At 72.2% G+C, this 57,553-nt stretch carries 49 protein-coding genes and 1 tRNA gene (1 of these 50 cut by a window edge); 14 read left to right on the top strand and 36 right to left on the bottom strand.

What is annotated here, in order from left to right:
- Nucleotides 1-459 precede the first annotated feature (459 nt).
- The 3 genes from rlmN to ITJ68_RS17330 form a co-directional block, all read right to left on the bottom strand.
- Entirely contained in the window at nt 460-1,704 is a 1,245-nt protein-coding gene (gene rlmN, locus ITJ68_RS17320) for a 23S rRNA (adenine(2503)-C(2))-methyltransferase RlmN (RefSeq protein ID WP_194663143.1), read from the bottom strand.
- A gap of 100 nt (nt 1,705-1,804) precedes the next feature.
- Nucleotides 1,805-2,770 carry a C40 family peptidase gene (locus ITJ68_RS17325; RefSeq protein ID WP_194663145.1) on the bottom strand — a complete coding sequence of 322 codons (966 nt, stop codon included), beginning with the start codon at nt 2,768-2,770 and terminating at the stop codon, nt 1,805-1,807.
- 175 nt (nt 2,771-2,945) lie between these two features.
- Complete coding sequence (locus ITJ68_RS17330) at nt 2,946-3,842, bottom strand: AraC family transcriptional regulator (RefSeq protein WP_194663147.1); 897 nt, start codon at nt 3,840-3,842, stop codon at nt 2,946-2,948.
- Between the two features lie 122 nt (nt 3,843-3,964).
- Between ITJ68_RS17330 and ITJ68_RS17335 the strand changes: the two genes are divergently transcribed.
- On the top strand, nt 3,965-4,762 hold the full coding sequence (locus ITJ68_RS17335; protein WP_194663149.1) for an SDR family NAD(P)-dependent oxidoreductase: 798 nt from the start codon (nt 3,965-3,967) through the stop codon (nt 4,760-4,762).
- Between the two features lie 60 nt (nt 4,763-4,822).
- On the opposite strand, the gene ITJ68_RS17340 is transcribed toward ITJ68_RS17335, so the two are convergent.
- Nucleotides 4,823-5,581 carry an SDR family NAD(P)-dependent oxidoreductase gene (locus ITJ68_RS17340; RefSeq protein WP_194663151.1) on the bottom strand — a complete coding sequence of 253 codons (759 nt, stop codon included), beginning with the start codon at nt 5,579-5,581 and terminating at the stop codon, nt 4,823-4,825.
- A gap of 125 nt (nt 5,582-5,706) precedes the next feature.
- Here ITJ68_RS17340 and ITJ68_RS17345 point away from each other — a divergent pair, with 125 nt between their 5' ends.
- A complete protein-coding gene (locus ITJ68_RS17345) occupies nt 5,707-7,266 on the top strand; it encodes a hypothetical protein (RefSeq protein ID WP_194663152.1) in 1,560 nt (519 codons plus the stop codon).
- Here the strand turns inward: ITJ68_RS17345 and ITJ68_RS17350 are convergent.
- Genes ITJ68_RS17350 through ITJ68_RS17375 form a run of 6 tightly spaced genes read right to left on the bottom strand, consistent with a single transcriptional unit; the run spans nt 7,256 to nt 13,451 of the window.
- Entirely contained in the window at nt 7,256-8,170 is a 915-nt protein-coding gene (locus ITJ68_RS17350; protein WP_194663154.1) for a phosphogluconate dehydrogenase C-terminal domain-containing protein, read from the bottom strand. The genes ITJ68_RS17345 and ITJ68_RS17350 overlap by 11 nt on opposite strands.
- Nucleotides 8,167-9,012 carry a sugar phosphate isomerase/epimerase family protein gene (locus ITJ68_RS17355; RefSeq protein WP_194663156.1) on the bottom strand — a complete coding sequence of 282 codons (846 nt, stop codon included), beginning with the start codon at nt 9,010-9,012 and terminating at the stop codon, nt 8,167-8,169. Before ITJ68_RS17355 ends, ITJ68_RS17350 begins: the two co-directional genes overlap by 4 nt.
- Nucleotides 9,009-9,812: a triose-phosphate isomerase family protein gene (locus ITJ68_RS17360; RefSeq protein ID WP_323743362.1), complete on the bottom strand. Its 804-nt coding sequence runs from the start codon at nt 9,810-9,812 to the stop codon at nt 9,009-9,011. Before ITJ68_RS17360 ends, ITJ68_RS17355 begins: the two co-directional genes overlap by 4 nt.
- Nucleotides 9,809-10,291 (bottom strand): ribose-5-phosphate isomerase, encoded by a 483-nt coding sequence (locus tag ITJ68_RS17365; protein ID WP_194663158.1) that lies wholly within the window; start codon nt 10,289-10,291, stop codon nt 9,809-9,811. The genes ITJ68_RS17360 and ITJ68_RS17365 overlap by 4 nt, the downstream gene beginning before the upstream one ends.
- 53 nt (nt 10,292-10,344) lie before the next feature.
- A complete protein-coding gene (locus ITJ68_RS17370; RefSeq protein WP_194663160.1) occupies nt 10,345-12,066 on the bottom strand; it encodes a dihydroxyacetone kinase family protein in 1,722 nt (573 codons plus the stop codon).
- Nucleotides 12,063-13,451: an MFS transporter gene (locus tag ITJ68_RS17375; RefSeq protein WP_194663162.1), complete on the bottom strand. Its 1,389-nt coding sequence runs from the start codon at nt 13,449-13,451 to the stop codon at nt 12,063-12,065. Before ITJ68_RS17375 ends, ITJ68_RS17370 begins: the two co-directional genes overlap by 4 nt.
- Nucleotides 13,452-13,590: 139 nt before the next feature.
- Here ITJ68_RS17375 and ITJ68_RS17380 point away from each other — a divergent pair, with 139 nt between their 5' ends.
- Nucleotides 13,591-14,337 (top strand): FadR/GntR family transcriptional regulator, encoded by a 747-nt coding sequence (locus tag ITJ68_RS17380; RefSeq protein WP_194663164.1) that lies wholly within the window; start codon nt 13,591-13,593, stop codon nt 14,335-14,337.
- Nucleotides 14,338-14,552: 215 nt separating this feature from the next.
- Nucleotides 14,553-15,296 (top strand): class I SAM-dependent methyltransferase, encoded by a 744-nt coding sequence (locus tag ITJ68_RS17385; protein WP_194663166.1) that lies wholly within the window; start codon nt 14,553-14,555, stop codon nt 15,294-15,296.
- Between the two features lie 12 nt (nt 15,297-15,308).
- Here ITJ68_RS17385 and ITJ68_RS17390 read toward each other — a convergent pair whose 3' ends face one another.
- From ITJ68_RS17390 to ITJ68_RS17410, 5 genes are all read right to left on the bottom strand, one after another.
- Nucleotides 15,309-17,735, bottom strand: a complete 2,427-nt coding sequence (locus ITJ68_RS17390; RefSeq protein ID WP_194663168.1) for a glycosyl hydrolase family 95 catalytic domain-containing protein — start codon at nt 17,733-17,735, stop codon at nt 15,309-15,311.
- Nucleotides 17,732-18,655 carry a sugar phosphate isomerase/epimerase family protein gene (locus tag ITJ68_RS17395; RefSeq protein WP_194663170.1) on the bottom strand — a complete coding sequence of 308 codons (924 nt, stop codon included), beginning with the start codon at nt 18,653-18,655 and terminating at the stop codon, nt 17,732-17,734. The genes ITJ68_RS17390 and ITJ68_RS17395 overlap by 4 nt, the downstream gene beginning before the upstream one ends.
- Nucleotides 18,652-19,884 carry a DUF993 family protein gene (locus tag ITJ68_RS17400; RefSeq protein WP_194663172.1) on the bottom strand — a complete coding sequence of 411 codons (1,233 nt, stop codon included), beginning with the start codon at nt 19,882-19,884 and terminating at the stop codon, nt 18,652-18,654. The genes ITJ68_RS17395 and ITJ68_RS17400 overlap by 4 nt, the downstream gene beginning before the upstream one ends.
- On the bottom strand, nt 19,881-21,179 hold the full coding sequence (locus tag ITJ68_RS17405) for a Gfo/Idh/MocA family protein (protein ID WP_228506023.1): 1,299 nt from the start codon (nt 21,177-21,179) through the stop codon (nt 19,881-19,883). Before ITJ68_RS17405 ends, ITJ68_RS17400 begins: the two co-directional genes overlap by 4 nt.
- 412 nt (nt 21,180-21,591) lie before the next feature.
- Nucleotides 21,592-22,623, bottom strand: a complete 1,032-nt coding sequence (locus ITJ68_RS17410; protein ID WP_194663174.1) for a LacI family DNA-binding transcriptional regulator — start codon at nt 22,621-22,623, stop codon at nt 21,592-21,594.
- A 268-nt stretch (nt 22,624-22,891) separates the two neighbouring features.
- Here ITJ68_RS17410 and ITJ68_RS17415 point away from each other — a divergent pair, with 268 nt between their 5' ends.
- From ITJ68_RS17415 to ITJ68_RS17435, 5 genes are all read left to right on the top strand, one after another.
- Nucleotides 22,892-24,172, top strand: coding sequence for an extracellular solute-binding protein (locus ITJ68_RS17415; RefSeq protein WP_194663176.1), 1,281 nt, complete (start codon nt 22,892-22,894; stop codon nt 24,170-24,172).
- A gap of 105 nt (nt 24,173-24,277) precedes the next feature.
- Nucleotides 24,278-25,252 (top strand): carbohydrate ABC transporter permease, encoded by a 975-nt coding sequence (locus tag ITJ68_RS17420; protein WP_268096876.1) that lies wholly within the window; start codon nt 24,278-24,280, stop codon nt 25,250-25,252.
- A complete protein-coding gene (locus ITJ68_RS17425) occupies nt 25,249-26,226 on the top strand; it encodes a carbohydrate ABC transporter permease (RefSeq protein ID WP_228506010.1) in 978 nt (325 codons plus the stop codon). Before ITJ68_RS17420 ends, ITJ68_RS17425 begins: the two co-directional genes overlap by 4 nt.
- Nucleotides 26,226-27,953: a hypothetical protein gene (locus ITJ68_RS17430; protein WP_194663178.1), complete on the top strand. Its 1,728-nt coding sequence runs from the start codon at nt 26,226-26,228 to the stop codon at nt 27,951-27,953. Before ITJ68_RS17425 ends, ITJ68_RS17430 begins: the two co-directional genes overlap by 1 nt.
- Nucleotides 27,950-29,929: a DUF6807 family protein gene (locus ITJ68_RS17435; protein ID WP_194663180.1), complete on the top strand. Its 1,980-nt coding sequence runs from the start codon at nt 27,950-27,952 to the stop codon at nt 29,927-29,929. The genes ITJ68_RS17430 and ITJ68_RS17435 overlap by 4 nt, the downstream gene beginning before the upstream one ends.
- Here ITJ68_RS17435 and ITJ68_RS17440 read toward each other — a convergent pair whose 3' ends face one another.
- The 3 genes from ITJ68_RS17440 to ITJ68_RS17450 all read right to left on the bottom strand — a co-directional run bounded on the left by ITJ68_RS17440 (nt 29,930) and on the right by ITJ68_RS17450 (nt 32,450).
- Nucleotides 29,930-30,982: a hypothetical protein gene (locus ITJ68_RS17440; RefSeq protein ID WP_194663182.1), complete on the bottom strand. Its 1,053-nt coding sequence runs from the start codon at nt 30,980-30,982 to the stop codon at nt 29,930-29,932.
- A 78-nt stretch (nt 30,983-31,060) separates the two neighbouring features.
- Nucleotides 31,061-31,726 carry an SDR family NAD(P)-dependent oxidoreductase gene (locus ITJ68_RS17445; protein WP_194663185.1) on the bottom strand — a complete coding sequence of 222 codons (666 nt, stop codon included), beginning with the start codon at nt 31,724-31,726 and terminating at the stop codon, nt 31,061-31,063.
- A gap of 25 nt (nt 31,727-31,751) precedes the next feature.
- Nucleotides 31,752-32,450 carry an SGNH/GDSL hydrolase family protein gene (locus tag ITJ68_RS17450; protein WP_194663187.1) on the bottom strand — a complete coding sequence of 233 codons (699 nt, stop codon included), beginning with the start codon at nt 32,448-32,450 and terminating at the stop codon, nt 31,752-31,754.
- A gap of 83 nt (nt 32,451-32,533) precedes the next feature.
- Here ITJ68_RS17450 and ITJ68_RS17455 point away from each other — a divergent pair, with 83 nt between their 5' ends.
- Nucleotides 32,534-33,259 (top strand): alpha/beta fold hydrolase, encoded by a 726-nt coding sequence (locus ITJ68_RS17455; protein ID WP_194663188.1) that lies wholly within the window; start codon nt 32,534-32,536, stop codon nt 33,257-33,259.
- Nucleotides 33,260-33,350: 91 nt separating this feature from the next.
- Nucleotides 33,351-35,813 (top strand): excinuclease ABC subunit UvrA, encoded by a 2,463-nt coding sequence (locus tag ITJ68_RS17460; RefSeq protein WP_194663191.1) that lies wholly within the window; start codon nt 33,351-33,353, stop codon nt 35,811-35,813.
- 384 nt (nt 35,814-36,197) lie between these two features.
- On the opposite strand, the gene ITJ68_RS17465 is transcribed toward ITJ68_RS17460, so the two are convergent.
- Together ITJ68_RS17465 and ITJ68_RS17470 are read right to left on the bottom strand one after the other, a co-directional pair.
- Entirely contained in the window at nt 36,198-36,614 is a 417-nt protein-coding gene (locus ITJ68_RS17465; protein WP_194663193.1) for a phage holin family protein, read from the bottom strand.
- 93 nt (nt 36,615-36,707) lie between these two features.
- Nucleotides 36,708-37,052, bottom strand: coding sequence for a YciI family protein (locus ITJ68_RS17470; RefSeq protein WP_194663195.1), 345 nt, complete (start codon nt 37,050-37,052; stop codon nt 36,708-36,710).
- 138 nt (nt 37,053-37,190) lie between these two features.
- On the opposite strand from ITJ68_RS17470, the gene ITJ68_RS17475 reads away from it, so the two are divergent.
- Nucleotides 37,191-37,931, top strand: a complete 741-nt coding sequence (locus tag ITJ68_RS17475; RefSeq protein WP_194663197.1) for a Pr6Pr family membrane protein — start codon at nt 37,191-37,193, stop codon at nt 37,929-37,931.
- 81 nt (nt 37,932-38,012) lie between these two features.
- Here the strand turns inward: ITJ68_RS17475 and ITJ68_RS17480 are convergent.
- Nucleotides 38,013-38,086, bottom strand: a tRNA-Pro gene (locus ITJ68_RS17480).
- Between the two features lie 251 nt (nt 38,087-38,337).
- Between ITJ68_RS17480 and ITJ68_RS17485 the strand changes: the two genes are divergently transcribed.
- Nucleotides 38,338-39,705: a hypothetical protein gene (locus tag ITJ68_RS17485; protein ID WP_228506012.1), complete on the top strand. Its 1,368-nt coding sequence runs from the start codon at nt 38,338-38,340 to the stop codon at nt 39,703-39,705.
- A gap of 110 nt (nt 39,706-39,815) precedes the next feature.
- Nucleotides 39,816-42,023, top strand: coding sequence for a RecQ family ATP-dependent DNA helicase (locus ITJ68_RS17490; RefSeq protein ID WP_228506014.1), 2,208 nt, complete (start codon nt 39,816-39,818; stop codon nt 42,021-42,023).
- Between the two features lie 361 nt (nt 42,024-42,384).
- Here ITJ68_RS17490 and ITJ68_RS17495 read toward each other — a convergent pair whose 3' ends face one another.
- The 15 genes from ITJ68_RS17495 to ITJ68_RS17565 form a co-directional block, all read right to left on the bottom strand.
- On the bottom strand, nt 42,385-42,723 hold the full coding sequence (locus ITJ68_RS17495) for a hypothetical protein (protein ID WP_194663201.1): 339 nt from the start codon (nt 42,721-42,723) through the stop codon (nt 42,385-42,387).
- A gap of 122 nt (nt 42,724-42,845) precedes the next feature.
- Nucleotides 42,846-43,259 carry a hypothetical protein gene (locus tag ITJ68_RS17500; RefSeq protein WP_194663203.1) on the bottom strand — a complete coding sequence of 138 codons (414 nt, stop codon included), beginning with the start codon at nt 43,257-43,259 and terminating at the stop codon, nt 42,846-42,848.
- A 238-nt stretch (nt 43,260-43,497) separates the two neighbouring features.
- Entirely contained in the window at nt 43,498-43,959 is a 462-nt protein-coding gene (locus tag ITJ68_RS17505; RefSeq protein ID WP_194663205.1) for a hypothetical protein, read from the bottom strand.
- Between the two features lie 74 nt (nt 43,960-44,033).
- Entirely contained in the window at nt 44,034-45,557 is a 1,524-nt protein-coding gene (locus tag ITJ68_RS17510; protein WP_194663207.1) for a hypothetical protein, read from the bottom strand.
- Complete coding sequence (locus ITJ68_RS17515; RefSeq protein ID WP_194663209.1) at nt 45,550-46,434, bottom strand: hypothetical protein; 885 nt, start codon at nt 46,432-46,434, stop codon at nt 45,550-45,552. Before ITJ68_RS17515 ends, ITJ68_RS17510 begins: the two co-directional genes overlap by 8 nt.
- Nucleotides 46,431-46,982: a hypothetical protein gene (locus ITJ68_RS17520; protein ID WP_194663211.1), complete on the bottom strand. Its 552-nt coding sequence runs from the start codon at nt 46,980-46,982 to the stop codon at nt 46,431-46,433. The genes ITJ68_RS17515 and ITJ68_RS17520 overlap by 4 nt, the downstream gene beginning before the upstream one ends.
- 65 nt (nt 46,983-47,047) lie before the next feature.
- Nucleotides 47,048-47,344: a WXG100 family type VII secretion target gene (locus ITJ68_RS17525; protein WP_071270879.1), complete on the bottom strand. Its 297-nt coding sequence runs from the start codon at nt 47,342-47,344 to the stop codon at nt 47,048-47,050.
- Nucleotides 47,345-47,394: 50 nt separating this feature from the next.
- Nucleotides 47,395-51,891, bottom strand: coding sequence for an FtsK/SpoIIIE domain-containing protein (locus ITJ68_RS17530; protein ID WP_194663213.1), 4,497 nt, complete (start codon nt 51,889-51,891; stop codon nt 47,395-47,397).
- A 152-nt stretch (nt 51,892-52,043) separates the two neighbouring features.
- Nucleotides 52,044-52,919: an oxidoreductase gene (locus ITJ68_RS17535; RefSeq protein ID WP_194663215.1), complete on the bottom strand. Its 876-nt coding sequence runs from the start codon at nt 52,917-52,919 to the stop codon at nt 52,044-52,046.
- A 45-nt stretch (nt 52,920-52,964) separates the two neighbouring features.
- Nucleotides 52,965-53,291 (bottom strand): hypothetical protein, encoded by a 327-nt coding sequence (locus tag ITJ68_RS17540; protein ID WP_194663217.1) that lies wholly within the window; start codon nt 53,289-53,291, stop codon nt 52,965-52,967.
- A gap of 9 nt (nt 53,292-53,300) precedes the next feature.
- Nucleotides 53,301-53,816, bottom strand: a complete 516-nt coding sequence (locus ITJ68_RS17545; protein WP_268096853.1) for a hypothetical protein — start codon at nt 53,814-53,816, stop codon at nt 53,301-53,303.
- Complete coding sequence (locus tag ITJ68_RS17550; RefSeq protein ID WP_194663282.1) at nt 53,813-54,382, bottom strand: hypothetical protein; 570 nt, start codon at nt 54,380-54,382, stop codon at nt 53,813-53,815. Before ITJ68_RS17550 ends, ITJ68_RS17545 begins: the two co-directional genes overlap by 4 nt.
- A 147-nt stretch (nt 54,383-54,529) precedes the next feature.
- Nucleotides 54,530-56,056, bottom strand: a complete 1,527-nt coding sequence (gene der / locus ITJ68_RS17555; protein ID WP_194663219.1) for a ribosome biogenesis GTPase Der — start codon at nt 56,054-56,056, stop codon at nt 54,530-54,532.
- A 41-nt stretch (nt 56,057-56,097) separates the two neighbouring features.
- A complete protein-coding gene (gene cmk / locus ITJ68_RS17560; RefSeq protein ID WP_194663260.1) occupies nt 56,098-56,793 on the bottom strand; it encodes a (d)CMP kinase in 696 nt (231 codons plus the stop codon).
- 158 nt (nt 56,794-56,951) lie between these two features.
- Nucleotides 56,952-57,553, bottom strand: the 3' portion of a protein-coding gene (locus ITJ68_RS17565) for a prephenate dehydrogenase (RefSeq protein WP_323743363.1). Its footprint extends 523 nt past the window's final position; the window shows 602 of its 1,125 coding nt (coding positions 524-1,125); its start codon lies off the right edge, out of view; its stop codon occupies nt 56,952-56,954.

Genomic DNA, 57,553 nt, shown 5'->3' on the forward strand with positions numbered 1-57,553 from the left:
GAGCAAGCTCGGCGACGAGGTCAATAAATTGGCATTGACAATGTGCACGCTGTTGAGTTCTCAAGGACCAGACGCACTCCCCGCTCGACCCGTGAAGGATTCCGCCAGAGAGGCATTCGTTCTTGGTTGACCACCGATGACGAACATCGGTGGTGGTTGCCTGACCGGGACCCCGTCCGGACTGCGTCTCAGGGTGTTGACCCTGTGACCGTCTCGGCCGTTCCGTTCTCCGCATCAGCGGCAACGAGTGATTACTTTACACACGGCCCCAGGGCCCCGCCAACCGTCCTCGCACCCGGGCGTGTCGCGCCCAGGTGAACGGCAGGAGGACCCAGCGACACCAGCGGAGATCCGGGGGTTGAACAGCACGCGCGGGCCCGGGGACGACCGAAGGCACGGTGCCGATGAGCACCGTGCCTCCTGAGACGAAGGACGAGGGCGAACCTCGACTCCTGCCAGCTACTCCGCCGCAGCCAACTGCCCGCAGGCGCCGTCGATCTCCTTGCCGCGGGTGTCGCGGAGGGTGGTCGGGATGCCGGCGGCGTTGAGTCGGCGGACGAACTCGTCCTGCACGTGGACCTCGGACGACGTCCACACGGACCCGGGGGTCGGGTTGAGCGGGATGGGGTTGACGTGCACCCAGCCCTTGCCGCGCTTGTTGAGCTTCTCCGCCAGCAGGTCGGCGCGCCAGGCGTGGTCGTTCATGTCCTTGATGAGCGCGTACTCGATCGACACCCGCCGACCGGTCTTGACGTAGTAGTTGTGGGCGGCGTCGATCGCCTCGTCGGCCTTCCACTTCGAGTTCACCGGGATGAGCTCGTCACGGAGTTCGTCGTCGGGCGCGTGCAGTGACAGCGCGAAGGTGAGCGGGATGCCCTCGTCCGCGAGCTTCAGCATCGCGGGCACCAGCCCGACGGTCGACACCGTGATGCCTCGGGCGCTCATCCCGAGCCCGCTCGGTTGCGGCGCCACCATCAGGCGGACGGCGTCCATCACCCGCTTGTAGTTCGCGAGCGGCTCCCCCATGCCCATGAACACGATGTTCGTCACGCGCTCGGCGTCGACGCGGTCCTGCCCGCCCTTGCGCGGGTCACCACCGAGCTCCCCGGCGGCGATGGCCGCGTTGGCCCGGACGATCTGCTCGATGATCTCCGCCGTGGACATGTTCCGCGTCAGCCCGGCCTGTCCCGTGGCGCAGAACGGGCAGTTCATGCCGCACCCGGCCTGGGACGACACGCACAGGGTGATCCGGCCGGGGTAGCGCATCAGCACCGACTCGACCAGGGCACCGTCGTGCAGCTTCCAGAGGAACTTGATCGTGTCGCCCTTGTCCGTCGCCAGCCGCCGGGTCTCGGTGAGCAGCGGCGGCAGCATGCCCTGCACGAGCTGCTCGCGCTGGGCCGCCGGCAGGTCGGTCATCTTCGCCGGGTCGGACGTGTAGTGCGTGAAGTAGTGGGTCGCGAGCTGCTTGGCCCGGAACTTCGGCAGACCGAGCGCGACCACGGCGGCCTCGCGCTCCTCGGTCGTCATGTCGGCGAGGTGCACCGGCGGCTTGCCGCGCTTCGGCGACGCGAACTGCAGGAGGGGCCGGCCGTCGCCGTCGGTCGCCTGCTGCCAGCCCTCGGTGCGAGGGCGCACCTGCGGTCGGGCAGAGCGTGCTGCTGCGCTCTGCTCCTCGAACGGGGTGCGGATCTCGGTGGCCATCACTCCAGCTTACGGGAGGCTCGGCCCCACTCGGCAGCGCCGCCGTCGGCCCGGTGGACCCTCGGGTCCAGGGCACGCCGGGTGCGTCCGACGCGGGGCGTCAGGAACCGGCGGGCAGGAGCCGGGCGAAGTGGTGGGCGGCCGAGTACATCGGGACGATGTCCACGACCTCACCGGGGTGCGGGGCCTGCAGCACGAGGCCGTCGCCGAGGTACAGCCCGACGTGGTCCTCGTTGTCGTAGACCACCATGTCGCCCGGCTTCGCCTCGGACTCGGGGACGGTCGTCGCGACGGCGTCCTGCGTGGGGACGTAGTGCGCGAGCTGGATGCCGACGGCCTGGTACGCCACCATCGTCAGCCCGGAGCAGTCGATGCCGGCGTGGCTCGCACCGCCCTCGACGTACGGGTCCCCCATGTAGGCCAGCGCCGTCTGCAGCACCGTGGCACGGTCGCCACCGGGCGACAGCGCTGCCGACAGGGCTGCCTGCGCCTGGGCGGTGGTGACGCCGAAGCGGAGCACGAGGGTGGGGTAGGACACGACCGACGTCGTGGTCATGCCGTCCGAGGAGATGATCGGGACCTCGACGTCGTGGGCGACCGTGAAGGTCTGCAGCTGCTCGGACGTCGTCGTCGCGTGGACCGGTGCGGGCTCGGGCGTCGCGGCGTTCGCCGGGATCGAGAGCGACAGGGTCGAGGTGATCGCCAGGGCCGGAGCGAGCAGGAGCGCGGCGCGGCGGGCGTTGGCGGCACGGCGGACGTGCCGCGGGTCGACGGCACGCTCGGCACGGAGTCCGGCCGTCCGGGAGGCCACGACGGCAGGCGGTGCGGCGACGAGCGGCCGTGCCAGGCGTGTCGGAGCGGGGGCACCCACGCGGGTCGGAGCGGGGGCGACCACGCGGGCCGGCTGCTCGTGCTCGACGACGCCGGCCCGGGTGGAGGCAGTGCCGGCGGCAGAGCGACGGCCGCGGCGCGCGGGGCCGGTGGTGGGGCTCGAGCTGGAGGTGGAGCTGGGGACGGGAGCGGGTCGACGGCCGTCGTCACCTGCTGGCAGTGCGTGGCGTCCCATGGTTCCTTCCGGGTCAGAACCGCCCGTCTGGTGCGGCGACTCGGGAAGATAACGTATTGGTCACGAACCTGATCCCGGCTGGGGAACGGCGGGGAGTTCCTGCGGCCCGTCACAGACTCACCGCGGTCTGGAGGTGTCCTGCCAGGCCGGGGTGAGCCTCCTGTCCGTGGTCGGATCAGGCCGGGACGAGCGCGAAGTGGGTGCGGGCGACGGCTGCGTCCTCGGCCGGCGGTCGCCCGTAGGCGGCGCGGTAGTCCCGCGAGAAGTGCGACGCGCTGCGGTACCCGACGGCGGACGCGGCCTGCGCCGCGGTGTCGCCGTGGACGACCATCCGGCGCTTGGCCTCCCCCAGGCGGAGCCGCTTGAGGTACTGCATCGGCGACATCCCCGTCGCGCTCCGGAAGCGGGCGTAGAGCGTGGACTCGCTCGTGCGGACGGCGTCGGCGAGCGTCGTCATCGACCACGGCTCGGCGGTGCGCTCGGTGAGCAGGCGGGTGGCGGCGGCGACGACCGCGGCCTCGCCGGTGCCGATCGCGGCCAGGATCCGCGGTGCCTGGTCGGTCTGCAGGAGGCGGAGCACGACCTCCCGGCTGACGAGCGGTGCGAGCACGGGGACGTCCTCGGGGGTGTCCATCAGCGCGACGAGCCGGGCGAAGGCGTCGGCCAGTGCGGGCGTCCACGTGCCGAGCCGGCCGGGCTCGGCGTCGGACGGGGTCGGGCGGGCCATCGCACCGGCGACGTCGGCCACCACGGACGCGTCGAGCTGCCAGACGGCCGACACGAAGCCGACCTCCGGCTCGGTCTCGACGACCCCGGCGATGACGGGCAGGTCGACGGGCGTGATGATGAAGTGCTCGCGGCCCCAGACCTGGTCATCGTCACCGACGATCGAGCGCTTGCGACCGGCCAGCACCACCGAGAGCGACGGTGTGTACCGCTGGTAGCCGAGCGGGGTGGTGTCGTACACGCGGGACACCGTGAGCCCGAGCTCCGGCACGGTGCGGCGGTCCTCGACACGGCGGAGCGCGGTCGCGAGCGCGCGGTCGAGGTGGTCGCTGGTGCCGTCGTCCATGTGCCCATCCAACCCCGCCCGGCCGTGGGCGGCGGCACCACTGCCGGGGTCGTGCGGGATCGGGCAAGGACCTCGCGGATCCGGGCAAGCCGACGAGCCGGTGCCGCCAGGAGGCTGGATGCATGCAGACGAACGAAGCAGTCCTCGAGTCCCTCCCCCGTGACGACCGGCTCGCCGGCCGCACCGCCCTGGTGACCGGCGCGACCAGCGGCATCGGCGAGGCGATCGCCCGTGTCCTCGCGGCCTCCGGTGCCCGGGTCGCCGTGTCCGGCCGCAGTGCCGAGCGGGCCCAGCGGGTGGTGGACGCCATCACCGCCCAGGGCGGCGACGCGGTCGTCGTCCGCGCCGACCTGTCCGACGAGCCCGACACCGTGCGCGACCTCGCCACCCGGGCCACCGAGGCGCTCGGTGGACGGGTCGACGTGCTGGTGAACAACGCCGGCGTCTACCCCGGCGGCCCCACCGCGGCCCTGTCCGACGCGGCGATGCAGGAGCTCTGGGCGACGAACGTGCGCGCGCCACACGTGCTGGTCGGCGAACTCGCCCCGGCGATGGCGGCGCGGGGCTCCGGCGTCGTGGTGAACGTCGGGTCGTGGATGGCCCGCGTCGGGGTGCCGTTCATGGCGCTCTACCCGGCGACGAAGGCCGCCGTCGAGCAGCTGACCCGGGCGTGGGCGGCCGAGTTCGGGCCGAGCGGGGTGCGGGTGAGCACGGTGGCGCCGGGCGCGACGGCGACGCCGGGGAACGCGGACTCGGCGGACGCGCTGGCGGCGATGACGGCGGGGACCCCGGCCGGGGTGCCCGTGCGACCCGTCGACATCGCGTTCGCGGTGCGGTGGCTCGCCTCGGACGAGGCCGTGTTCGTGCACGGCGGCACCATCGACGTGGACGGCGGAGTTGCGTCGACCCGGATGGGCTGACCGGCGCCGACCAGGACCGATCGGCGCTGGTCGGTGCCGACCGGACCTGACCGACGCGGGCTAGAGGCTCGTCATGCCGCCGTCGACGCGGAACTCGGCCCCGGTCGCGAAGGACGACTCGTCGCTGGCCAGGTAGACCATGATCCCGGTCACGTCGTCGGGCGTGCCCGCGCGGCCGAGCGGCGTGCGCGCGACGATGGCCGCTCGCGCTTCCGGGTCCGTCGCGATCGTCGTCACCAGGCCGGTCTCGGTGTAGCCGGGCACCACCGTGTTGACCCGGATGCCGTCGCGGGCGTACGCCATCGCGGTCGAGCGGACGAGCGCGTGGATGCCGCCCTTCGTCGACGAGTACGCGGCGAACGTCGAGCCCTCGCCGTTCAGGCCCGTCGGGCTGCCCGTGCAGACGATCGACCCGCCGCCGCGGGGCCGCATCGCCCGCACGGCGTGCTTGAGCGTGAGGAACGTGCCGGTCAGGTTGACCGCGAGCGTCCGCTCCCAGGCCTCGAGCGGCACGTCGGCCACGGCGGCGTCCTGGCCGAAGAGCTGCACGCCGGCGTTGGCGACCACGACGTCCGGCACGAGGCCGTCGTCCGCGAGCGACGCGAACCCGTCGGCGACCGAGGGCTCGGACGCGATGTCCATCGTCAGCGGGACCGCGAGGGCACCGGCTGCGTCGGCCGCCGTCGTCGCCGCGGCGGTGTCACGGTCGGCGTAGACCACGCGGGCCCCCTCGGCCACGAACCGGTCGGCGATCGCCCGCCCGATCCCCGATCCCGCGCCCGTCACGAGCGCCACCTTGCCGTCGAGTCGCCCGGTCATCGCATCTGCCCCGTCCCGCGGGGCGCCGTCGCCCCGTCCGTCTGCTCAGCGTACCGACCGGAGCGGAATGGTCAACCGGTTGTCCAGCAGTGGCGGTGGCGGGCTGGACACGGTTGACTGACGCCGTGATCGATGACGACGCACGAGCGGAAGCCTGGCCGGACGCCACCCCCGAGGAGTCCGTCACGGTCGGCCCGTGGCGGCTCCGGCTGCGCGGGACCGAGGTCGCGGACCTCACCCACGACGGCACGCCGGTGCTGCGGGCCGTGCGGTTCGTCACGCGGGACCACGACTGGCGGACCGCCGAGGACACCCTGGTCAGCCGGACCGTGGACCGGACGAGCACGGGCGTGGACGTCCGGATCGCCGCGCGGAGCGGGTTCGACGGGGACGACGTGCTCGAGTACACCCTCGCGGTCCGCATCGAGGGCGACGTCCTGCGGGTGGACGGGTCCGCGACGACGCTCCGTGCGTTCCGCCGCAACCGCGTCGGTCTCGTCGCGCTGCACCCCGCCGGACTCGCCGGGGTGCCCCTGGTCGTCGAGCACCCCGACGGCCGGCCGTCGATCACGTCGTACCCGCTCTGGATCGCCCCGCACCAGCCCGCCGTCGACGTGGTCGGGTACCGCTGGACCGCCGGCTCGATCGCGGTCGCGATGACGATGACCGGGGACGTCTTCGAGATGGAGGACCAGCGGAACTGGTCCGACGCGTCGTTCAAGACCTACTCGACGCCGCTCGCGGAGCCGTTCCCGGTCGCGCTCGAGCCCGGCGCCACGGTCCGGCAGGCGTTCACCCTGCGCTGCGCGCACGTCGAGACGGGAGGCTCGGTGACGGTCCTCTCGGACGTCCCGCCGGTCGAGGACCCGGCGGAGGACCTCACGGCCGCCCCTGCCCCGGTGCTCCAGTTGCTCGCGTCCTCGGCCCCGGCGGCCCTGCGCCCGCCGGACGACGCGCTGCGACCGGGCGTGCCGGTCCTCGTCGAGCCGGTCGTCGGGGCGCCGAACGCGGCCGCCGTGCTCGCGTCCGCCCGCCGGGACGCGGTCCACGCCCCGCTCGACGTCCGCTTCGTGACCGACGACCCGGTCGCGCTGCGCGCCGCGATCGACGACGTGCTGAGCAGCGGCGCGGTCGTGCGCGTCGGGGCGTTCGACCCGCGCACCCACGTGACGACGCCGGCACTGCAGCAGGCGCTGCGGGAAGCCGCTCGGGCGGACGGTGGCCTCGAGGTCGTCGCCGGCACCCGCGCGCACTTCACCGAGCTGAACCGGGCGGTCGCGCTCTTCCGGGACTGGGACGGGCCCCTGACCTTCAGCGTGACGCCGCAGATGCACGACCGGTCCCGTGCCCAGGTGACCGAGGCGGTGCGGATGCTGCGCTGGGTGGCGATGAGTGCCTCCAGGCTGGCTGCCGGCCGATCGCTCCACGTCGGGCCGGTGACCCTGCGTCCGCGGTTCAACGCGGTCGCGACCTCGGCGCCGGTCCCGATGCCGCGCGCCGACGTCGAGGACGGCCACGGGCCGCAGTTCGTGCCGGACGCGACGGACCCGGAGCAGCACTCCCCCGCGGCGGACGCGTGGTTCCGCCGGGCCGTGCACGCACTGCGGGCCCCGGGCCTCGTGAGCATCACGCTCGACGAGGCCTGGGGCCCGCGGGGGTCGACCGGGCGGTCGCTCAGCGCTTGACCGCGTCGATCTTCAGCATCTTGGCGATGACGCTGTCGAGCTCGCTGTCGTCGAAGACCTGCTTCCAGTCCTCCTTGATGAGCTTCTCGCGGCCGTAGCCCATCGCGATGTGGCAGGCGTCCGAGAACGGGTTCGAGCCGCGGAGACCGTTCGTCAGCGCGATCCAGGTGTGACCGTAGAGCATCGCGCGGGCGGCCTCGCGGGGCACGCCGACGCCGTTCACGGTCTCCTCGAGCGCGTCGTGGAGGAAGTCGCCGATCATGCAGGCGATGGTCTCGACGAGGGTCGGCTCGAGCACGGCGAGCTGCTTGACGGTGACCCAGTGCACCTGGATGACGGGGGCGTACATCGTCGTGATGACGGCCTCGGCGATCGCCTTGGCACGGTCGCCCTCGTCACCGAGCGACTCGGAGGCGTCGAAGGCCGCGATGACCTCCTGCGGGGCGGCGATGCCACCGAAGGTGTCGTCCCACTCCTCCTTGCTGGTCCGCTCGAGGAACACGGACGGGTGGCACGGGTGCGCCACGGCGTAGTGGATGTCCTCGCGCTTGGCGAGGAGGCCCGCGTAGGCCGCGGCGGGGTCGAGCGTCAGGATCGTGGCGCCGGAACGCATCTCGGGGACGAGCTGCTCCGAGACGGTGCCGAGGAGGACGTCCGGCACGGCGAGGATGACGACGTCGGCGACCTTGGCGGCCTCGATGCTGTCGGTCAGCTCGCGGCCGAGGTCCTTGATGCGCTCCTGGCCGGCGGGCGAGGCCTCGCTGTAGCGCGTCGTGTACTCGCTCTTGGCGAAGTTGTTCGAGACGCGGGTGCCCATCTTGCCGCCGGCGCCGATCACGGCGACGGTGACGTCGGCGGTGCCCGAGCCGGCTGCGGTGGTGTGGCTGATGGCGGTGTCGGTCATGATTCCCTGCTCCTGGTGTACTCGATGGTGTGTTCGGTCCACGCCGCCTCGGTGCGGGTGGTGGTCTGTGCGGGGGTCTCCCCGGGCTCCGGCTCGGCGGCGACGGTGTCGTCCTGCCACGGGAGCCAGAACTCGATGACGCGGTTGACGCCCCGGGTCTGCGGGTCGATCGCGTCGCGGATCCGCAGGTGGTCGATGCGGCCGGTGCCGATCGGCACGCCGGTGTACTGGAAGCCGACCCAGCCCGGGGTGCGGGTGAAGTCGGCGTCCTTCACGTGCCAGTTCCGGACGTACGGGGCGGTCATCCGGACGACGTCCGCCGGGTGTTCGAGGGCCGCGACGGTGTTCGCCGGGTCGAGGCAGACCCCGAGGTGGTCGGACCCGATCCGGGCGACGACGGCGACGAGGTTCGTGGTGGGCACGACCTCGTACGTCTCGAGGGCGAGCGTGACGCCGGCGGCCTCGTACGCGGGCAGGGCCTGGCGGAGTCGCCGTTCGGTCTCGGCCGCGTCGGGCCGGTCGTCGCCGCTCGTCCACATCGAGCGGACGAGCGTCGCGCCGAGCTGCTCGGCGACGTGCAGGTACCGGGCGAGGTGCTCGGGCGCGGTGCCGCGGGTGCCGACCTCGAGCACGAGGCCGAGGTCGTCGGCCAGGGCCTTCAGCGCCGCCAACCGCTCGTCCGACGCGGTGTCGAGCGGTAGGTGGTCGCAGATCTGGAACAGGTCGACGCCGTCGTGGGACGCCGCGTCGCGGAGGACGTCGTCGAGGGACATCGGCGCCGGCACGCGGTCGGACATCCGCCAGAAGTAGGCGTACGTCGAGAGGCCGAGGAGAGAGGTCATGCGTCGGCCCCCAGCTGCTCGGCCTCGTCGAGGATCGTCCGGATCGCCGCGGGGTCGTGCGCGAAGCGGCCGAGGAACAGCCCGCCGATGCGGCCCCCTCCCCGCGTCAGCAGCCCGGGTCCGGCACTGCCGCCGTAGATCACGACGCTGCCGGCGAGCTCCGGCCGGGTGGCGAGGTGGGCCTCGATGCCGGCGAGCACCGCGACGATGTGGTCGTCGGGCGCGGGAGCCGGGGCACCGATGGCCCAGACCGGCTCGTACGCCACGACGACGGGACCGGCGATGCCGTCCGCCACCGCGGTCTGGACGAAGCGGTCGAGCTGGGCGGTCACCTCGGTGACCGCGTCCGCGATCTGGTCCGGGTGGGAGGCCCGGGTCGACTCGCCGACGCAGATGAGGGGCCGCAGGTGGTTCCGGAAGGCGGCGTGCACCTTCCCGGCGACGTCCTGGTCGGACTCGTGGAACAGGGAGCGCCGTTCGGCGTGCGCGATCTCGACGAGGTCGACGCCGATCTCCGCGAGCTCACGCCCCGAGACCTCGCCGGTGAAGGCGCCCTCGTCCGCCCACGCCAGGTCCTGCGCGCCGAGGAGCACGCCGGAACCCGTCAGCGCCGCACGCACGGGGACGAGCGACGGGAAGGTCGGGATGACGAACAGCTCGACGCTGCCGTCGGTCACCGCCGGGTGCGTGCGGGCGATGTCGGCCACGGCCTCGGCCCACGCGATCGTGCGGGCGTGGCCGAAGTACATCTTCAGGGACACCCCGATCGTCAGTCGGGGCGTCGCCGTGGCCCGGGTCACGCGTCGGTCCCGACCGGGGCGCTGCCGTCGTACGCGCAGATCGCGTTGACCTTGTCGGCGCTCGCGCTGCTCTGGTCGAAGGTGTAGCCGAGCCACTCCTTCGCCATCCGCCGTGCGACCTCGATGCCGACGACCCGCTGGCCCATGCAGAGGACCTGGGCGTCGTTCGAGAGGACCGAGCGCTCGACGCTGAAGGAGTCGTGCGCGGTGACGGCGCGGATGCCGGGCACCTTGTTCGCGGCGATCGCGACGCCGAGCCCGGTGCCGCAGATCAGGATCGCGCGGTCCGCCTCGCCGTTCGCGACCAGGCGGGCGGCGTCGACGGCGACGTGCGGGTAGGCGGTGTGGCCGTCCGCGTCGACGCCGACGTCCACGACGCTGGCGACGCGGGGGTCGGCCTCGAGGTCACGCTTGATGACCTCCTTGTAGTCGAAGCCGGCGTCGTCGGAGCCGACGACCAGACGGAACTGCTCGCTCATGGGGATGCCTCTCTCGTGGTGCTGCTGGTGCTGGTGCTGGTGCTGCGTCGGGGTCAGGCCGGGACGCTGAGCGTCCGGAGGACCGCGGCGGTGATGAGGGCGAACGACACGGCACCCGCGTCGGGGGTGCCGACCGCGTCCTCGCCGTGCGTCCGGGCCCGTCCCATGCGGGGCAGGAGCGCCGCGGTGGCGTCGGCCGCCTGCTGGGCCGCGGCGGAGGCGGCCGTCCACGCCGTGACGAGGTCGTCACCCGCGTCGATGCGCTCGGACAGCACCGCGTCGAAGGGGACGAGGGCGTCGACCATGGTCTTGTCGCCGACGACCGCGCCGAAGGCGAGGACGGCGTCGGTGGCGGCGTGCACCGCGGTCTGGACGGTGGCCGCGTCGGGCCGGTCGGTGTCGCCGAGGACGCGACCCAGGGCCTCCAGGGCGGCGCCCCAGATCGCGCCGGAGGTGCCACCGGCCTTGTCCGACCAGGCGTCCCCCGCGATCGCGAGGACGCTGCCCGCCCCGGCACCACGCGTTGCGGCGTCCCGGGCGGCCGCGTCCGCGGCCGTGGAGCCACGCTGCATGCCGATGCCGTGGTCCCCGTCACCGGCGACCGCGTCGATGCGGCCGAGCTCGTCGGCGTGCTCGTCGATCGTGGTGCGGATCGCGGTGACCGCGTCGGCGACGACCCGGGCGGACGCCTGCGAATCGGGGGTGCCGGGGGTGACCGGTGCGGCGACGTGGGCGGTGAGGACGTCCTCGGGGAGCCGCTCCTGCGGGACCGCGCCGCCCTTGCGGTACGCGGGGGTGTCCGTCGGCGCTGCCCAGAGCTGCTCGAGTTCCGCGTCGAGCCAGAACAGGGTCAGGGAGACCCCGGCCATGTCGAAGCTCGTGACGAGTTCGCCGACCTCGGGTTCGACGACCACGGCGCCGGCGTCGGTGAGGAGCCGCTGGACGGTGGCGTAGACGACGAACAGCTCCTCGTACTTCACGCTGCCGAGGCCGTTGAGGATCGGGACGACGTGGGCGCCGTCTGCCGTGACGCCGTCGGGCAGCTCGGTGAGGAGCTTGTCGACCAGCAGCGTCGCGAGTTCCGCGGCGGTGGGGACGTCGGTCTCGTCGATGCCGCGCTCACCGTGGATGCCCATCCCGATCGCCATGCGCCCCTCGGGCACCGTGAACAGGGGCTCCTCGGCGCCCGGGAGGGAGCAACCGGAGAACGCGACACCGAAGGACCGGGTCCGCTCGTTCGCTTTCGTCGCGACCCGAGTCACCTCGTCCAGGGTCATGCCCTGCTCCGCAGCGGCACCGGCGACCTTGAACACGCAGAGGTCCCCCGCGATCCCACGACGCTCGTGGGTTCGGGTGCTGGGTGCGGAGGCGACGTCGTCGGTGACGCGGACTGTGCGGACCTCGATCCCCGCGTCCCGCAGGGCACGTTCGGCGGCGTCGAAGTTCAGGACGTCGCCGGCGTAGTTGCCGTAGGACAACAGCACCCCGCCACCGTGCTCGGACGCCTTCGCGACCGCGGTGACCTGCTGCGCGGACGGGCTGGCGAACAGGTTCCCCATCGCCGCGCCGGCCGCGAGCCCGTGGCCCACGAGACCACCGAACGCCGGGTAGTGGCCGGAACCGCCACCGATGACCAGGGCGACCGTGCCGTCCGGGCTCGCCGTGGACCGGGCGACGCCGCCGTGGACCTTGCGGACACGGGCCTGGTTCGCGGCGACGAACCCGTCGACCATCTCATCGGCGAAGTCCGCCGGGTCGTTGAACAACCGGGTCATGCGCCTGCCTCCGTGGTGACCGCGCGCTCGGCGTCGGTGGTGGTCGGGGCGGTGCCGGTCTCGCCGCGGTGCTGGCGGGACACGACGACCATGAGGATGCTCGAGAGCACCATGAAGAAGCCGACGATGAACATCGGGACCTGGTAGCCACCGGTCCACTCGCTGACGATGCCCGTGATGTACGGGGCAGCGAAGCCGCCGAGGTTGCCGATCGTGTTGATGAGCGCGACGCCCGCTGCTGCTGCGGCCCCGGTGAGGAACTGCGTCGGCATCGTCCAGAAGTTCGGCAGGGCGGCGAAGATCGCGCAGGCCGTGACCGCGATGACGGCGACGGTGGCCGCGGGCGAGTTCATGAACAGCGCCACCGGGATGCTGAGCCCACCGACCAGGGCGGGGAGCGCGATGTGCCAGACCTTCACGCCGCGGCGGAACGCGTCACGGGACCAGAAGTAGAGGACGACCGCGGCGGGCACGTACGGGATCGCCGTGATGAGGCCCTTCTGGAACAGGTCGAACGAGGTGCCGAACTGCTCCTGGAAGCCGTCGATGATCGTCGGGAGGAAGAAGCTCAGCGCGTAGAGGCCGTAGATGAAGCCGAAGTAGACGAACGCCAGCATCCAGACGCGGCCGTTGCCGAACGCGGCGCGGAGGGCGCCCTTGCCGTGGCCGTCGTTCTTGCCCTGGTTCTCCTTCGCGAGCGCGGTCTCCAGCCAGACCTTCTCGTCCTCGTCGAGCCACTTGGCCTGGGACGGCTTGTCCTTGAGGACGAAGAGGCACAGGACACCGACGATGATCGCCGGGATCGAGACGCAGAGGAACATGAAGCGCCAGCCGGCGAGGCCGCCGAGCAGGCCCTCGTGGGTCATCAGCCACCCGGCGAGCGGGGAGCCGATCACGCTGGTGAGCGGCTGCGCCAGGTAGAACAGCGCGAGCATCTTGCCGCGGTGGCGTGCCGGGACCCAGGTGGAGAGGAACAGGATCGCGCCCGGGAAGAACCCGGCCTCCGCGATGCCGAGCAGGAAGCGCAGGCCGACCAGCTGCGGGTAGTTCTGCACCCACGTGAAGAGCAGCGAGACGATGCCCCACGTGATCATGATGCGGGCGAGCCAGATGCGGGCACCGAACTTGTGCAGCGCGAGGTTCGACGGGACCTCGAGCACGAGGTAGCCGATGAAGAAGACCCCGGACGCGAAGCCGAACTGCGCGGCGGTCAGGCCGAGGTCGGATTCCATGCCGTTCGGGGCCGCGAACGAGATCGCGGTGCGGTCGAGGAAGTTGATGAAGAACATCAGCGCCACGAACGGCACGATGCGGATGGCGATCTTCCGGATGGTCGTCTTCTCGACGACCGAGGTCGGGATGCCTCGGGTGGCGGGGATGTCCACAGTGACTCCTGCTGGGGGAACGACGTTGGTCGGGGTTGGAACGCGGACCATCCTGCGCTCTTCGACGCAAGTTGTCAACCGGTTGACCAAAGGGTCGACTGCGCTGGGACCGGGAGCGTCGCACCGCTACGCTCGGCACATGCCCGCGTTCAGCGAGAACGACCCCCTCAACATCCGGCTCGAACTCGAGTCGGTGCCGGTCGGGTCCCCCGCGTCCGAGGTCGCCCGACAGCTCGTGTCCCTGCTCACCGCCGGTGACCTGGCCCCCGGGTCGCGCTTGCCGTCCGAGCGGGTGCTGGCCGAGCGGCTGGGCGTCGGCCGATCAGCGGTGCGGGAGGCCCTCGCCGCGCTGGAGATCCTGGGCATCGTGCAGATCCGTCCGGGCTCGGGCACGTACCTGCGCGGCGGCATGTCGGACCTGCTGCCGACGACCCTGTCGTGGGGGCTGATGCTCGCGTCGAACCGCACGCGGGAGCTGCTCGAGATCCGGTCCTCGCTCGAGCGCACCGCGGCGATCCTGGCGGCGCAGCGCGCGACGGACGAGGAACTCGACGCGCTCGGCGACCACCTGGACCGGCAGGAGGCCACCCTCGACGACCCCTCCGCGTTCATCGAGGCCGACGTCCGCTTCCACGTGCAGCTCGCGCGGGCCGCCGACAACGACGTGCTCGCCGACCTGCTCCAGAGCCTCCGGTCGATGCTGAGCGTGTGGGTCGGCCGCCGCGTCAGCACCCGTGAGGCCACCGAGGCCGCCTACAACGAGCACCGCGCGATCTACGACGCAATGCGGACGCGGGACGTCGCCGCGACGCTGCGGGCGATGGACGAGCACATGGCCACGGCGAGTGCGCGCATCGAGCACGCGGACGCGGTGCCGGCGGAGTAGCCGGCGCCCCCGTCGCTCGGGGCGCTCGCGGCGCTCAGGGCGCTCGCGGCGCTCGGGGCGCTCGCGCTGGTGCGAGGTTGACCAGCCCGTGCGGCGCCGGGGGTCCGCACGGAGTGGTCAACCTCGCACGGGCGGGGGGGAAGGCGCACGGTACGACGTTGCCGAACCGGCAACGGGGCTCGCGTCCGGATGGTGCGGTGTGCGTCACTGGGCGGATGCACACGCACGAGCACGGCACCGACTCCCCCGGCGACACACTGCCCGACGCCGCGACGTACTGGGAGTCCCGGTACGCCGACGGGGACCGGATGTGGTCCGGCCGGGTGAACGCCGTGCTCGCCGACGTCGTGGCGACGCTCGATCAGCGGGGGCCCGTCGGGTCCGCGCTCGACCTGGGCTGCGGCGAGGGCGGCGACGTGCTGTGGCTGGCCTCGCGGGGATGGCGGGCGACGGGTGTCGACCTGTCCCCCACCGCCGCAGCCCGAGGTCGCGCGGCCGCGGTGGACGCCGGCGTCGAGGACCTCGCGCGGTTCGACGCGGGCGACCTGGCGACGTGGGACACCGACGAGCGCTTCACGCTGGTGACCGCCTCGTTCCTGCAGTCGTGGCCGGTCGAGATCCCCCGCGCCGCGATCCTGCGCCGGGCGACCCGGTTCGTGGCACCCGGCGGACACCTGCTGGTCACCGCGCACGCCGCCCCGCCCGGCGAACTACCCGAGGAGCTGCGGTCCTACCGGTTCCCGACGCCGGACGACGACCTGGCTGCACTCGGTGTGGCACGCGGCGACGGTGCTGATGCCGACGCCGACGCCGATGCCGACGGTGCTGATGTCGACAGTGCTGCTGCCGACGCCGACTGGGCAGTGGTCGCGGCCGAACTCCGCGCGCGGTCCGTCACCCGCGACGACGGCACCACGCACGACCTGCTCGACAGCGTGGTGCTCGTCCGGCGACGCTGACCCGGTCGGCGCTCAGTCGGCGTCGAACAGCACCGGGACGCGGACACCGACCTCGTCGAGCCGCACCAGGACCTCGCGTCCGCCGTGACGCACCACGTGGCTACCCAGCGCCCGCGGGGTGCGTGCCCGCAGGCCGGCCTCGACCAGTTCGGCGCCGTCGTGCCCCACGGCGCCCCAGGTCACGTCGACGTCGATGCCGGGCCGGGCGACGAGCCCACGGACGGACCCGTGCGCGAAGACCTCGGGCACGGCGGGGAGCAGGTCGAGACGACCGCGGTGGGACTGCACGAGCATCTCGGCCACGGCGGCGACGACGCCGAGGTTGCCGTCGATCTGGAACGGCGGGTGCGCGGCGAACAGGTTGCGGTAGAGACCGCCACGCTGCCCCTCGTCGTCGACCCCGTCCATGGTGCGGAACACGAGCGGCAGGAGCCTGCCGATCGCGGCGGTGTCCCCGAGCCGGGCACGGAGCGCGAGCTTCCACGCCAGCGACCACCCGGTGGAGTCGTCGCCGCGGGCGTCGAGCGTCCGGGCGACCGCGGCGGCCATCGACTCGTCGAGCGGTTCGGTGCCCGGGTACGCCGCGACGAGCGAGGACACGTGGCGGTGCCCCGGCTCGGCGTGCCCGCGGTCGGCACGCCACTCCGGCACGGCTCCGTCGGTGCCGGGCTCGATCGGCGGCAGGGCGTCGGCGAGCGCCGCCAGTCGCGGGTCGGGCACGAGGCCGACCCGGTCGCTGAGCCTCCGGTACGCGGACACCGTCATGCCGATGAGCGCGAGGTCCATCGCCGAGTCCGTGTCGACCGACCCGGGGGCACCCGTCGCGGTGACGAAGTGGTTCTCCGGCGAGGTCGAGGGGACCGTGTGCGGGAGACCGTCGTCGCCGGTGACGAGCCAGGCGTCGACGAACGCGAGCGCACCGGCCACGAGCGGCAGCAGCACGTCGGTGACGTAGGCGTCGTCGGCACCGTGGTCGGCGTGCGCGATCAGCGGGTCGAGCAACCAGAGCGCACCCATCGGCCAGAACGCGTACGCGGGGTCGTGCTGGCCCTCGCCGATGGGCTGGGTGTACCCCCAGGCATCGGTGTTGTGGTGCGCCACCCACCCGGGAGCGTCGTACAGCCGGGCCGCGGTCTGCTCCCCGCTGCGGGCGACGGCCTGGACCAGCGTGACGAGCGGCTCGACGGTCTCGGGCAGCGCGGTGACCTCGGCGGGCCAGTACGCCATCTCGAGGTTGACGTTCGTGGTGTAGTTCGCGCTCCACGGCGGCCGGAGTGCGGCGTTCCAGATCCCCTGCAGCGTCGCGGGCAGGCCACCGGGGCGGGACGAGCAGATGAGGAGGTACCGGCCGTACGCCACGAGGAGCGCCGCGAGACCGGGGTCCGTGGCGATGCCGTCGGCGGCGACCCGGGCGAGGCGCTCGTCCGTCATCAGGGTGGCGTGGTCGGCGTGGTCGCCCTCCGGCAGCGTCAGGGTGAACCGGTCGTACAGCGTGGCGTGGTCGGCTCGCTGTTCGTCGCGGACCCGGTCGATGCCGGTCGCGATCGCGGTGTCCACGAGTCCGGCCGCGACCGAGGCGGCGTCGGCAGCGGTGCCCGACGGCGCGCGGCCGGCCCCTTGGGCGGTCGTCGCCGTGGCGAGGACGATCCGGACCGTCCCCCGGGCCGGCACACGGACGCGTTCGGGGCCGGAAGCAGCGTCGGTGGTGAGCGGACGATCGTGCTCGTCGACCACCCGGAGCACCGCAGCGCCCTCGAGGGCGGGACCGTCCCAGCGCACCGGGTCCGGCACGTCGCCGTCGTGGGGCGGCCAGACGTCGCTCGGCAGCCGGACGAGCAGCACCGCGTCACCCGGTCCGGACGCCGCCGCACCGGCAGCAGCCCCGGCACCGGACGACCCGTCGAGCGGCGCGTGCAACAGCGTCTCGAGCGACACGTCCACCGTCCCCACGCCGGAGTCCGGGAACACCAGCTCGTGCACGAGCACCCGGTGGGGCCAGGACGCCCAGGTCGCGGTGCGGACGGGCTGGCCGTCGAGCACGAAGGACGTCGTCGCGGTGGCGGTCGGGAGCTCCAGCGTCCGTTCGTGGTCCTGCACGGAGCCGTCTCCGTCGGGCGTGGTCGTCACGAGCAGGTCGACGAACGGCACGTACGCCTGCGTGTGCCGGTGCTGCACCCGGCGGAGCGCGTCGGCGGCGTCGTCGAACCGCTGCTCGGCGATCGCGGCGCGGGAGTCGGCGAGCGCTGCCCGGACGGTCTGCGGGTCGAGCGGGTCGACGTGTTCGGTCTCGACGGTGCCCGACCACGCGGACCCGTCGTTGACGCCGACGCGGTCGGCGAGCGCACCGCCGTGGCACATCGCCCCGAGCAGGCCGTTGCCGACGGGGAGTGCATCGGTCCAGGTGGTCGCGGGGCCCCGGTACCGGAGCACGGCGCTCATGCGGACCCCAGCGGGACGTGGGCGGCGACGCTCCGCACGACACGGTCGACGACGACGGCGGGCGCGGTGTCCCACACGGACTGGTTGAAGATCTCGACCTCCACGTCTCCGGTGTACCCGGCAGCGGCGACCGCCGCACCGATCGGGCCGAAGTCGATGTGCCCGTCGCCCGGGTACCCCCGCGAGAGCAGGGGGTCGGCAGCGAGCGGGGTCACCCAGTCGCACACCTGGTACGTCGCGATCCGTCCGGCGGCACCGGCGCGGGCGATCGACGACTCGAGCGCCGGGTCCCACCAGACGTGGAAGGTGTCGACGGCGACGCCGACCGCCTCGGCGGGGAAGGGTGCGGCCAGGTCGAGGGCCTGCGCGAGGGTGGAGACCACGGCACGGTCGGCCGCGTACATCGGGTGCAGGGGCTCCACGGCGAGCTGGACCCCGGCGTCGAGGGCGTGCGGCACGAGCTCGGTCAGGGCGTCGGCGACCCGGGCGCGGGCGGCACCGAGGTCCTTCGAGCCGCTGGGCAGTCCCCCGGCGACGAGGACCAGCACGGGTCGGGACCCGGGTGCGCCGGCACCGGCCAACGCCGCTGTCTCGTCGATGGCGCGGCGGTTGTCGTCCATGGCCAGTCGGCGCTCGGCCCCGTCGGCGAGGGTGAAGAACCCGCCGCGGCAGTGCGTCGACACGCGGAGCCCGGAGTCACGGACCATCCGCACGGCCTCGTCGAGCCCGACGTCGGCGACGGGTTCGCGCCAGGTGCCGATCGCCTCGACGCCCGCCGCGGTCACCGCCGCGATGGCCTCGGCCAGGGAGGCGTGCTTCACCGTCGCCTGGTTGACCGAGAGCCGGGCCGCGCCGACGGCTGCCGCGTGGCGGGCCGCGCCGACGGCTGCCGCGGGACGGGCCGGAGCCGGGGCGCTCACGCGACCGACTCGGGGACGGGAGCGGCGTCGGCGGCCGAACCGGGCCTCCTGGCCGGCTGTGCACCACGGACCGACGTGACGCGCCGGTCCACACCGTGCAGTGCGAGCAGCGCGTGCCAGCGCTCGGCCGCGGCCTCCGGGTGTTCGAGCGCACCGCAGGCGTTGGCGAGCCGGACCGTCTCCGACAGGTGCGGCAGGCTGCGGCCCGCGTGCAGCCCGCCGACCATCGCGGGTGACGACTGGTGACCGTTCAGCCAGGCCAGGAACGCGATCCCGGTCTTGTAGAACCACGTCGGGGCGGCGAAGACATGGCGCGCGAGGGCCTCGGTCGGGCCGAGGACGGCGCGGAAGGCGGCCTCGTCCGGCAGGGCACGGACCGCGGCGGACGCGGCGGGTCCGACGGCGGCGAAGGCACCGAGCAGCGCGTCCGAGTGCGCGGACCCGTCGCCGGCGATGAGGTCGACGTAGTGGAAGTCGTCGCCCGTGTACATGCGGGTGCCCTCGGGCAGACGGGCACGGAGGGCGACCTCGGCCGACGCGTCGAGCAGGCTCATCTTGATCCCGCTGACCCGCTCGCCCGCGTCACGCATCACCGCGAGCACCGTCTCGGGTGCCGACCGCTCGTCGCCGAAGTAGCCGGCGAGCGCCGGGTCGAAGGCGGCACCGAGCCAGTGCAGGACGACGGGTGCCCCGGCGCGCGCGATGACCCGCTCGTAGACCGAGCGGTAGTCGTCTGGTCCGGACGCGGCGCGCGCGAGGTGGCGGCTCGCCATCAGGACCACGCCGGCGCCGGCGTCCTCGGCGTGGTGGAGCTGGCGGACGTAGGCGTCGACGATCGCGTCGAGGCTGGCGTCCTCGGACGCCAGGTCGTCGGTGTTCACCCCGACGACGATCCGACCGCCGACGCTCGCGGCCTCGGCGGCGCTGCGGATGACGAGCTCGCGGGTCGCGGCCGGGTCGAGGCCCATGTTGCGCTGCGCCGTGTCCATCGCGTCGGCGACGCCGAGGCCCCAGGACCACAGGTGGTGCCGGAAGGCCAGGGTGCTGTCCCAGTCGAGGTCGGCCGGGGCGCCGGGCGTGGTGTCGGACCCGACGCGGGGCACGACGTGGGCGGCGGCGTACACGACGCGCTCGGTCAGCGGGCCGTCGGGCCTGGTCCACGTGGGTGCGGGCTGCAGGGGCACCGTCGTGGTGGTGCCGTCGGCGGCGAGCAGGGTCAGGTCCGTCATGCGGAGACCGCCTGGAGGCTCGGGTCGGTTCCGGCGGGGGTGCCGTCGGTCCGGTCGCCGGTCCGGTCGCCGGTCCGGTCGTCCGTCCGGTCGTCGGTCCGGTCGTCCGTCCGGTCGTCGGTCCGGTCGTCCGTCCGGTCGTCGGTCCGGTCGTCCGTCCGGTGCGGCTCGGGCAGGTGGAGTTCGGGCAGGTCGACGCGGCGGCCCTCGCGCGAGGACACGAGGCCGGCCTCGGCGAGCGCGACACCGCGGGCACCGGAGAGCAGGTCGTACGGGTGCGGGCGGCCGGCGACGAGGTCGCGCACGAAGTCCTCCCACTGCGCGCGGAACCCGTTGCCGTACTCGTCGTTGTCGGGGACCTCGAGCCACTGCCCGCGGTAGTCGCGGTCGTCGCGCAGGTCCGGGTTCCACACCGGCTTCGGCGTCGTCGTCCGCGGCTGGACCCGGCAGCCGAACAGCCCGACGACGGCGCTGCCGTGGGTGCCGTCGACCTGGAACTCGACGAGCTCGTCCCGGTCCACCCGCACGGCCCAGCTCGAGTTGATCTGCGCGGTGATCCCACCGGCCAGGTCGAACACCCCGTACGCGGCGTCGTCCGCGGTGGCCGGGTAGGCGCGGCCCTGCTCGTCGGTGCGCTCGGGGATGTGCGTGACGGCGCGGGCGTACACCGACTCGACGCGGCCGAACAGCTGCTCGAGGACGTAGTTCCAGTGCGGGAACATGTCGACGACGATGCCGCCGCCGTCCTCGCTGCGGTAGTTCCAGCTCGGGCGCTGGGCGTCCTGCCAGTCCCCCTCGAAGACCCAGTAGCCGAACTCGCCGCGGACCGAGAGCACCCGGCCGAAGAACCCGGAGTCGATGAGCCGGGCGAGCTTGCGCAGGCCGGGCAGGTAGAGCTTGTCGTGCACGACGCCGGTCGGTACGCCGGCCTCGGCAGCCAGGCGGGCGAGCTCGAGGGCCTCGGCGGAGGTCTCCGCGGTCGGCTTCTCGGTGTAGACCGCCTTGCCCGCGGCGATCGCCCGGCGGATGGCGTCGGTGCGGGCGCTCGTGACCGCGAAGTCGGCGAAGACGTCCCAGCGCGGGTCGGCGAGCGCGGCGTCGAGGTCCGTCGTCCAGTGCTCCAGGCCGTGGCGCCGGGCGATCTCCTCGAGCTTGCCGGCGTTCCGGCCGACGAGCACCGGTTCGAGCTGCACCCGGGAGCCGTCGGGCAGCAGCACGCCGCCGTCCTGCCGGATGGCGAGCACCGAGCGGACGAGGTGCTGCCGGTAGCCCATGCGTCCCGTGACGCCGTTCATGATGATGCCGAGGGTGCGGGTGGTCAACGCGTGCTCCTTTGCTCGCCGAGCTGCTCCCGCCGGTGCGGAAAGCGCTTGCCCGGCACCGTACACCACGGCGTGCTCGGAGCGCAGCCCCGAGGTCGGCGGCCGCGTGCGGAGGCCGGGTCAGGAGTGCCGGGCCGGATCCCCGGGGCACCGAGCGGTCATGACACCCCGCTCACGTCCGCCGAGCGGGCACGACTCGTCGATCGACCCCGTGCGGGACGACGAGCTGTGGCCGGTGGACGACACACGAGCGGGGTGTTGCGACCGGTCGACGAGCGCGCGGGGCCGGGGACGGCAGGGCGGCGGCCGGGGTGTCGGCAGGGCGGCGCTCGGGCTGTCGGTCGAGGTGTCGGTCGGGGTGTCGGTCGAGGTGCCGGCCGGGGTGTCAGCGCGCGGTGCTCGCGCGCAGGACGACCTCGCCGTCGACGTCGTCCGCGTCGTCGTCGGTGCCGAGCGCCCGACGGACCGCCCGCGCGCCGATCTCCTCGAGCGGCAGCCGCACGGTGCTGAGCGCCGGCACGACGTCGACGAGCATCCGCACGTCGTCGAACCCCGCGACACCGATGTCGACGCCGGGGACGAGGCCGCGCTCGCGGATCGCCGTGAGCGCCCCGACCGCCATCAGGTCCGTGACGGCGAACACGCACCGCGGCGGCGATCCCGCGTCGAGCAGCTGGGTCATGGCCTGGTAGCCGCCGTCCCGCGAGAACGCCGACGGCACCACGGCCCCGTGGTCGAGCCGGATGCCGTGGGCGGCGAGTCCGGCGACGAAGCCCTCGACCCGGGCGTGCGCGGTCACGAGGTCGGGCTCCCCCGCCAGCACGGCGAAGGACCGGTGCCCCTGCTCGACGAGCGCTCCCGCCAGGGCCGCGGCGCCGCTGAGGTTCCGGACGACGAGGGCGTGGACGCCCTCGACACCGGCGGCGGCCCCGTCCACGTCGGACACCAGCGCCGAGACCCCGGCGCCCCCGGCGACCAGGGCGGCGATGCCGTCCCGGACGGCGTCCCCGTTCCCACCGAGGTGCCGACTGACGGCGAGCACCACGGCGCGCGGGCGGAGGCCGGCGACGACGTCGAGCACCTCGCGCTCACGGGAGGCGTCCCCGCCGGTCGAGGTGATCGTGACGACGAGCCCGGCCTCGTCTGCGGCCCGGATCGCACCGGCGGCGATCGCGGCGAAGTACGGGTCGGCGATGTCGCCGACGACGAGGGCCAACGAGGTCGTCGTGCCGCGGGCCACCGCCTGGGCCTGCACGTTCGCGGTGTAGTGCAGCTCGCGGGCCGCGACGTGCACCCGCTCCAGGAACTCCGGACGCACCCGACGAGCGCTGCCGTTCAGCGCACGGGACGCGGTGGCGAGGGAGACCCCGGCGCGCTGCGCGACGTCCGCCAGGGTCGCGGTGCTGCGGTCCGACACGACGGCGTCCTCTCCGGTGCGCGCTGCCGTGCGCGTCCGGCGTCAGGCTAGCGGTTTCCTCGGCCTCGACGCCGGAACCAGCCATGTCGAGGAGCGAGCGCGCGTGCCTGGGCGAGCCGAACCTCCCGGCCGACACCGATGTGAGGACAAATGCGGGAAAGCGCTTGCCGAACTGCCCCCGGGTCGTGTAGACAATGGACCCTCGGCCGAGACATCCCGAATGCTCGTCCACGGCGAACAGCCCGTGGCCCGAACGAAAGCAGTGACGATGAAGTCATCCAAACGAGTGCTCGCACTCGCCGGCGGCCTCGCCGCCCTCGCGCTCCTCTCCGGCTGCGCCTCCGGTGGTTCCGGGGACGACGGCGGGAAGGTGGACAAGCTGACGTTCTGGCTGTCGACCTCGACCGCGCAGGAGAAGGGCTACCAGGACCTGGCCACCGCGTACGAGAAGGAGTCGGGCGTCAACGTGCGGATCGTGAACCTGCCGTACGACGGCCTGCAGACGAAGCTCCGCGAGTCCGCCCAGGCGAAGTCGCTGCCGGACGTGGTCCGTGCTGCCGCCATCGACCCGATCTGGACGTCGCAGACGGTCGACCTCAGCTCGATCACCGACAAGAAGGCCACCGGCATCAACCAGGACCTCGTCGCGAAGGCGAAGGACGGCAAGGTCCTCTCGATCCCGTCCGACATCACCGCGGCGGGCCTGTTCGTGAACAAGTCGCTGTTCGAGAAAGCGGGCGTCAGCTACCCGACCGACCCGGCGAAGGCGTGGACCTGGGACGAGTTCCTGAAGGCCGCCGACGAGGTCAAGGCGAAGACCGGCGCGAAGTACGACCTGACGTTCGACGCCTCGCCCTCGCGACTGCGTGCGTACATGTACACGAAGGGCACGACCTTCCTCGAGCAGCAGAAGGACGGCTCGTTCGAGAGCAACGCGAAGATGGTCGGCGCGCTGCAGGACTTCGCCGACATGAACGACGACAAGACGATGCCGAAGTCCGTCTGGGCCAGCGGGCAGGACCCGAACGCGCTGTTCAAGAGCGGCCAGGTCGTCGCGTACTTCTCCGGTGTCTGGCAGACCTCGGACTTCGCGTCGAACGTCGACTTCGACTGGGCGAGCGCCGCGACCCCCGCCGACCCGACCCACGCCACGGAGATCAACTACGGCGGCAACATCGTCGGGTTCGCCAACTCCGACGCCCGCGGTGCCGCCGCGAAGAAGTTCATCGAGTACATGTACGAGCCGGCGAACTACACCAAGCTCTCCGCCACCAACGGCTTCCTGCCGGTGGAGAACGGGCTCGACATCGACTACCCGTTCACCTCGCAGGCCGCCAAGGACTCGTTCGCGCTGTACACGAAGGAGATCGAGGCCGCTGACCCGATCTCGAGTGCCTACGCCAACGAGGCCTCCACCTGGGCGATCGAGGGCAAGGAACTCGGCACCGACCCCACCACCACCGAGGTCGGCAAGCTCATCAACGGGCAGCAGTCGGCGAAGAAGACGCTCGACACGATCACGAAGTACTACGAGGAACAGGTCGGCTGACGACCTCGGCCGCCGGGTGCGTGCACCCGGCGGCCGCCCCTCCGGGTGCCCGCGTCCGGCGGCCGCCCCTCCCTCACCCCGGCACGACGAACGAAGAGGATCATCGTGAGCACCAGCACCGCAGCGGGTGACGTCACCGCCACCGCGGCCGTCCCACCCGGACCAGCCCGGTCGAGCACGCCGGGCCGACCACGCCGTCGCCGCTCCGGCGTCAGCCGACCGGTCCTCGCGCCGATCGCCTTCGTCGCCGTCAACGCCGTGCTGTTCGTCGTGTTCTTCGTGTGGCCCGCCGTCATCGGCCTCGGCTACTCGTTCACCGACTACAACGGCGTGAGCGACCCGACGTTCATCGGCCTGGAGAACTACACCGAGCTCTTCGGCGACTCCACCTTCTACGCCGCACTGGTCCGCACCCTGATCTACGCGGTCGTCGCCGTCCCGCTCGGCTTCGTGCTGTCGCTCTCGATGGCCCTGATGCTCACGAGCCCCGCCGCGAAGGGCCGGAGCGTCGCCCGCATCGTGTTCTTCGTCCCGTGGCTGATCTCCCCCATCGTCACCGGTGTCATCTGGCGGTGGATGTTCGGCGAGAACTTCGGCCTGGCGAACTTCGTCATCGAGTCCCTCGGCGGGAAGGCCGTGCCGTGGCAGTCGAACGCCGACCTGTCCCTGCTCGTGGTGATCTTCGCCACCGCGTGGGCCGGCGCCGCGTTCAACATGCTGCTGTTCGTCGCCGCCATCCGCAACGTCCCGCAGTCGTACTACGAGGCCGCGTCGCTCGACGGCGCCGGTGCGTGGCACCAGTTCCGCTACATCACGCTGCCGAGCATCGCGCCGACCTCGTTCATCGTGGTGCTGCTGTCCTCGCTCGGGGCGTTCAAGGAGTTCGCCACGATCCAGGCGCTCAACAACGGCGGTCCGGGCACCGACAACAACCTGCTCGTGCAGTACATCTACACGAACGGGTTCCAGAACGCCCACATCGGCTACGCGAGCGCCGCGTCGATGGTCCTCATGCTGATCCTCATGGCCATCGCGCTGATCCAGCTCGCCATGAACCGCCGGACGGAGTCACGCCGATGACCGACACGACCCTCCCGTCGACGCACGCGGGCGCGGCCGCGACCACTGGAGCCGCCACGAGCCCCGCCGGCGTCGCCGCCGCGACCACCGCCGCCGCCGTCACCGACCAGGTGACCAAGCGCAGCGGCCGCTCCGGTGGCCCCAGCCGGACCCGCACCCCGCGCGGCAAGGCGATCGCCGCGACCGCCCTGCTCTGGGTCTTCATCATCGCGTTCGGCTTCCCGGTGCTCTGGTTCGTCCTCAGCGCCTTCAAGCCGGGCAGCGAGCTGTTCTCCTACCCGCTGACCCTGCTGCCGAAGCAGTGGTCGGTGTCCGGGTTCACCGAGGCATGGTCGAGCTTCGACTTCGCCCGGTACTTCGGCAACACGATCATCGTCGCCCTCGTCACGACGGTGCTGACGGTCCTGGCGAGCGCCTGCACCGGCTACGCCCTGGCCAAGTACGACAACAAGTGGCTCAAGGTGTTTTTCGTCTGCATCCTCGCGACGACGATGCTCCCCACCGAGGTCATCCTCGCCCCGACCTTCATCGTGATCCGCGACCTCGGCCTGTACGACTCGCTCGCCGGCATCATCGTGCCGTCGGTGATCACCGCGACCGGCATCTTCATGTTCCGCCAGTTCTTCCTCACGGTCCCCGACGACCTCGTCGAGGCCGCGCGGATCGACGGCGCGAGCGAGTTCGGCATCTTCGTCCGCATCATGCTGCCGATCTCCCGCCCGATCATGCTGACCCTGGCGATCTTCTCGTTCCAGTGGCGCTGGAACGACTACATCTGGCCGCTGCTCGTGCTGAACGACCCGCACCAGTTCACGATCCAGATCGCCCTGCAGAGCATCGTCGGGGCCGAGAACGTGAACTGGACCGTGCTCCTCGGTGCCTCGGTCATCTCGATCCTGCCCCTGCTGCTCCTGTACCTGGTGTTCCAGAAGTACGTGAACGGTGCCGACCTCAACGCGGGACTGAAGGACTGATGGGACCGACCTTCCTCGAGGCCCTCGGCCCGGCTGCCGACACCGCGGTCCGGGACCTGCGGTCCAGCACCGACGACCCGGCGACGCTGCAGCACCGGGAACTGATGGCACGCGCGCTCACGCTGGTGGGCGCGTGGGTCCGGACGGGAGGCCCGGCGCAGGCCGACGAGACCGACCTCACCATCGCGCACGGGTACGTCCGGCACCTCGCCGACCGGCAGTCGGAGCACGGCACCTTCGTCGGCGGGGACAACGTGCTGTCGCCGCCGGACTCCGCGTTCACGGTCAACGACTGCTGCGACGCCCTCGAGCTGCTCGCCCCCGTCCGCGACGTCTCGGGCGTCGCCGGTGCCCTCGCCGGGGACCTCGACCGGATCGTGCTCCGCGCCGCCCCTGCCCTGCGCACCGGCGGCGTGCACACGCCGAACCACCGCTGGGAGATCTCGGCCGCCCTGGCCCGGGTCCACCGCCTGCACCCGGACCCGGCGCTCGTCGCCCGGATCGAGGAGTGGCTGGCCGAGGGCGCGGACATCGACGCCGACGGGCTGTGGTCCGAGCGCAGCCCGAACTACGCCGTCGCCGTCTCCTGCCCGTCGTTCCTGGTGCTCGCCGAGGTCCTCGACCGGCCCGAGCTCCTCGAGCCGGTCCGGCGGAGCATCGACGCCGTCCTCGCCCTGCTCCTGCCCGACGACACCGTCGAGACCGTGCAGTCGCGCCGGCAGGACCAGTCCCGCCCGTTCGGCATCGGCCCGTTCGCACCCCTGCTCTGGCACGTCGCCGTGCAGGACGACCGCGCCGACGTCGCCGCTGTCGCCCGGCGTGCGGTGACGCTCGACATGTGGCAGCCGGGTGCCGTCGCCGCGCGGGCAATGACGGACCCGCTGCTCGGTCGACCGCTCCCCGACCGGGAGGCCCCCGCCGCCCCGGCCCGCGAGGTGCTCCACTTCGCCGACGCCCGACTCGTGCACGTCCGCGAACCGCGCCGGAGCGTCGTCGTGTTCGCCGGCTCGGACGTCCCGACGCAGGGCCACGTCCGCTCCGGCCTGGCGAACAGCCCGACGTTCCTCCGGGTGCTCGCCGGTGAGGTCGTCCTGTCCGACGTGCGGCTGTCCCGCGAGTTCTTCGGCCTGGGGCCCTTCCGCCCGACGACCCTCACGACCCTGCCGTCCGGCGCCGACGACGCCGACGACGTCCTGCGCTTCCGGCTCACCGAGTCCGTCGAGGCCGGCTACCACCAGCCCCTCACGCCCGCACTTCGGCGCCCGGACGGGGCGTACGACCTGCGCGACGAGGGCCGCTTCTCCGCCGCGATGGACTTCGGCGACCGGGCGGCGGACACCGTCACGCTGACGACCACCGTCGACGTGACCGTCCTGCCCGACGCCGTCGTGCTCGACCTCGACGTGGACGGCGCCGACGTGCCGTGGGCGCTGCAGCTGTCCTTCCGCACCGGGGGTACCGTCACCGGCATGGAGCTGGACGTCGAGGGCAACCGGGTGCTCGTCAGCGGGACCGGCAGCTACCGCGTGGGCGACGACGTCGTCACCGTCGGGCCGGGCAACGGGTCCGGGCCTGCGCAGCCGGCGTTCTACGCGCCGGGCCAGGACTACGCCTTCCTCGGCGGCACCGACCGCCCCGACGGCGAGCACCTCTTCGTGACCGGTCGGGCGCCAGGACGGACCCGGATCACGATCGGCACGGGCGGGTCCCCCGGGACGTCCGCGTGACACCCGAGCGCTCCGACGCGGACACGACGGAGGCGGCACTGCCCGGCATCGTGCTCGTCGGTGCCCGCGGGTACGGCCTGCACCACCGCGCGAACGTCGACCGGCTCGTCGCCGCCGGACGCTGCACGCTCACCGCGGTCCTCGACCCGGCGCTCGACGGCCCGACCGACGGCGACGTCCCCGTGGTGGCCGACCTCGCCGCCGCCCACGCGCACGGTCCCGTCGACGTCGTCGTCGTGGCCGCGCCCATCGCCGCACACCTCCCGCTGACCCTGGCGGCGCTCGAGGCCGGTGCGGACGTGCTCCTCGAGAAGCCACCGGTGACGACCCGGCAGGCCCTGGCCGAGCTGCTCGACGCCGAGCGGCGCACCGGACGCATCGTCCAGGTCGGGTTCCAGAGCCTCGGGTCCGACGCACTCGGTGCCCTGCGGGACGGCCACGTCGTCGGCGCGGTCCGCTCAGCGGCGGCCGTCGGCACCTGGCGCCGAGAGGACGCCTACTGGCAGCGGTCCGCCTGGGCGGGCCGTCGACGGCTGCACGGCGTCGACGTGCTCGACGGCGTCGTGACGAACCCCCTCGCCCACGCCGTCGCCACCGCGCTGGCCGTGGTCGGTGCCCGCCGTGCCGCCGACGTCGCTCGCGTCGAGGTCGAGCTGTACCGGGCGAACGCGATCGAGGGCGACGACACCTCCACGGTCCGTGTGACGACGACGTCAGGACGCGAGGCCACGGCTGCGCTGACCCTGTGCGCCGCCGAGGAGACCGTGCCGTCCGTGCGGGTCACCGGCGCCGACGGCAGCGCGCGGTTCGACTACACGCTCGACGACGTCACGCTGCTCGACGCACCCGCGCAGCACCACGGCCGCACCGACCTGCTCGAGGACCTCCTCGACCACCGCCGCACCGGCGCCGACCTGCTCGTCCCCCTGGTGTCGACGGGCGCGTTCGTCGAGGTGCTCGAAGCCGTCCGCGCCACGGAACCGGTGCAGATCGACCACCCCTTCGTTACCTGGCTCGGCGAGGGGCCAGCGCGGCACCCGGTGGTCCAGGACGTCGAGTCGCTGGTCGAGCGGGCCGCCGAGGAGCTGGCCCTGTTCTCCGAGGTCGGCGCTCCCTGGGCACATGCCACCCGCGACGACGTGCTGCACCGCTTCCTCGTCCCGACCGCCGACGGCACCACGACCGAGGTCGCGACCGTGCTCGACGGCGCCGGGACCATCCCGACCTCGGTCGCCCGGCCGTACCTGCACCCCGTGCGGACGCTCGCCGGGGTCGTCGTCAGCGCCCACCACCCGCCCGACCACGACTGGCACTGCGGCGTCGGCCCCGCGATCCCCGACGTCGACGGCGTGAACTGCTGGGGCGGTCGCACCTACGTCCACGGCGAGGGCTACGTCTGGCGTGACGACCACGGCACGGTCTCGGTCGAGCGGGAGACCGTCGAGGGCCACACGCACACCATCGAGGCGTGGTGGCGGGGACCCGACGGCCGACCGCGCCTGCACGAGGACCGGACGACGTCGACCCGGTCACTCGGCCCCGACGCCTGGGAGCTCCGCACGACCTCGTCCTTCAGCACCCCGGGCGACACGGACGTCCTGCTGGGCGGACCCGGCAGCAACGGCCGCGTCGGCGCCGGGTACGGCGGGTTCACCTGGCGCCTGCCACCGTGCACCGACGTCGAGGTCAGCACCCCGACGGCCACCGGGGAGTCCGCGGTGCACGGCTCCGTCGCACCGTGGGTGGCATGGCGTGCCGACGTCGAGGGGCGACCGGTCACGATCGCCCTCGAGGCGCTCGGACACCGCGACCCGTGGTTCGTCCGGGTCGCCGAGTACCCCGCGATCGCGTCGGCCCTGGCGTGGTCGACCCCGGCGACGGTGCACGCGGGCGTCCCGCTGGTCCGCGCCTTCCGGGCGGTCGTCGCGGACGGCCGTCACGACCCCGTCGCGCTGCTCGCCCGGCGACCAGACTGACTACGCCGACCGCTCCTCCGTCTGCGCCAGCAGGTGCTCGTCGAGCAGGTCGAGCACCCGCGGGTCCGGACCGAACTTGCGGGCGAACGGCAGCCCCGAGTCCAGCAACGCGGCCACGTCCTCGACCGTGTACTCGTCCGGACGCCCGGAGGTCGGGTCGGACCAGCGGATGCTGTGCAGGCTCGCGTGCTCCGTCCGCAGGTCGGGGTGGTTGCCGATCACCGTCGGTGTGACGGCCTCGACCGGGATCATGGTGCGCTCGAAGTAGCGCACGAGGGCCGGGTCGGAGCGCACCCGGTCGACGACGGCGCGCATCGCACGCCGGTCGATCGCGAACCAGCTGTTGTCGTACCAGCAGGGGGCGTCCCGGGTGAAGGGCGTGCGGAGCGCCCGGACACCGACCCGCGCCGGCACGCCGAGCCCGTCGTTCGCGCCGTAGATCCGCACCGGCATCCGGTGCACGCGGAGCCGGTGGATCGCGATGCCCCGGACGGCGCGGACCGCCCGGACGAGCGGCGCTGGGAGCCGACGCTCGAGGTCGACGGACGGCAGCTTCGTGTACTGGAAGCGGTAGCGCTGCTGGGCCTCGGCGCGGATGCCCGGGTCGGGGACCTCGTCGATCGGCCAGGACTCGATGATGGCGTTGCTCGACGCCGCCGTCGCATCGAGCAGGCGCCCGTGCAGGACGGACGCCGGGGCCGTGGGGTAGTCCTGCTCCGACAGCAGCATCACCCAGTCCACGTCGAGGTGGTCCAGCACCCAGCCGAACAGCCGCCACCGGGCCCGCTCGAGCGTCAGGTCACCCCACTCGATCCGTTCGGGGCTGACGAGCACGTGGACGCCGAGCGCCTCGAGCGGGTCGCGGCGGACGGGGTGGTGGGTCTCGTCGTGCTGGACCACGACCGGGGCGCCCGGGTCCGTGGTGCGCAGCGTCCGGACGAGCCGTTCGAGCTGGACCCCGTCGCCGTACGAGGTGATGAGGTACGCCAGACGGGCGCGGCGCCCGGTGGTCTGGTCAGTGGAGGGGTGCTCGGTGGAGTGGTGCTCGGACATCGTCTGCTCCTCGCGGGGACGGTGGTGCTCCGGGCCCGCGGCGAGGGTGCCGCGGTGTTCTCGTGCCAGTGTCCCTGCTCAGGACGGCAGGGCCTCCGCGTAGACGCGGAACTCGCCGCGATCGGCGTGTATCGACCAGAGGCGGTCAGCCAGGGACTCGGCGGAGTGCGCTGGGTCGCCGTCGTCGATGCCGAACGGGATGATGATCTGCCCGACGTGGATGGACTCCGCGGCGAGCGCGTCGTGGAGGAGCTGGGCGTAGGCGCTCTCCCCCGCGAACGCGACCGAGGTGCCCGTGACCCGGGCGCCGGGTCGCACGGCACTGCCGCCGTTGACGAACAGGAGCGTGCCGTGGCCGATGGCCCGCATGCCGGGGATGACCTGCCGTGCGGCGGCGACGGGGCCGTACACCGAGAACTCGATCGGCCCGACGAGGTCCGCTTCGGTCGTCTCGAGCACCGGGCGCATGAACTCCTTCGCCGGCAGCGGGCTGTACTGCAGCACCTCGATCGGGCCGAGGTCGGCGCTGGCACGTTCGAGGGCCGAGCGGATCGAGTCGCCGTCACGGACGTCGGCGGTGTACCCGGCGGCGGTGTGCCCCTCGGACTGCAGGGTGGCGGCGAGGTCGTCGACGCGGCCCTGGTTGCGGGCGACGAGGGCGACGGCGAAGCCCTCGCGGGCGAACCGGCGGGCGACGGCGAGACCGAGGCCCCGGCCGGCACCGATGATGGCGATCGTGGTCATGCGGCCAGTCAACTCCGCTCCCGACTCAGAGGTGGACGCCGGCGCGCCGCAGGTCCTTGACGATGGTCCTCAGCAGGACGCGGTGGCCGGCGACGGTGGGGTGCTCGCTGTCGTCCTGCAGCAGTGCGGCATGGCCCTTGAGCGGCTGGCCGATGTCGACGAAGGTGCCGTGCACGGCGCGGACGGCCCGACGGAGGCTCGCGGTGCTCTGGGCGACCTCGGCCGGCACGGCACCCGGCTGGTCCCAGAGCGTGTTCATGCCGACGATCTGCGCCTTCGGCAGCGCCGCGTGCAGGGCCCGCACGGTCGCTCCGGTGGCGGTCTCGATCGACGCGGCGCTCTGGCCGATGTCGTTGTCCGTCGACTGCACGATGACGATCGACGGGTGGGCCGCCGTCGCCTGGGTGATGAGACCGGCGAAGTCGGTCCCGCAGGCCCCCACCGCGAGGAACCCGCCGCTGCTGCACCCGAGGTTCGTCACGCGCACGTGGTCCGCCTCGGCGAGGAGCGCCGGCCAGGCCGTCGACGTGTCGTCGAGGCCGTAGCCGGCCATGATCGAGTCGCCGATCGTCACGACCGAGGTGCCGGCGCGGGGCCCGGTGATCGTCGGGCTCGGCTGCGCGTTCCCGAGCGCCGGGTGTGCCGCGACGGCCACCCCGACCGCGCCGAGCGGGATGCACACGCCGAGGGCGACGGCGACGAGGACCGTCCGGAACCTGCTCATGTCCCCACCGTAGATCGCCGGGGCTGATCACGCCGTGGGCGAACCGGCCCGCATCGGGTCGCACCCGGTCGTAGCGTCGACGCATGGAACTCCTCTTCGTGCACGGCGCCCTGGTCCGCGACGGCGCCTGGTGGTGGCAGCCCACCGCCGACCTGCTGCACGAGACCACCGGCATCCGCAGCCGCGCAGTCGCTCTGCCGTCCTGCGGCGAAGCGGAGTTCGGCGGGATCGCGTCCGGCACGCCCGAGGGCGGTCTGGTCGAGGACGCCGCCGCACTCCGCCGAGCGCTCGACGGCGTCGACCCGGACGTGGGCGCGATCGTCGTCGGGCACTCCTACGGCGGCACCGTCATCGCCGAGGCCGGACACCACCCCGCCGTCCGGCACCTCGTCCTCGTGTCGTCGTACCTGCCCGCGGTCGGGCAGGCCCAGGCCGGGATCATGAGCGGCGAGTCGGACCCCGTCACGATCGCGGACCGTGGTGACGGCACGCTCGGCGTCAGCGGGTACGACGCCGATTCCTTCGGTGCCCGGTTCCTGCAGGACGCCGACACCGCCACCCAGCAGGCCGCCTGGGAACGCGTCACCGCGCAGTCCGCCGCCGCCTTCGTCACCCCGACGACCCGGGCCGGCTGGCAGGGCGTCGACTCCACCGCGATCGTGTGCACCGACGACCGCAGCACCTCCGTCGCGCTGCAGCGCGAGCACGCGGCGCGCGCGACGCGCTCCATCGAGCTGCCCACCGGGCACCACCCGTTCATCACCCGACCGGACCTGGTCGTGGAGCAGCTCACGGCGCTGCTCGGCTGAGCCGCACCGGACGGGAGGCCCGTGGCGGCGCCGCCACGAGCCTCCCGGCCGGTGGTCACCCCGTCCACGGCGCGCGCCTAGTCTCGAGGGGATGCCCACTTCGCGAACCGCCCCTGCCGACTCCCCCGGGCACGACGACTTCATCCGTGTGCGCGGTGCCCGCGAGAACAACCTGCGTGACGTGGACGTGGACGTCCCGCGCGACCGGATCGTCGCGTTCACCGGCGTCTCCGGGTCGGGCAAGTCGTCCCTGGCCTTCGGGACGGTGTTCGCGGAGGCGCAGCGGCGCTTCCTGGAGTCCGTCGCGCCGTACGCGCGCCGGCTCATCGCGCAGGGGTCGACGCCGCACGTGGACTCGATCACCGGGCTGCCGCCGGCCGTGGCGCTGCAGCAGCGTCGCGGTGCCCCGAGCGCCCGGTCCACCGTCGGGACGCTGACGACCCTGTCGAACTCGATGCGGATGCTGTTCTCCCGCGCGGGCACCTACCCGGACGGAGCCGACCGGCTGGAGTCCGACTCGTTCTCGCCGAACACCGTCGCCGGCGCCTGCCCGCGCTGCCACGGGCTCGGCACCGCGCACGAGGTGACCGAGGCCTCCGCCGTGCACGACGACTCGCTCAGCATCCGGGACGGCGCCATCACCGCGTGGCCCGGCGCCTGGCAGGGGAAGAACCTGCGCGACGTGACCGCGGGGCTCGGGTACGACATCGAGCGGCCCTGGCGCGAGCTGAGCCGTGAAGACCGCGACTGGCTGCTGTTCACCGAGGAACAGCCCGTCGTCGAGGTGCACCCCAAGCGCGACCGCGTGGCGAAGCCCTACAAGGGACGGTTCTGGAGCGCGCGGCAGTTCGTGCTGCACACCCTGGCGGACTCGCAGAGCGAGACGCAGCGGAACAAGGTGCTGCGGTTCGTCGAGTCCGGGCCGTGCGGGCTCTGCCATGGGACCGGGCTCACCCGCACCGCCCTGGCCGTGACCGTCGGCGGACACTCCATCGCCGGGCTGAACGGGCTGCCGCTGACCGACCTGGCGGACGTGCTGCGGCCGATCGCGGCGATCACGGACGCGTCCGCGGCGACGTCGAAGGCGTCCTCCGGCGAGCGCTCCTCGGTCGCGGTGGCCATCGCGTCGGACCTCCTCACGCGGGTCGAGGTGCTGACGGGGCTCGGGCTCGGGTACCTGGCGCTCGATCGCTCGACGCCGACGCTCTCCCCCGGCGAGACCCAGCGCCTGCGGATCGCGACGCAGCTGCGCTCGGGGCTGTTCGGGGTCGTCTACGTGCTCGACGAGCCGAGCGCCGGGCTGCACCCCGCCGATGCGGAGTCGCTGATGGAGGTGCTCGAGGACCTGCGCGCGAGCGGCAACAGCGTGTTCGTGGTCGAGCACGACATGAGCATCGTGCGCCGGGCCGACTGGATCGTCGACGTCGGGCCCGGGGCGGGAACCGGCGGTGGGACCGTGCTGTACAGCGGGCCGGTGGACGGGCTGGCGTCGGTCGAGGCCTCGGTGACGCGGCGGTACCTGCGGGCAGGTTCGGGTTCTGGTGGTTCTGGTGGTTCTGGTGGTCGTTCTGGTTCGGCTGGTGGTGGGTCGTCGGTCCGTGAGCCGGTGGGCACGCTGTCGTTGCGCGGGGTGAGCCGGCACAACCTGCAGGACCTCGACGTCGACCTGCCGCTCGGGGTCCTCACCGCGGTGACCGGCGTCAGCGGGTCCGGCAAGTCCTCGCTCGTCGGTGGGGTGCTCCCCGGCGTGGCCGCGGACCACCCGCTCGTCGACCGGGTCGTCGTGGTCGACCAGAAGGCGATCGGCCGGACACCCCGCTCGAACCTCGCCACGTACACGGGGCTCTTCGACGCTGTCCGTGCTGCGTTCGCGGCGACGCCCGAGGCCCGTTCACGAGGGTGGACCGCCGGACGGTTCTCGTTCAACGTCGCCGGCGGCCGTTGCGAGGTCTGCCAGGGCGAGGGGTCCGTCTCCGTCGAGCTCCTGTTCCTGCCGGGCAGCTGGGCGCCGTGCCCGGAGTGCCACGGCAGCCGGTACACCGCGTCGACCCTGGAGGTCCGGTGGCAGGGCGCGTCGATCGCCGACGTCCTGGCGATGACCGTCGACGAAGCCGCACCGTTCCTCGCTCCCCTGCCGATCGCCGCCCGCGGGCTCGAGACCCTGCGCGAGGTCGGGCTCGGGTACCTCCGACTCGGACAGCCCGCGCCGGAGCTCTCCGGCGGCGAGGCGCAGCGCATCAAGCTCGCGACCGAACTCCAACGGGCGCGGACCGGGCACACGCTGTACCTGCTCGACGAGCCCACCACGGGGCTGCACCCGGCTGACGTCGAACTCCTGGCGGCGCAGCTCGGCCGGCTCACCGACGCGGGCAACACCGTCGTCGTCGTCGAGCACGCGATGGACGTCGTCGCCGGGGCGGACCACGTCATCGACATGGGGCCGGCCGGTGGTGACGCCGGCGGGAAGGTCGTCGCCGTCGGGACGCCGCGCGAGGTCGCCGCATCCACCGAGAGCCGGACTGCACCCTACCTGCGGGAGCAGCTCGGGATGTGACCGGGTCGCGTCAGGCGCGCAGGCGCGCAGGCACGCAGGCGCGCAGGCGCTCAGGCGGGCGCACGGGCGCACGTGTTCACGTGTTCACGTGCTCACGTGTTCAGGGCGAGGCCGAGGAACGGCGAGACCAGGAGCGCGAAGCCGACGCTCACCCGGACCCACCCGCGTCGATCGCGACGACGAGGCCGAACACGCCGCCGATCCAGGCAGCGACCCGCTGCTCGCCGGGGTCGACGTTCCCGAAATGACGCGTGACGGGTCCGGTTGGCAGAACCCGCACGTCGCCGACCGGATTCGTCAGCTCGATCTCGACCCTGTCGGCGCTACGACCGGTCGGTCAGGCGGTCCTTCGCCGAACGGATCGTGTCCGACGGCACCGGCGGACTACGACCGGTCGGTCAGGCGGTCCTTCGCCGAACGGATCGTGTCCGACGGCACCGGTGGCACACCACGGCGGATGCCGCGCAGACCGAGGACCAGCAGGACCGCCGTCACGATCGCGAACACGGCGAACGTGATGCCCGCGGCCGCCCACACCGGCAGCACCAGCGCCAGGAGCGCGACCACGAAGCCGGCCAGCACGACGAGGGTCGTCAGCGCGAACGCGACCGCCACGCCCGTGAGCAGCAGCCCCGCCTTCGCGCTCGTCGCACGCTCGCTGATCTCTCGCCGAGCGGAGGCGATCTCGTCCCGCACGGCGCGCAGCACCGGCTCGAGGGCCTTCTGCGCCAGGCCCGCGGTGACGGTGTCTCGGAAGGACGGCCGGCTGGTCGTGCTGTCGTCGTGGTCGGTGGTGCTCATGGTGTCTCCTGTCCGGGCGCGGGATGCTGCGCCCGTGAACAGGACGCGACGACTCCGATGATCGTCACGCGCGGCCGGTGCTGCTCGGACACTTCACAGCAGCGGGCGCAGCTCGATCTTGCGGTTGCAGGCGGTGGAGGCCTCGGCAGCGACCGCCCGTGCCGTCTCGACGTCCGGGAGCTCGAGCACCCAGAACCCCGCGACGTACTCGGCCGCGTCGACGACCGGCCCCTCGGTGGTGACGACGTCGCCGCTCCTGGTGTCGACGACGACGCTGTCGGCGGGGGCGGCGAGGCCGCCGGCGAACACGATGCGACCGTCCGACTGCAACCGGTCGTTGAGGGCCTGGACCGCCTCGGCTTCGGCGGCGGTGGCGGAGTGGGTCCGGCCGGCGGCTTCGGCCTGGCCGTCGTCGATCACGTTGACGAGGAACTGCATGGCGCATCATCTCCTGAGTGCGGTGCTGCCCATCGTCCTCGCCCCGGGCGCGCTCCGCACGGTGGATCTGCAGTCCTGACAGGTCGTCTCGGTGGTACCGCGGACGACGCGGTCCCGCAGCGATGTCACCATCGGCGCATGCACGCCAGAGTCGTCGCCACCGCCCGGATCGTCGCCGCTGCGTTGATCGTCGCGGCCATCACCGGAGAGCTCCTGCAGAGCATCCACTTCTGGCACACGATCGGTGTCAGGGGCATCCCGGGGAAGGTCCTCGACTTCTTCCTCTTCTTCACCGAGGACTCGAACCTGGCTGCCGTGGCCGTCTTCGTGATCGGCGCGGTGATGCTCCTGCGGCACGGTGTGCGGACGCCGAGCGCGCACTGGGTCACCGCCCGCCTGACCGTGACGAGCGCCGTCGTGCTGACGTCCCTCGGTGACAACCTCCTGCTCCGCGGGACCGTGCCGCCGGCCGCGGTGATCCCCTGGGCCGACGCCTCCCTGCACATCGTCGCACCGGCGCTCGTGCTGCTCGACTGGTTGCTGGGCCCCGACCGCCGCCGCGTCCGAGTCCCCACCGTCGGCACGGCACTCATCGCACCGGTCATCTGGCTGGTGGTGACCATGCTCCGCGGCCCGTTCACCGGTGACCAGGCGCGCTCGGCACGGCACTACTACCCCTACTTCTTCCTCGATCCAGACCACTTCGCGAACGGGTACCTCACCGTCGCCGTCTACGTCATCGCGTTCTTCGTGGCGTTCTGCGTCGTGTCGCTGCTGCTCGTGTGGACCACACGCTGGCCGGCACCGGGTGCGCCTGCCGAGGGCAGCGCCGTGGACGGCCCGGTCTGGGCAGAGCGGGCACCGTCGTCCGTCGGCTGAGACGAGCATGGAGAAGGCCCCTCGACGTCTGTCGAGGGGCCTTCTCCATGTCTGCAGTCTCTCGACTGTTCTTCGGTTCGGTCGGGCTGACAGGATTTGAACCTGCGACCCCTTGACCCCCAGTCAAGTGCGCTACCAAGCTGCGCCACAGCCCGCGAGTTCCGGAGAACTCGAAGTCCCGAGGGACTCCGCCACCCGCACCCGACCGAGCGCGGAGCAGCCCGACAAGCATAGCGGACGACGAGCCCTCACCGCGCCACCCGGTTCGACCCGTCCAGCGCGGCTCCCCTAGGGTGGCCCGATGCGTTCCCGATCCACCCGTTCCGTCGTCGTGCTGGCAGCCGCAGGACTCCTGTTGGGGGCGGCCGGTTGCACCGGGACAGCACCGTCCGAGACTCCCGCGACGTTGACCACGGCCTCCGCCGACACGGTCACGGTCGCGACGCAGCGAGATCCGGCGGAACGGGCGCTCCAGGCGAGTCGTGCGCTGTTCGCCTCGGCGCCGGGCGCCGTCCTCGCCCCCGCTGATGACGCCCGGTCGATCCGGACGGCGGCGAGCGCTGCGCGCCGCGCCCACGTCCCGGTGCTGCTCGTGGACGCCGAGCGGCGACGAGCAGTGGCGGACGAGCTGGAGCGTCTCGACGCGCGCTGGTACCAGACCGTCGGCATCGTGCACATCGACTCGTCGGTCGACAAGCGGTCCGCGTCGGAGGACACGGACGAGACCGACGCACCCCGAGCCTCCCGGCCGGCGACCGTCCTGGTGGCGGACGCAGCGGACGACGCTGCGGTGGTCGGGACCGCTGATGCGGCGGGCGCGACGGTGGTGACGATGCCCGAGGGCGTGACCGATCCGGCCGCCGCGCCGGACGTCATCCGTGCGCTGCACGACCACGAGGACTCGTCGACGGTCCTGGTCGGTGCAGCGTTCGCGGGTCTCGGAGACGCACGGTGGACCGTGCGGGCGGCCGAGAGCGGCTGGCAGCTGCCGCACGGCGGCCAGCGTCCGTTCGACGGTCACCGGTACGTCGCGATGTACGGCGCTCCGGGTGCTCCGGCGCTCGGGGTCCTCGGAGAGCAGGACCCCACGGCGTCGGTGCGGCGGGTCCGGGAGCTCGCGACGAAGTACGACGGGTTCAGCAACGAGCCCGTGTCCCCCGCGTTCGAGCTGATCGCGACGGTCGCAGCCGGCGACGCGGGTGCCGACGGCGACTACTCGACCGAACTGCCGGTGTCGACGCTCGAACCATACGTGGACGCAGCGCACGACGCGGGCATGCCGGTGGTCATCGACCTGCAGCCCGGGCGCTCGGACTTCCTGTCGCAGGCGAAGCGCTACGAGTCGTTGCTGAAGCGACCCGGCGTGTGGCTCGCGCTCGATCCGGAGTGGCGACTCGGACCGGACCAGGTCCCGCTGCGACAGATCGGAACGGTGAGCGCAGCCGAGGTGAACGCGGTGTCCGCGTGGCTAGCCGACCTCGTCCGATCGGAGGACCTGCCGCCGAAGGCCCTCGTCCTGCACCAGTTCCGCCTGTCCATGATCCAGGACCGCTCGGCGCTCCAGTCCCACCCGGAGCTCGACATGCTCGTCCACGTCGACGGCCAGGGATCGCAGCCGGACAAGCAGGCGACGTGGAAGGCGCTCCACGTCGACGCGCCCGAGGACGTCCACTGGGGCTGGAAGAACTTCTTCGACGAGGACACGCCCATGCTCTCGCCGTCCGAGACGATGTCACAGGTCACACCGACGCCCTCGCTCGTCACCTACCAGTAGCGAGGATGGTCGGGTCGTTCCCGACCGGTCGGCTCTCCACATCCTCCGGTCTGTCCACAGCCAGGAGGCTCGGGGCGCGTTCCGTCGGTCGGTGCTGACAGCATGGGGGCATGTCCTCTCCTGTGCTCGGCTCCGGACCGTTCGTCCCGCCTGCGTCCACCGTTGCCGCGTCCGCGCTGGGCGTGGCAGCGACGCCGACGGCGCCGCCGTCGGCCGAGCTCGCGACCGAGGCACGGGAGGCCCTCTTCGCCCTGACCGGTCGCCCCGACGCGGTCTTCCACCCCGGACAGCTGGAGGCCATCTCCGCCCTGGTCGAGCACCGCCAGCGCGCCCTCGTCGTGCAGCGCACCGGGTGGGGCAAGTCGGCGGTCTACTTCCTCGCGACCCTGCTGCTCCGCCGGCGCGGGGGTGGTCCGACCGTGCTCGTGTCGCCGCTGCTGGCACTCATGCGGGACCAGGTCGCGGCCGCAGCGCGGGCCGGTGTCCGGGCGGTGTCGATCAACTCGGCCAATGCGCACGAGTGGTCCGACACCCAGGCGAAGCTGGCGCGGGACGAGGTCGACGTGCTCCTCGTCTCCCCCGAACGCCTGAACAACCCGAAGTTCCGCGACGAGCAGATGCCGGCGCTCATCGCCCGGATGGGGATGCTCGTGGTGGACGAGGCCCACTGCATCTCCGACTGGGGCCACGACTTCCGGCCCGACTACCGCCGGCTCGCCGAACTGATCCGGTCACTGCCGCACGGCGTCCCCGTGCTGGCCACCACCGCCACCGCGAACGAACGCGTGGTGGAGGACGTCGCCGAGCAGCTCACCGCCGGCCCGGCCGACCCGGTGTTCACCATCCGCGGTTCCCTCGCCCGGGCCTCGCTGCGCCTCGGCGTGTTGACGCTGCCCGATGCCCGCGCTCGGCTCGGCTGGCTCCTGGCACACCTCGGCGACCTGCCCGGCAGCGGGATCATCTACACGCTGACGGTCTCCGCGGCCGAGGACATCGCGCGGCTGCTGCGTGAGAGCGGCCACGCCGTGCGGGCCTACACGGGCCGGACCGACACCGACGAACGCGAACAGCTCGAGCAGCAGCTCAAGAACAACGAGCTGAAGGCCCTCGTCGCCACGAGCGCGCTCGGGATGGGCTTCGACAAGCCCGACCTCGGGTTCGTCGTGCACGTCGGGGCGCCCTCCTCCCCCGTCGCCTACTACCAGCAGATCGGTCGTGCAGGCCGTGCGACGGACAACGCCGACGTGATCCTGCTGCCCGGGCGCGAGGACCGCGAGATCTGGCAGTACTTCGCCAGCGCGTCGATGCCGACCCAGTCGCGTGCCACTGCGGTGCTCGACGCCCTCTCCACGGACTCGGCGATGTCGACCGTCGCGCTCGAGGGCCTCGTCGACATCAAGCGCTCCACGCTCGAGCTCCTGCTCAAGGTGCTCGACGTCGACGGCGCCGTCCGCCGTGTCACCGGCGGGTGGGTGTCGACCGGGCAGCCGTGGGAGTACGACGAGGCCCGCTACGCACGCGTCGCCGCTGCCCGTGCCGCCGAAGCCTCTTCGATGCTCGACTACGAGTCGACTGACGCCTGCCGCATGCAGCTCCTGCAGCAGGACCTCGACGACCCGACCGCGGAGCCCTGCGGGCGCTGCGACAACTGTGCGGGCGTCTGGTACCCCGCCGACGTGCCCGGCGCTGCCGCCGAGGGCGCGTCGTCGGCCCTCGACCAGGTCGGGGTCGAGATCGCACCGCGGGCGCAGTGGCCGTCCGGAATGGCGGCGCTCGACGTCCCCGTCCGCGGCAAGCTCGGCGCCGGCGAGGTCGTCGCCCCGGGGCGTGCTGTCGCACGACTGACCGACCTCGGCTGGGGCGGTCCCCTCCGCGCCCTGTTCGCCACCGGTGTGCCAGACGCACCCGTGTCCCGCGAACTGCTCGACGGCTGCATCCGCGCCCTCCGTGACTGGCCGTGGGAGACCCGCCCGACCGGGGTCGTCGCGATGTCCTCGCGCTCCCGGCCCCAACTCGTCGCGTCCCTCGCGGCGGCACTGTCGTCGATCGGCAAACTCGAGTTCCTCGGGACGCTCGACCGCGACGGCGGGGTGCCACGTGGGGACGGCGCGACCAACAGTGCCTACCGGCTGAGCGGCGTGTGGGACACCTTCACCGTCGGACCGGAACTCGGGGCGGCGCTGCAGTCCCACCAGGGGCCGGTGCTGCTCGTGGACGACCTCGTCGACAGCCGCTGGACGATGACCGTTGCGGGGCGAGAACTCCGCCGTGCGGGGGCCTCTGCCGTGCTGCCGTTCGCGCTGGCCACCATCGCCTGACGCTCACCTCCGACAGCGTGCAACGGCATCCGGCGACCCAGAGTTCAGGCGCCGAGGACGCCTACAAGATCGAGAACACCGAGGACGAAACGGAATCGTCGACACCCCGAGGTCTTCGAAGACTGCTTGGACATCGTTGCCTGACGGCGCTGGGACGTTGAACTGCACGCCGGTCGGGGCCCGCCCGAGCCTGGTCGCCCATCCGACCGTCGCACTCGCGACTCCAGGTGCGGCCTGGACGCGATCACGAGCATCCAGGACGCTCGGACCCAATGGCTCGTCCGTGCCTGCCGACGTCCGCGTCCGCGTCCGGGTCCGGGTCCGGGTCCGGGTCCGGGTCCCGCTGACGATGCGGGCTTCGTCAGCCCTGGGCCGGCCAATCCCCGAATTCATCCTGGAGAACCGACGAAGGGACTGAGAACCGAGAAGTCAGGTTCCCCGCACGACGAACACCGGACAGACCAGAGTCTTCGGCGATCTGAACGAGGTTGATGTCCTGATCATCGCCGTCAAGGGCTATCGCGACTCCAGTTTCGATCTTCTCCTCGTTCACAGACCAGCCGATTCGAAGCATCCGTTCGAACAGGGCCTTCTTGTCGACTTCGGAGAAAGCGTCACCTGGGCTGAAGGAAATGGTGACTCCCCAGGTGGACGTGAAGCCAGACCGGTAGTTCCGCATCTCGACCTCGGCAGCTGCCACCCCCTGGACCGACTCCACAGCTGCAGTCGCTTGTTGCACCGTCCGTCCGCCCTCAGTACCCGAACACCCCGTCAGGCTCACCATGAGGACTGCAGCAGCGACTCCACACCGGATGGATGTCTTCAACCTCGCACCAGCCCGCGTTCCAGCGACAGGACCGCGTCAGCGGATTCGTCGTCAAGTCGAGCGGTTCCACGCGTGGCACTGAGGAAGGCCCGGGGTCGCGGGCCCGGCCACGCTCCGAGTTCCTGCTCGAGCGAGGGGCGACTCACCACGACCACGCTCTTGAAACTCTCCGGCGCCGGTCGGTACTGGACGTCAGGCCACGACGAGTCGAGCAGACCTCCCACGACGACCTGCGGCGACGTGTGGAGACGGACGCTCACTCCCTCGTCGGCGTGGACGTCGTTGATCGACCAGCCAAGAGACAAGAGGTACTCGACGAGGTCCCGCTGTTCGTCCGGTGACGTGCTGTCCGTCGTCGCTTCGAACCAGATGCGTCGGTGCGTGTTGAAACCCGAGAGCGTCTGGTTCACCTTCACTGACGCGTTGGTCACGCATCCGCAGGAAGCCAGCTGCTGACGAGCCTGTGCGAGGGATTGCCCCCCGACACCGGCAGAAGCGGACGCGGATGGCGTCGGAGGTCCTGCCGGTGGCGATTCGGAGCAGCCGGCGACGAGAGCCACGTTGAGGAGGCAGGCGGCGGCCACCACTGCGCGTGCCGTGGAGATCGAGCGGTGCCGCGCCCTCGGTGCTGGTGCCATCACCAGTCCGTCACCTGCCGAGGTCGCTCGCAGACGGTACTGGGCCCGGCCAGTCCCCGAAGCGCGCGCGCACAGCTGCCTCGGGGAGCAGAACCAGCTGCTTGAGCCGGTCAGTCGACGTCGAGTACGCCGCATCGCTCCAGCCGTTCTGCTTCGCGATGTCGCCCATGACCGGCTGCGGCGACACCTGGAGCCGTACGTACACACCGGTGTCGGGCTCGTCCTGGTTCACCGACCAGCCGAGCTGCGCCAGGTGGTCGATGAGCGCGGGCAGATCGGCTGACGTGTCCGCCGTGGCCTTGACGAGCACCTGGTGGTGCTTGTTGAGCCCGGAGACCGTCTCGTCGACTTCGATCGACGTCGCGCTGAGACCCGCGATCGACTTGAGCTGCGTTCGTGCCTCCGCGATGGACTGGCCGCCGCCGCGCGCGCTGGAACTCGACGGCTTGTCCGTGCTGGCTGGATCGTCCACGGTGCTGCACCCTCCGATGGCTCCCACCACGACGAAGGCTGCAGCGATCAGCGCGAGACGTCGACGTGAGGGGCTCAATTGGTTCTCCGGACTTGGTAATCGGTGACGGTCGTCTGGTTCCCGGGTCCCCCGAGGAACTGTGCGATCGAACCATCCTTGTTCACCGCGGGGTTCTGGCCTGCCATCACCGCGTACCGGTTCGCGTCGTGCGCGTCGGCGATCGTCGGCACCGAGCCTTCACCGATCTTCGTCGGTGCGGCTCCCCCGACAGTTGTCCAGGATGACGGGTTGTGCACTCCGTCCAACGCGGCGATCGGGTCCTTCGTCGACTCGAAGGCCGATACATGGGTCGACGATGGGATGTCCATGGCACCGATCGGCGAACCGGCCGTGACGACCTGCTGCACGTTGTAACCGTGTGGGTCCGCCGCAACGGCGCCCGCCGTGATCCCGCCGAGGCTGAACCCGGTGAGCATCACCGGCTCGTCGGTGATGCCAGCGCGGTCCATCGCGTCCAGCACGCCCTTCGACAGCGCGGTGTTGTTGCCGTATCGCATGGCCATGACGTCAGAGGTGAGGTCGTTCGGTGCTGCGCCCGCTGCCGGGTCCCAGCTCTGCGTACTCGGGATCTGCACGGTGTACCGCGTGATGCCGTCCTCGCCGACGGTCTTGAAGATCCGGATGTTGGCGAAGTCGTCCTGGCCCATGTTGTCGATCTGGCTGGAGCTCGCGAACAGGGAACTGACGTCCGTCGGGATGATGTTGCCGTCGGCATCGGTCTTCAACGACTGTCCGGTCTGGGCGATGCTCGCGGCCAGCGCCGTGTCTCGACGATCGGCCAGCTTCTCCGGGTCGATGGCCCGGTCGACGAACGACGGCGTGCCGTCATCGAAGAGCCCGAAGCGATGGCCATCGGCAATGAGGGTGCTGAGGAGGTTCTCGTAGGTGTCAGAACCCCGCAGGTCTCCGAGGGCGTTCTGTTCCACCTCCACGATCTTCGGGCTCAGCGCCGGCAGCGCTGCCATGAAGTTGTCGCCGAAGTTGTTGCCGGTGGCGGTGGCGAAGACGATGAGCCGCTGCGCGAGGGTTCCATCCGACTGCAGCGCGGTGGTGAGCGCCTGCTGCATCGACTGTCCGGCGATGCCCGCGATGTCGTTGACGAGACCCGTGTCGATGGCCTGCTTGACGATGGCCGTGACCGCGGTGACGGTGTAGACGACCGTCTGCACTCCGAGGACGACATCCGTGACGACCCGGGCCGTGACCGCCACGGCCTCTGCGACCTTGGCCTCGATCGCAGCAGCAGCGGCAGCGATGGCCGTCTCGGCCGCCTCGTAGACCTTCACGATCGACGCCGTGATGACCACGAGCGCCTCGGTCGTCACCATCGTCACGCCGAGCTGCGCCGATGCGCTGAGCACCGCGCCCTCGGCAGCGATGGCCGTGCCGGGCGACAGGATCGCCGACGCGAGCAGGTCACCGTCTGCCGAGAGCGCACCGACCTTCGGCACGAGCGGCAACGCGTAGGCATTGAGGTTGGTCAACCCCGTCACCATCCGGTCGATCTCCGCGAAGTCGACCTTGAGCCCGTCAACCATTGCTGCCCCCGATGACATCCCTGTCCCTGACGAGTCCAGCGACGAGGCTCAGCAACTCCGTGCGGATGTCCTCGTCGGTCTGCGCCGTCACGGTGACCGTGCCGGCGTCGGTGATGCGTTCGGGCGTGACCTCGCCGGTCCGCGCGGCGGCGTCGAGTCCGACGCTCATCCGCAGCCACCCGTGGCTGGTGCCGAACCAGTTGCGCGCGAACACGGGCCCACCGTCCAGCGTGAAGGCCTTCACGCGGAACCCCTGCCGCACCGGCTCGGCGAGCCCACGGAACAGCGGGACCGCGTCGGCCGGGACGTGGAGTTCCTTGACGACGGCGTCGAGCACCCGTGCGTCGCGACCCTTGATCGCGTCGACGATGGCCTGCGACGCGACGGTGCTGACCGTCGTGGTGCCATGGACACGGTCGGTGACCTCGGCCTCGGGCACCAGCGACGCGAGCGTCTGCCAGGCGAGGTCGAGGACCGTACCGCGGACCCGTGCGCGTCCGTCGCCGTGGTCGGCACCGGTCCACACGGTCAGGTGCGACGCAGCGGCGGCCTGGATGACCGTCGAGTGCGCGGTCGTCGACGTCGGGGTCCAGGCCGAGACCTGGATGACGATCGACCCGGCGTTCTGCAGCGCCAAGGAGAGCAGGAAGGGAGCGTCGAGGTCATCGGACCACGACTCGGCGTCGAGAGCAGGCGCAGATGCGAGCACGCCCCGAGCAACGAGCGCGTCGACCACGCCGACACCGACGACGGACGTGCGCTCGGGTACGAACGACGGCAGGACGAGCCCCGGCAGGTGGTCACGGACGGCGCGGAGTTCCTCGACCGACAGATGCCACTCGACGACGTCGGTCGTGGTGTCCGGTGCGGGCGTCATCCGATGCCGTTCCGGCTGGCCGCACTCCGGACGTCGATCCAGTCCTTCGACCCCGATGCAGGCGGTGCCGGGACCTGGGCGATGAAGGACTGCGCGCTGGAGACCTGCGAGCTCGAGACTTCGCGACCGCCGACCATGTGCACGGAGACCTGGATCTGGTCCGGGTTGCCCGACATCGCGGCACCGAGCACGTTCATGAAGCCGTTCACCGCGGTGCTCGCGACGTCCTTCACGGTGTTGACGACGTTCGCCACCAGGTTCGAGGCCTGGTTCCAGAGGTCTCGCGCGATGCGCTCGGCCTCGGCGATCTGCGCCTTCACGGCGTCGACGGCCTTGGCGTGGGCCTCGAGCGCCTCAGCGGCGTCGTCGAGCAGCTGGGCTTTCTTGCCGAGCTCAGCGCCGGACTCCCGCACGCGGGCGCGGACGCCCTCGACCGCCTTGGACGACGACGACAGCGCCTCGGCCTGCGCCACGAGCGCGGAGGCTCGTGAGCGCAGGCCGTCGGCGTCGTCGCGGAGTGCTCGGGCCTTCGCCCGCAGGTTGGACATCTCCCCGTACACAGTTCACCCCCTGTGGACCGCCGCCGGAGCGGCGGTCCTCCCCCCGATCAGTCCTATCGGCCGAGCTTCGACGCGAGCTGCTGGTCGACGTCGCCCAGCGTGGTCGCGGTGGTGCGGAGGAACTGGGCCAGGTCGTTCAGGCCACCGATGGTGTTCTGCGCACCGGAGGTGAAGCGCTGGTAGGCGTCGTTGTACGCACCGGACGAGCGGTCGGTCTGGAACCCCGCCTGCGTCAGCGACGCGATCTGCGCCTGCAGCTTCGACAGCGTCGCGTTGATCTCGTCACGCCCTGCGAGCAGCCGGTCGGCGTTGCCGTTGAGCTCCTGGTAGGACACGTTGATGTTCGGCATGGTGATTCCCCGTTCAGTTGGTGGTTCTGGTCGTCAGCCCCTCCGACGACTCACGACACGGTAGCACCACCGGTTCTCTCATCACCCATGCGATGCGAACCGCCCTGGGCGGGCAGCGCGACCTGCACGCGGGTGATCCGACCGGAGTCGACCATGAAGCCGCGGCCGAGCGGGAAGTCCGACCGCGTGCACCGCGGGAACGCCGTGCGGAAGAGCGTCAGACCGTCGGTCTCCTCGGGCTGGAGCGCGATGCCGGCGCGGGCGGTCTTCAGCTCACCGAAGAGCTGCCAGGCGCTCGGAGCCGTGACGGTGTCGGCTTCGGCGAGCACGAACACCCCGGCGCGACGAGCAGCCTTGATCAGCCGCGCGACCTGCGACTCGGCCGGCAGCCCCTCGAAGTCGCCGACGTTCTCGATCACGATGAACGGCTCCGGTCCGGTGCCCCCGCCTGACTCGAGCGCCGTGGCGAGGCGTCCGGCGAGCGCGTCCGCCGAGTCGGAGTCCGTGGCGAGCTCGGCCCAGGCGGCGGCGTCCCGGAGCGCGCTGCGCCGCCCGACGACCAGGTAGGCCGGTCGGTCGGGGAACGTCGCCGTGACGGACCCGATGAGGGTGCGCATGGTCGTGCTGCGGCCGGAACCGAACGGGCCGGTGACGACGAACAGGCCGTCGGTCGGGATGCCGACGGCGCCGAGGGTGTCGTCCGCCAGACCGATCGTCGGCCGGCCGCCGACGGACGAGCCGAGGGTCCCGACGTCGACCACGGCCGGCAACCGGCGGATCTCCGGGGTGCGCGGCACGTGACGCTCGACGAGCGACGCGGCGAGGGCCTCCACGGCCGCCGCCTGCACCACGAGGTCGGCACTGCCGGCGGGGACGGCGACCTGGAGTTCGTGCTCGTCCACGAGCCCGCGCCCGGGGACGGCGTCGTCCAGGACGTCGGCCGGCACGTCCGCGGCGTTGTACTCGATCTCGCTCGCGAGTCGGAGCACGATCCGTTCGCCGATGTTGGCCTGCAGGTTCGTCGGGAACGCCCCGACGCGATCCGCCGCCATCACGAGGTGGATGCCGAGCGAACGACCGGTCGACGCCAGGGACAGCACCTGGTCGAAGAGCTGCAGCGTGCCCGGACGGAACTCGTACTCGTTCCGGAAGGCCCCCATGCCGTCGATGAGCACCAGGATGCGCGGCTCGGCCGTTCCGGTGACTGCGCGGTACTCGGTCAGGGACGCCGTGCGGGCAGCCGCGAACCGGGTGGACCGGTCGGCGATCGTCGCTTCGAGGTCGGTGAGCAGCCGGGTGATGCGTTCGTCGTCCGGCCCGCTGATGACGGACCCGACGGTCGGCAGGGCCTCGAGCATGGACAGCCCGCCTCCGCCGAAGTCGAGTGCGTGGATCTGCACCGGGTGCCGGTCGGCCACGGCGGACGCGGCGACCGCCACGGCGCGGAGGGCAGTGGACTTCCCTGAACCACCCGCGCCGATGACGGCGACGTTGCCCGCGGCGTCGAGGTCGACCGCGTACGCCGACTGGCGCTGGTCCTCGGGGACGTCGAGCGTGCCGATGACGAGCGCCGCACCGGTGGAGGGTGCGAGCGTGCCGAGGTCGACGGTCTCGCCGAGCTGGTCGAGCCAGGGCTTGCGCGGGATCGACAGCGCGCGACGGTCAGCGGCTGCGGCGATGGTGCGCGCGAGCCGTTCGATGTCCTTCGCCCGGGTGGTGTCCCGCGGGGCACGGACGGCGCTCGGCCACATCGTGCCCGGGCCGAACGGGAAGTCCTGCACGTCGACGTCGGGTTCGTGCACGACGACGTCGTCGGACCGGCCACCGAGGTACGCGGTCTGGAAGTCCAGCACGCGCCCCGGGCCCGTCTTGGCCGCGGCACGACCGGGGGTGCCCGGGTCGAACCAGGCCGCGTCGGGGACGCCGAGCACGTCGGAGCTGTCGACCTCGTCCGCGACGCGGAGGGCGATGCGGAGGTTCGTGTTGGCGCGGAGCGAGTCCTTGATGACCCCGCTCGGGCGCTGGGTCGCCATCACCAGGTGCAGGCCGAGCGACCGGCCGCGCTGGGCGACGTCGATGACGCCGTCGATGAACTCCGGGATCTCGGACGCGAGCGCGGCGAACTCGTCGATCACGATGACGAGCGCGGGCGGCGCGGCCGGGTCCCCACGCTGTTCGAGCGTGACGAGGTCCTTCGCGCCGCGCTCGTTCAGCAGGTGTTCGCGGTAGCGCAGTTCGGCACGGAGGGAGGTGAGTGCACGCCGCACCAGGTGCGGGTTGAGGTCGGTGACGAGCCCCACCGTGTGCGGCAGCCCGACACACTCGGCGAACGCGGCACCGCCCTTGTAGTCCACGAGCAGGAAGGTCACGCGGTCAGGGGCGTACTCGGCCGCGATGCCCATGATCCAGGTCTGCAGGAACTCGCTCTTGCCGGACCCCGTGGTGCCACCGACGAGCGCGTGCGGTCCCTGCGCGCGGAGGTCGAGCGCGAGCGGCTCGCTCGGCCCCTGCCCGATGACGGCCCGGATGCCGCCGGCTTCACGCCCGGCGCCGCGGACCCAGTCGGCGGTGAGGCTGTCGTTCTTCGACCAGCGGCTGACGACGGCAGCGGGGTCGCCGGCGAGGTCGCCCTCGTACAGGTCGACGAAGGCCACGCTGTGCGGCAGGTCGGTCTCGTCGAGCACGCGGGCACCGGTGTCCTGCACCGGGGCGATGGCCCGGGCGACGGTGGCGGCTTCGAGCGGGTCGACGCGGTCGAGTTCGTCGAGATCGACGGCCTGGCCGGTGCGCACGAACCCGACGGTCGCGGTGCCGCTCTGCCGGTCCAGCGTGATGTAGGTACGACACACCACCGGGAGCGCCTGCTGCGTCGGCGCGAGCCAGAGCACGAAGACCCCGAAGTCGGCGCCTTCCTCGGCGAGCGCCACGAGCCGGGCGCGGTCGGCCGGGGCCTCGGCGGTGACGACGACGAGCACCGCCGGGGTGGCCGGGAGCCGGTCGACGGACTCGCCGTGCTCCTCGTCGAGGGCACGGGACTCGTCGAGCCGGGACCGCACGTGCTCACCACGGCCGGCGCCGGCGTCGCGCCGGGTCGCCACGAGGCCCTCGAGCTCGGCGAGGAGCGTGGACGCCCCCGCGAAGTCGCGCACGAGGCCACCGGAACGCAGCGGGCTGTACGGCGAGTCGACGTGGGGCAGCCACTTCAGCCAGCCCCACTGGTCGGTGGTGGTGCCACCGGCGAACGCGGTGACGACGAGGTCGGCCGGGCTGTGGAGCCCGACGAGCTGCACCACGAGCGACCGGGCGACGTCGTCCGCCGCCAGACCGGTGCCGGCCACGCCGATGGCGCCAGCACGTTCGAAGGTCTCGATGACGGGGACCGGGCCGACGGTGGCGTACTCGTCGGCGAGGTCCTCGGCACGGTTCCAGTCGTCGACGCTGCCCGAGTTCTTCGACGGCATCGTGATGGTGGCACGCGAGGGCAGCGTGCCGGCACCGAACCGGACCTCGAGGAAGGTCGTGTGCTCGGGCTTGCGCGTCCAGAGGAGTTCGGAGCGGGAGCGCATGGCGGCCGTCACGACCGCCGGCGACGGGGACTCGGCGACCCTGGCCTGGACCTCGCGCTCGCGCTCGGCGGCGAGGCGCGTGCGGGTGTCGGCGAGCGACTCCTCGAACCGCTGGCGTTCGTCCCGCTTGCGCCGCTTCACCTGGACGCGCTGGTCGATCCAGGTGCCGATCATGATGACCGGCGAGAGCGCGATGAAGATCAGCGTGTACGGCTGCTTCGTGACGAGGAAGAGCACGGCGCCGAGCACGATCGGCGCCAGGATCGCCAGGATCGGCAACCGGGGCTTCTCGCCGGGCACCGGGATCTCGGGCAGGGTGAACTGCTTGCCGCGGTGCGCGGGCTCCACGCGTGGGGACCGGGAGAAGGCATCGTGTGCGGGTGCCCCGACCGACCCGGGAGCCACGGGCACCCCGGGTGCCGCGAGCGGCACGATCCGCAGGCGGGACTCCCCCACCTGGATCGTCGTGCCGGGTTCGACGAAGGCGCGGGCGACGAGCCGGCCGTCCACCGCGACGCCGTTCGCGGAGTTGAGGTCGATCACCTCGATCGTGTCGCCGACCATCACCGACGCGTGTCGTCGGGAGACCTCGTGGTCGCCCGACAGGTAGACCTGCGCCATGGCGTCGCGACCGATCAGGTTCACGCCGTGCGTGAGCGTGTACTCGTGGCCGGCTTCCGGTCCGGAGAGCACCTGCACGATCGCCGCGGGGGCGTCCTCGACGTCGTCGCCCCGTCGGCGTTCCGTGGCGGGGACGATCTCGACCCGGCAGCCGGACCGCAAAGAGGACTCGTGCACGGTCGCTGACGGGTTGAGCAGGCGCGCCTGCGGCCGGTCCGGGAACTGCACGCGCAGCGTCAGAGGGACGTCACCCACCGGACTGCCCGTGGCGAGCCGGTTGGCCAGGCTGCCGATCGTCGCCGTCACGTCCGCCGTCACGACGACGTCCTGCTCGGTCCCCGCCGTGTCCGCGATGGTCATCTTGAGTTTCACACGTCACCCCCGTACCGACCATCGTAGAGGACCGCACCGACGGCCTGCGGACTTCTCCACAGGCCGGACGGGAGGCTCGTGGCGGCGCCGCCACGAGCCTCCCGTCCGCCGTCGGCGCGGGCAGACCCGCGTGGTGCCGCCTACGCGCCGGTGCCGATCGCGTCGAGTTCGGCGACCGCGTCGGCCGGCAGCGTGAAGCCGGCTGCCGCGACGTTGTCGCGGAGGTGGGCCACCGACGAGGTGCCGGGGATCAGGAGGATGTTCGGGGAGCGCTGGAGCAGCCACGCGAGCGCGACGGTCAGGCGGGGCACGTCCAAGCGGGCTGCGACCGCGTCGAGGGCCTCGGACTGCAGGGGCGAGAACCCGCCGAGCGGGAAGTACGGGACGTACGCGATGCCCTGCTCGGCGGTGAGGTCGACGAGGGCGTCGTCCTCGCGGCGGGCGAGGTTGTAGAGGTTCTGGACACAGACCACGGGGGCGATGCCCTGCGCTTCGGCGAGCTGTTCGGCGGTCACGGTCGAGACGCCGAGGTGGTTGATCAGGCCCTGCTGCTGGAGCTCCGCGAGTGCCTCGAACTGGGGGGCGATCGAGCCGGGCTGCGGCGCGTCGAAGCCACCCATGCGGAGGTTCACGACGTCGAGCCGCTCCACGCCGAGCCGCTCGAGGTTGCCGTGCACCTGCTCGACGAGCTCGTGCGGCTCGCGGGCGTTCGGCCAGCCGCCCTTCGCGTCGCGTCGGGCACCGACCTTCGTCACGATGCGGAGGTCCGCCGGGTACGGGTGGAGGGCCTCGCGGATGATCTCGTTCGTGACGTGCGGGCCGTAGTAGTCCGACGTGTCGATGTGCGTGATGCCGAGCTCGACCACCGTGCGGAGGACGCGGATCGCCTCGTCACGGTCGGCCGGTGGTCCGAAGACCCCCTTGCCGGCCAGCTGCATCGCGCCGTACCCGACGCGGGTGAGTTCGAGGTCGTCGGCGAGGCGGAAGGTGCCACCGGGGAGGGTCGTGTTCGTCATGGTGTCCACGATGCTCCGCCCACGCTGATCGTGGCAGGCCCGGTGTCAGGCGCGGTGTCCGACGACGCGGCGGACGGCGTCCTCGACTCGTCCACGGCGGACGTCGAGGTCGACGGGCTCCAGCAGTGCTCCGGCGGGCAGGGACGTCTCGGCGGCGACGATGCCCAGGACGTACGCCAGGAGCTCGGCGGGGTCGAACTCGTCCGGGTCGGCCGCTCCCCCACCGGACTCCGCCAGCAGCGCGATCGCGGCGACGACGTCCGGCTCGTCGAGGGTCGGGACCCGCGCGCCGCCGAACACCCGCGCGGTCAACTCGCCCGCGAACCGCGGGAGGTCGTCCGGGTCGAACCGCGCACCGCCGAGGATCACCATGGAGCGATCCTACGGAGCGGGTCGGCGGACGGGCTTCGGGAACGTGGAGCGCATGTGGTCGGAGGTGAGCACGTCACCGATCCCGACCATCAGGACCGAGAACAGGATCTGCTCGACGACCATCCAGAACGGGTAGAGGCCGGGGATCGCCGCGATGATGAGCGTCACGATCGGGAAGACGCGGCTGAACAGGCGGAGCCGCTGGTACGCCCAGTAGTAGCCGAGCTGCGCCCGCCAGGCGAAGACGTAGAGCGTCAGGGTGATGAGCAGCACGACGGTCGCACGGAACCACACGGCCCACGGCACCGTCTGGCCGAGGTGGGTGAGCACGACGGCGATCACGATCGCCGCCAGGCCCACGACGGTCTCCGCGACGAGCAGCCAGCGGATCCACCGGAACGAGCGCACGGTGTCCGGGTGCGCGAGCATGTCCTGCCGGATGACGTAGCCCGCCTGGCGTCCGCCGGCGAGACGGTCGAGCCGCAGCCGGCACCACACCCGGTCGGCGAGGGAAGGCAGCGTCACCCGACCATCGTGCCGTATGCGGGCAGCAGTTCCGCACCACCCATGATCGTGGTGGTGTTCCAGTCGAGGACGACGAGCGAGTGCACCGGGTCCGGCAGGATCTGCGGGATGCTGACCTCGATCACGGCGGTCGTCGCGCCGTGCGGGACGACGCCGACCTCGACCGGGTTGCCGTCCGGCACCCAGCGTGCGCCGCGCCGACCGGCGATGACGTCGCCGGCGGTCAGCTGCACGCGGATGTCGGCCGTGGTCAGGTCGGTGGCGAAGTCGGTGATCGTCACCCGGACGCTCCGCTCGCCGGACCGGACGACCTCGACCCGTCCGGTCGTACGGGCGCCGATCGGCACGATCTCGCCCTCGACGGGCAGGCCGGTGCGGTACCAGGGCTCGTCCACCGGGGGCAGCGTGGGTGCCGCCGACGGGGTGTCCCGCACGAGGGGCTCCGGGGTGGACCGGCCGGTCGGGACCGGGAGCGACAGCAGCACGGCGACGGCGACCACGCCGGCGAGGACGCTCACGCCACCCGCGATCCGTCCGGCGCGCGCGGAGCCCGACGGGGGTGACATGCACGGATCGTACGCCGGACGGGGGACGACGGCGAGGGCCCGCCGACGGTCCCGGGGACGAGCGGGTCCCGGGGACGAGCGGGTCCCGGGAACGACGACGGCCGCCGGGGGCGTCGCCCCGGCGGCCGTCTGTCGTGCTGGTTCGGATCAGGTGCGCTTCCGGCGCTCGCGGACACGCATGTTCACGGTGATCGGCGTGCCGGCGAAGCCCCAGACCTCGCGCAGACGCCGCGTGATGAACCGGCGGTACTGCGGGTCGAGGAACTGGGTCGTGAAGAGCACGAACGTCGGCGGCTGGCTGGCTGCCTGCGTGCCGAACAGGATCCGGGGCTGGCGGCCACCGCGCACCGGGTGCGGGTGCTCCTGCACGAGCTCGGCGATGAAGGCGTTGACCTTGCCGGTCGGGATGCGGGTGTCCCACGACTCGAGCGCGGTCTCGAGGGCCGGGACGAGGCGTTCGAGGTGCCGACCGGTGCGCGCCGAGATGTTCACGCGCGGGGCCCAGGCGACGTGCGCGAGGTCCTGCTCGATCTCGCGCTCGAGGTAGCGGCGGCGCTCGTCGTCGAGGAGGTCCCACTTGTTGTAGGCCAGGACGAGGGCACGACCGGACTCGAGGACCAGGTCGATGATGCGGAGGTCCTGCACGGAGACCGGCTCGGTGACGTCGAGGACGACGACGGCGACCTCGGCCTTCTCGAGCGCGGCGGTGGTGCGGAGCGAGGCGTAGAAGTCGGCGCCCTGCTGCAGGTGCACGCGCTTGCGGATGCCGGCGGTGTCGACGAAGCGCCAGACGCGGCCGCCGAGTTCGACCTGCTCGTCCACCGGGTCGCGGGTGGTGCCGGCGAGCTCGTTGACGACGACGCGCTCTTCACCGGCGGCCTTGTTGAGCAGTGAGCTCTTGCCGACGTTCGGTCGACCGAGGATCGCGACGCGACGCGGGCCGCCGAGCTCCTGCTTGGCGACGGCGGAGATCTCCGGCAGCGTCGAGATGATGAGGTCGAGGAGGTCCGCGACACTACGGCCGTGCAGCGCCGACACGGGATGCGGTTCGCCGAGCCCGAGGTTCCACAGCTCGAAGGCGTCGAGGTCGCGACGCTCGTCGTCGGACTTGTTCGCCACGACGATGACGGGCTTGTCCGTGCCGCGGAGCATCTTGACGACGTGCTCGTCGGTCGCGGTGATGCCGACCGTCACGTCGACCACGAACAGGACGGCGTCGGCGAGGTCGATGGCGACCTCGGCCTGGAGCGCCACCGAGGCGTTGATGCCCTTGGCGTCCGGCTCCCACCCGCCGGTGTCGACGAGGGTGAAGCGCCGGTCGTTCCACTCGGCCTTGTAGCTGACGCGGTCACGCGTGACCCCGGGGACGTCCTGCACGACGGCCTCTCGGCGACCGAGGATGCGGTTCACGAGCGCCGACTTGCCGACGTTCGGGCGGCCGACGATCGCCAGCACGGGCAGCGCCGGCAGGTACGCGATGCCGTCCGGGCCGAGCTGCGCGGTCTCGAGGAGCGCGACGTCTTCCTCGTCGAGGTCGTAGTCCTCGAGCCCGGCGCGGAGCGCGGTCGCCCGCTGCTCGGCCTCGGACTCGTCGAGGCTCGCGAGTCGGTCGCCCAGTGACTCGTCGTACTCCGGGAAGTCGTCGTGCTCTGGTCCGTTGTCCGGTTGCGCCATGGTGGGTTCCTTGCCGGCGACCCTGTGGTCGCGTGTGTGTGTCAGTGTCCGGCCGTACGGGCCAGGTCAACGACCGCCTGGACGGTCTGGTCGAAGTCGAGGTCGGTGGAGTCGAGCGTCGTGACGCCGTCCGCGGCGTTCATGAAGTCGACGACCTTCGCGTCGGCGGCGTCTCGTCGGGCGAGTGCTGCCGAGGTGTCGGCGGCCGACTGGGTCGAGACCTCTGCCGAGCGCCGTGCCATCCTAACCTGTTCGTCGGCGGTCAGCAGGATGCGGACCTCGGCGTCGGGTGCGACGACGGTCGTGATGTCGCGGCCCTCGGTGATGATGCCCTTGGCGTCGGTCGTGCGCATGATGGTCCGGAAGAGCTGCACCAGGCGCGAGCGGACCTCCGGGAGCTTGGCGATGTGCGCCACCGCGGCGGTCACGTCCGGGGTGCGGATGGCCTCGGTCACGTCGGTGTCCCCGACGCGGACGAAGTAGGCGTCGGGGTCGGTGCCGATCGTGTAGTCGAAGGTGTCCCAGCTCGCCAGGACGGCCGCGGGGTCGTCGAGGTCGACCTGCTGCTGGAGCGCGTGCCACGCCAGCGCACGGTAGGCGGCGCCGGTGTCCTGGTACCCGAAGCCGAGCACGCGGGCAGCGGCGCGGGAGACGCTCGACTTGCCGCTGCCGGCGGGACCGTCCACGGCGATGACGAACTTCGCCACGTAGGCGCCGTCCGCCAGCCCGGCAGGCATCGGGTCGCGGGTCAGGCCCGGCTCGCCGCCGCCCAGCCCGTCGGTGCCGCCGGAGGGTCCGGTCACCGGGCCCGGCTGGTCGCCGGGGGTGGGGAGACCGGTGTCGGGGCCGCTGGGCCCCCCGGTGATCCCGGAGTCGTTGGTGCGTCCGTCCACGTTCAGGCCCATGCTGCTGCGATCCTCCATCCGCGACCCTCGAGTTCCTCGATGAGCCGCTGTTCCTGCTCGGGGACGACCGACACCTCGACGATGCCGATCGGTGCGCCCGGTGAGTGCTCGAGGCGCAGGTCCTCGAGGTTGATGCCGATCTCGCCGATGGTGGTCAGCAGATCGGCGATCTGCCCGGGTCGGTCGTCGACGAGGACGACGACCTGGGCGAACCGTCTGGTGGTGCCGTGCTTGCCCGGCAGGCGTTCGACGCCGCGGTTGCCCGACGCCATCGTCTCGGCGATCGTCCGCGGTGCGCCCGGGGCGTCCGGGTCGTCGAGGGCGTCGATCAGCCGGCTGAGTTCGCCCTGCAGGTCGACCAGCACGGGCCGGATGTGCGCGGCGTTCGCACCGATGATCTGGACCCAGAGTCCGGGGTCGCTCGACGCGACGCGGGTGACGTCACGCACGCCGCCGCCGGCCAGTCCCAGTGCGGCTTCGGGGGCGTCACGCAGTCGGGACGCCATCAGCGTGGACACGAGCTGCGGCACGTGGGACATGATCGCGACGGCCTGGTCGTGCGGGCCGGGCTCCATCGGGACCACGGTCGCAC

It is taken from the genome of Curtobacterium sp. VKM Ac-1395, assembly GCF_015350975.1.
Taxonomy (GTDB): domain Bacteria; phylum Actinomycetota; class Actinomycetes; order Actinomycetales; family Microbacteriaceae; genus Curtobacterium.

Bases quoted from the DNA above. Each gene is read 5' to 3' on its own strand.
- rlmN (WP_194663143.1), bottom strand. From the start codon at position 1,704: ATGGCCACCGAGATCCGCACCCCGTTCGAGGAGCAGAGCGCAGCAGCA.
- ITJ68_RS17325 (WP_194663145.1), bottom strand. From the start codon at position 2,770: ATGGGACGCCACGCACTGCCAGCAGGTGACGACGGCCGTCGACCCGCT.
- ITJ68_RS17330 (WP_194663147.1), bottom strand. From the start codon at position 3,842: ATGGACGACGGCACCAGCGACCACCTCGACCGCGCGCTCGCGACCGCG.
- ITJ68_RS17335 (WP_194663149.1), top strand. From the start codon at position 3,965: ATGCAGACGAACGAAGCAGTCCTCGAGTCCCTCCCCCGTGACGACCGG.
- ITJ68_RS17340 (WP_194663151.1), bottom strand. From the start codon at position 5,581: ATGACCGGGCGACTCGACGGCAAGGTGGCGCTCGTGACGGGCGCGGGA.
- ITJ68_RS17350 (WP_194663154.1), bottom strand. From the start codon at position 8,170: ATGACCGACACCGCCATCAGCCACACCACCGCAGCCGGCTCGGGCACC.
- ITJ68_RS17355 (WP_194663156.1), bottom strand. From the start codon at position 9,012: ATGACCTCTCTCCTCGGCCTCTCGACGTACGCCTACTTCTGGCGGATG.
- ITJ68_RS17365 (WP_194663158.1), bottom strand. From the start codon at position 10,291: ATGAGCGAGCAGTTCCGTCTGGTCGTCGGCTCCGACGACGCCGGCTTC.
- ITJ68_RS17370 (WP_194663160.1), bottom strand. From the start codon at position 12,066: ATGACCCGGTTGTTCAACGACCCGGCGGACTTCGCCGATGAGATGGTC.
- ITJ68_RS17380 (WP_194663164.1), top strand. From the start codon at position 13,591: ATGCCCGCGTTCAGCGAGAACGACCCCCTCAACATCCGGCTCGAACTC.
- ITJ68_RS17385 (WP_194663166.1), top strand. From the start codon at position 14,553: ATGCACACGCACGAGCACGGCACCGACTCCCCCGGCGACACACTGCCC.
- ITJ68_RS17390 (WP_194663168.1), bottom strand. From the start codon at position 17,735: ATGAGCGCCGTGCTCCGGTACCGGGGCCCCGCGACCACCTGGACCGAT.
- ITJ68_RS17400 (WP_194663172.1), bottom strand. From the start codon at position 19,884: ATGACGGACCTGACCCTGCTCGCCGCCGACGGCACCACCACGACGGTG.
- ITJ68_RS17405 (WP_228506023.1), bottom strand. From the start codon at position 21,179: ATGAACGGCGTCACGGGACGCATGGGCTACCGGCAGCACCTCGTCCGC.
- ITJ68_RS17415 (WP_194663176.1), top strand. From the start codon at position 22,892: ATGAAGTCATCCAAACGAGTGCTCGCACTCGCCGGCGGCCTCGCCGCC.
- ITJ68_RS17425 (WP_228506010.1), top strand. From the start codon at position 25,249: ATGACCGACACGACCCTCCCGTCGACGCACGCGGGCGCGGCCGCGACC.
- ITJ68_RS17430 (WP_194663178.1), top strand. From the start codon at position 26,226: ATGGGACCGACCTTCCTCGAGGCCCTCGGCCCGGCTGCCGACACCGCG.
- ITJ68_RS17440 (WP_194663182.1), bottom strand. From the start codon at position 30,982: ATGTCCGAGCACCACTCCACCGAGCACCCCTCCACTGACCAGACCACC.
- ITJ68_RS17445 (WP_194663185.1), bottom strand. From the start codon at position 31,726: ATGACCACGATCGCCATCATCGGTGCCGGCCGGGGCCTCGGTCTCGCC.
- ITJ68_RS17450 (WP_194663187.1), bottom strand. From the start codon at position 32,450: ATGAGCAGGTTCCGGACGGTCCTCGTCGCCGTCGCCCTCGGCGTGTGC.
- ITJ68_RS17455 (WP_194663188.1), top strand. From the start codon at position 32,534: ATGGAACTCCTCTTCGTGCACGGCGCCCTGGTCCGCGACGGCGCCTGG.
- ITJ68_RS17460 (WP_194663191.1), top strand. From the start codon at position 33,351: ATGCCCACTTCGCGAACCGCCCCTGCCGACTCCCCCGGGCACGACGAC.
- ITJ68_RS17465 (WP_194663193.1), bottom strand. From the start codon at position 36,614: ATGAGCACCACCGACCACGACGACAGCACGACCAGCCGGCCGTCCTTC.
- ITJ68_RS17470 (WP_194663195.1), bottom strand. From the start codon at position 37,052: ATGCAGTTCCTCGTCAACGTGATCGACGACGGCCAGGCCGAAGCCGCC.
- ITJ68_RS17475 (WP_194663197.1), top strand. From the start codon at position 37,191: ATGCACGCCAGAGTCGTCGCCACCGCCCGGATCGTCGCCGCTGCGTTG.
- ITJ68_RS17490 (WP_228506014.1), top strand. From the start codon at position 39,816: ATGTCCTCTCCTGTGCTCGGCTCCGGACCGTTCGTCCCGCCTGCGTCC.
- ITJ68_RS17510 (WP_194663207.1), bottom strand. From the start codon at position 45,557: ATGGTTGACGGGCTCAAGGTCGACTTCGCGGAGATCGACCGGATGGTG.
- ITJ68_RS17515 (WP_194663209.1), bottom strand. From the start codon at position 46,434: ATGACGCCCGCACCGGACACCACGACCGACGTCGTCGAGTGGCATCTG.
- ITJ68_RS17520 (WP_194663211.1), bottom strand. From the start codon at position 46,982: ATGTCCAACCTGCGGGCGAAGGCCCGAGCACTCCGCGACGACGCCGAC.
- ITJ68_RS17525 (WP_071270879.1), bottom strand. From the start codon at position 47,344: ATGCCGAACATCAACGTGTCCTACCAGGAGCTCAACGGCAACGCCGAC.
- ITJ68_RS17530 (WP_194663213.1), bottom strand. From the start codon at position 51,891: ATGACCATCGCGGACACGGCGGGGACCGAGCAGGACGTCGTCGTGACG.
- ITJ68_RS17535 (WP_194663215.1), bottom strand. From the start codon at position 52,919: ATGACGAACACGACCCTCCCCGGTGGCACCTTCCGCCTCGCCGACGAC.
- ITJ68_RS17540 (WP_194663217.1), bottom strand. From the start codon at position 53,291: ATGGTGATCCTCGGCGGTGCGCGGTTCGACCCGGACGACCTCCCGCGG.
- ITJ68_RS17550 (WP_194663282.1), bottom strand. From the start codon at position 54,382: ATGTCACCCCCGTCGGGCTCCGCGCGCGCCGGACGGATCGCGGGTGGC.
- der (WP_194663219.1), bottom strand. From the start codon at position 56,056: ATGGCGCAACCGGACAACGGACCAGAGCACGACGACTTCCCGGAGTAC.
- cmk (WP_194663260.1), bottom strand. From the start codon at position 56,793: ATGCCTGCCGGGCTGGCGGACGGCGCCTACGTGGCGAAGTTCGTCATC.